Source organism: uncultured Tateyamaria sp., from assembly GCF_947503045.1.
Taxonomy (GTDB): Bacteria; Pseudomonadota; Alphaproteobacteria; order Rhodobacterales; family Rhodobacteraceae; genus Tateyamaria.
The window spans coordinates 1,032,592-1,088,926 of sequence record NZ_CANNCF010000002.1 but is presented as its reverse complement, the minus strand read 5'-3'; the positions used below and the strand labels follow the sequence as shown (position 1 = coordinate 1,088,926).

Below are 56,335 nucleotides of genomic sequence, written 5' to 3'. Positions count from 1 at the left end.
CCATGCGACGCGATTGGCCTCAGTTCCAGCCTACGCTCGGTCTTGGACCTGCTTCAGTAGTGTGGTTCGGTAACCTAACTGGCCTGGATCGCCCCTTTCATGTCAGCGTTGAATACGGTTTGCCCCTTCGCGGACGGCGAGACCTATGCAGATTAATGCCGGTTGTTCGCGTGCTGCGGCCTTCGTTGGTGCCAAATTTTGAGGCTCCTGATGAAGCACCTCTACCTCATATGTATTTTGAAGGCCCAGACATTCGGTTGTCGCCACTTTGCCTGTTCGACCCAAAGGCCAAACAATGGTCTGGATCAATGTTGATCAGCAGAACGACCATCGGCTGGGCCGCTCGTTGGTTGGCGTCATATGAGTATTGGGAGGCAACCGGTAGGTGGGTTGGTGGCGGGCGTCATGATGGCCCAGATGAAACAAAGGAGGCAGAGTATGCCGCGTGATGAAATGTATGACCACACGGTTCCACGCCGTTCAGATGGAACACGACAAACCTTAAGGCCGGTTCAACCATGGCCCGAAGGCAAACCATTTCGGCTGCTCAGCATTGATGGTGGAGGGATACTGGGACTGTTGCCTTGCTTGGTGCTGGCCGAGCTTGAAAGTCGGTTTTTGGATGGCGAAGCAATCGGAAATCACTTTGATATGATAACAGGTACAAGCACCGGTGGAATTATCGCCATGGGTCTTGCACAAGGAAAATCTGCTCGTGAAGTTTCTAAGATTTATTTGGAGCGAGGAGAGCTCATCTTTCCTGGCAACCGGCTTCAGAAATGGATCAAGAAGCACCTTCAATATCTGATGCATACCTACAATCGGGACAATCTGGAAAATGAACTTCGTCGTGAGTTTGGAGATGCGTTGTTCGGCTCAAGCCAGACCCCGCTGTGCATACCATCATTTGAGGGTCGTTACGGTGAGCCATATGTTTTCAAAACTCCACATCACCCCGATTATCAAAAGGACCAGCACAAGCCGCTGGTTACGGTCGGTCTGGCTACCGCAGCAGCGCCTAGCAATTTCGCTTCTCTAAAAGAGGGAGGATATACCTTTGTGGATGGTGGCATCTGGGCGAATAATCCGACGATGGTCGGGTTGGTGGACGCATTGACCTGTTTCGATATTGATCGGCGACAAGTTCGTATCCTGAGTCTTGGTTGTGGCCAAGATATGCACAAGATGACTTGGTGGCAGCGGGTTGGCGGGCTTTGGCATTGGCGTAGCCATTTCGCATCTTCCGTGATGCGCGCCCAGTCCCATAATGCGATTGGCCAAGCTGGATTGATGGTTGGTCGTGATAACATGGTTAGGCTGGATGCTCCCGAAGTAGGGCAACGCATCGCGATGGATGATGTTGGTCGAGCAGTAGTTGAAATGCCACCGATTGCCAGATCATTGGCTGAAGCAAGCGGACATCGAATAGCCGAGTTGTTTCTGAGGCCAAGTCATGCTGAGCTACAGAATTGATCAAGAGATTTCATGTCATCGTTTGTTTCCAGCGACCCCTGCTGTTCTGCATACATCAACCGTAAAAAGTATCATGTCTTGACACATGTATCAAATATTGATACATATCAAATATGATCCAAAGCACCAAGGGCAAACTCGCCAGCAATGCCGTTAAAGGCAAGTACGGCAAAGGCTTCCCCGGTGACTTGGTGAGGCGCACGCGGGCGATGCTCACGGCGCTGAATGCTGCGGTTGTTGTGGAAGATTTACGGTTTCCGCCCGGCAACCACTTGGAAGAACTGAAAGGTGATCGGGCTGGACAACACTCCGTGCGGATCAATGGGCAATGGCGCATCTGCTTTGTCTGGACGCCAAACGGCCCTGCCGATGTCGAGATTGTCGATTACCATTGAGAGGATATGCTGATGAGCCTGCTTGAAGAACCAATGCACCCTGGTGAAGTCCTGAAAGAGCTTTACCTCGATCCGCTCGACATGGGGGCCATCGCGTTTGCGCGGCGTCTGGGTGTGCCTCGGACGCGGATCGAGCGGTTGATCAAGGGCACAACTGGGATCACTCCTGACACGGCTCTGCGCCTCGCCCGCGTGTTCAATACGACCCCGGCCTACTGGGTGAACCTGCAGACGAATTACGACATGGCGCTGGCCACGAAGGAAATTGATGTGTCCGACATTGAACCACTCATTGCCGCATAGCCAAAGACATTGCTGCAAGAGTGGCCAGTCTGGAAAATGGTTCAAGCCCCGCAGACGGATATTGCCAAGCCTCCGAAGCTGCTGGCCACTGTCTTGGGAAATGCATCTCTAGCTCTGAGATTCCCGCTTTGAGTGCCGCACTGGTGGCACCGTCAAAGGATCGCTCATCCCAGACTCCGTGGTATGTTGCCTATCAAACCACTGCATGCACTGCCAAATATTGGCAGTTCCCAAATCGACGTGCTCATCCTGATGACGATGACGGATGCCACCTTCAATAAAGACAATGTTAGCAAATTCTGGCGTCACCCGAACTATTTGATGTAACCATCCCATGAAGTCCTGAAGGTGTGCCCATTCTTCTAATTCGGGCATGTCACACAAGGCTTTCTCAACCGAATTGGTCGCAAGCGTCGCCCATGACAACATTCCCGGCACTCCCATTTTCACTGGCCCTGAAATCACTCTATTCCCAATGAAAACCAAACTTGGACGGTCAACCAGAGTAGCATATCTTTCGACATGATCTGCGCCAACCCAAGCATTGTAAGAGCTGTTACCTGAAAGTTCTAAGCCATACTGGCAGCCGCTGGCGATCTGTTCAGGAAGAAAACCCCTAAACAATCTAAGGCTGTCAATTCGTTGTTGGCCAGAGGCCGCATTGCAAACCACATCCAACGGCAAGCAAAGAGATCGATTCCGTGAATTGAGAGGTTTAGTCCACCAATGAGGTTCCGCAGACGCCAAGCTTTCTCCACCGTAGAACCGCACCAATCGCTTGTTTTCCGTCTGACGTGCCGCATCAACAACATCCTGCGCCATCTCACGCGCCGATGTCTCAATACTCGTCATCCTAGCTCTTCTCAGAGAATTCCATTCACCACGATCGATAGCTGTTGGTTCAGTCGTCCCACGCATAATCGCACCCGAAAGAACTCTTTCACCGAGCGTATCACCATCACGGCCACTAAAAACATTGTGCGCCAGTTTTCGACGCTGCTTAAGGATGTGTTTGAGTTTAGTCATCACTGACCTCATCCTCGCCGATCTGCTTATCGTAGAGGTCCGCAACAGCGTTCAACGAAGTTCGTATGACATGGTCTAGGTTTTCTTTCACCACGATTTTGCACAGATTTGCTCTGACGGTTGTCACTTCAACCAAGTCAAAGACCTCCATCGCAGACAAATAGCGCGTCAGCTGTGTGGCGACGCGCTTTACCTCTGAGGCCGATGTCATACCAAGGTCATCGCAGATACGATTGCAAAGAGAATTCTTGTTCATGCTCATGCACTGTTCTTCAAAACCGCGTCCATGGCCCGCAAGTTCTAAGCCTTCGTCCGACAAGAATGACGACTCCTTCAAAAGGATCATCATGGTGTCTTGCGCCAATGGCTGGGCTAGCTTTTCCTGTGCCGCTCCTCGGCTGCTAAAGTGACCCCTATTGATACCCGCGTCGAGCGCAATAAGCCCGCGCTCCGTCAGCTCAAATCTCGACAACGCATCATCAAAGGTAGTTCTGTAAATGCGCTGGGAACTATGGAAAAGATCGTGGGTTCCAACGAGGGAAGCATCTTCCACAGCTTTTGGAGAAGCCACCCAATCACTGGGCTCCAACTCCGACACTACGAATTGTCCTTCTGGAATCTTTGTCTCGCGCACTCTGTTCCCCAGATAATACAACATCAATTTGCGCATAAACGCAGCCCCGTCCACCCCACAATCTGTGGGATCACACTGTCGTATCAGTTGGTCGCTACCGCTGCTTCAGACGATTTATTGTCTCAAATTTTGGTCGTAGAGAGCAGTCGGCTGCATCCCTAAATCCTTAGCAACAGAAGGAGATATGACATGGAATGGATGCAACTGATCCCTGAAATTGCAAATTCGGCGGCTGCCATAGGTAGCTTTGTTCTCGGCCTGATCATTTACTTGCAGGGCAAAAACAAAGATCGTGCCGACCAGCCAGATGACTGCACGACAAAGTTCGACAAAGAAGAGGCTGATGGAGCGGACAAGAGCAAGGGGTGAAATCTTGCGTCTATGCGCCAGGTGAAATGCCCCCTAGTGCGTCAGCCCCCGATCCATCTTGACCTCACGCTCCTCTAGCTCTGTCTCAACCTCTCTTCGGCGGCCTTCACTAATTTCAAGCTGGTCTCGAGTTGCGTGCGCAGCCTCGCGTAGTTCGAGCCCTCGCTCAACAAGCCGTGCAACGCAGCCACGGACGCCGTTTGCGATTGAATGAGCACTGACACGCAGGCGGCCAATCCATCCATCTGGTTCTGCATCCTGGTCGTCGAGCGTGCCTCTAACCCGCTCAATTCCTTTGCTGAGACCTCGCAGGCCGTTACCAACCGCTCGACGCAGGCGAGCAAGTCGCGTTCCAAGGCTGTCAGGGGTGTCGTCATCTAATCCTCCTCGATCTTGATGCAGGTCACTGATCTGCCGCCCAGTGTGCAGGTCCTCAGCCGCGTCTTGGTCGGATCCAGCACCAGCCAGGTCCCATCCTCCCTGTCGATCCGCGTCAAGCCCAAGTCCGTCATCTCTGAGCTGGCCAGCATCAGCGTCCAAAGCAAGCTCGCGGCCATCATCGAGGCGATCCCCGCCAAGAACATCCCCGTGATCAGCCAGGGCGAGATGGTCAGCCAGCTCTTGTTCTGTCGCAGAAAGGTGCGGGTATCGATCTCGATTGTACGCTGCGCGTTGATCGCAATGCTGTTCAAATCGGTCCTGAAGTTCTCCAGCTGGGATGCCATCGAGGCGGCGTAGTCCTGGCGTATCGTGTCCAGCTCCGCGTTCAACTTCTCGCTCAGCCGTGTCGGCTTGCCAGTTTTCATGGAAAATCTCTCCTTTTAGACGCCAGCGTTCGTCCGTGTCCGGATCGCGGGCGGTTAGGTATGCTTTGCCGACGCGCGGTAGGTCGTAGCCCGCGTCTGTGAGAGCATCGATCATCGTGGCGCGGTCGGTGATGAGGCCGACGCTGATCTGGTCTTGCAGCCACGCGTGCAGCTCGTCGCGCCCGTGCGCTCGGGTTGGGGTCTCGATGGCGTCACGGACTGCTTGGGTGCGCTCCAACTCCATCGGATCGGCCCAGCCGTGGCGCTGGTTCATCACATCGCGCAAACTGTCGAAGGCTTTCTCATAGCCCGGCGGCGCGATGTTCAGGCTCCGGCCAGAGGTCAGCTCCAAGCGCGGCGTGCAGAAGTGAAGCTCGACACGGTCTTCGTGGGTATGTCGGACCCAGAGGACCTCATATTGCGTCGGGTCCAGCCCCGCGAAGGCCAGACGCTCGAACTGATCCATGACCTCGGCCTGCTGTTCCTCGGTCGGGGCGTCGGTGGCGGCAAAGCTGATCACCCCCGCTCGGTAGGTCCATTGGTGGCGACTGGCGTCGATCAGCGCTTCGGTGCGCTCGGGGTTGCCGCGCAGGACCTCGGGCAAAGGCTCGCGGGTGACCGTGATCGGCTGGCCGTCTGCATCGCGGATCAGGTCACGGTTGCCGTCGTAAGCCAGCACCTTGTCCGCGACGAGGTAGCCAACCGGACCAGCGCCCGCGCCTTTGCCGTTGCGGAAGAACTTGATCAGCATCGGCGCGCAGCCTCGACGATCTGGGCCAGCTGACGCTCGATGGTCAGCAGGCGGCGAGCAACGGTCAGCGCGTCGAGGTCAACGCGACCCGCCAGCATCGCGCGGTTCAGCCAGCGGGCGATCTGGTTGAGGTTCCCGCCGATACGCCCGACGGCCAGCACCAGCGCCGGATCAACGCGGGGGATCGGCTTGCGACGGCGAGCCTCGGTCAGGCCAAGCGCCTCGCGCAGCAGGGTCGCAGCGGGCAGTCCAGCAGCCTCGGCCTTGGCGCGCAACTGGGCCTTCTCTGCGGCGGTGCACCGGAAGACGAATGTCTCGGTCAGCGGCTCTTTGGAGCGGGCTTTGCCTGCGCCGGTGGGGTTCGAAGGGGAGGCTTGCCGCCCCTCGCAAGGTCCCGTGTCAGCAGCGCCAGCGTATGACATGGGTCGCCTTGCTGTTTGCTCTTCGGTCGGATCGGAAGCGGTCATGATCTGAGGCCAGCGGCTTGGATTTGGGCCAGCGTAACAAGCTTCGACGCCTGCAATCCGTCGATCTGCTTTGCCGTGATGTGCTTGCACATCGGGCTGCGGTCCCTGATCCAGCAAGCCAACCGCGCATGGTGATCGGCTTGTATCACCTTCGCCTTCTCTCGGTCTTTCGCTTGCCTCTCGACATAGGCCTGCCAGCGCCGCGACTGAAACCAGTTGTCGGAAAAGCAGACCTTGGATCGGGTGAACCCTGCACTGTCGGTGGCGTAGGCTTGGACCGCTTGCAGCAAGTCTTCCCGTGCAATCCCTTCCTTGATGGCCTCTTCGATCTGGGCAAGACAGGCCGCTTTGCCGCGTAATCGGTCGGGTGGATAAGGCGCCAGAATCTTCTCGGCCTCTTCATCCCTCACCGTCTCGCGCTTGCGCGTAGGTGGTTTATGGATGGTTTCAGGATGGTTTGGGGGCCGTGGTGGCCCCGGTACCCCGGCCACAGTGGCCCCCGTACCGGGGCCAGACTGGACGGGGGCCACTGTGGACCCCGTCTGAATCTCTGGCTCCAACGTAGGTTCCAGCGCCTCGACCTTGGCCAGGTCGATCCGGTAAACGACGGTAAAACCGTTTTTGCAGGTGCGTGCGCCGGTCTCGACCAGAATGCCTTCTTTGAGGAATTCGCGCACGGTTCGTTTGACGGTGGTCTCTCCAAGCTCGGTGTGCCGCTGGATCGTTCCCTTCGAACACCAGATGCCTGAGCCATCGTCGCTCGCCTTATCTGCCAGAAACATGATGATCTGCTTGCGTGTTGCGCTGCCGAACTTCCGTTCCGCGCATGTGTTCGCAACCCGCCAGCTCATTGGATCGCCCCAAAGTGCGCAAAGACGTGCGAATTTTGTACAGGTTTTGTACGAGATTTCCGCCGTTTCAGCAGAATTCGGCCCGAAAGCTCGCGGGACTTTCTGCACGCTTCTGCACAAAGCCCTGTAAATAAGCCATATTTTTCAGGTGTTTTTGGTGACCCCGGCAGGATTCGAACCTGCAACCTGCCCCTTAGGAGGGGGCTGCTCTATCCAGTTGAGCCACGGGGCCGCGCGCCATTCCATTACTGCGTCTCAGACCGCTTGTCACCCGTGACCAGCGGCCAATACGCGTTGAGACTCTTGAAATCCCTTGGCATTTGGCGATAACTCAAAGGGTCACAAATTCGAAGGATTGACGTTGACCGATCGCGCCCCACGCCCGCTGACCCTGCGCGATGTTTCTGCTGCATCCGGTGTGTCCGAAATGACCGTCAGCCGGGTGCTGCGCAACCGGGGCGATGTCAGCGAGGCGACACGTGCCAAGGTGCTGGCTGCCGCCAAATCGCTGGGCTACGTGCCCAACCAGATCGCGGGTTCGCTGGCCTCTCAGCAGGTGAATCTCGTGGCCGTCATCATCCCCTCGCTTGGCAACATGGTCTTTCCCGAAGTGCTGACGGGCATCAATCAGGTGCTGGAAGACACGCCGCTGCAACCTGTGTTCGGCGTGACTGACTACATGCGCGACAAGGAGGAGCGGGTGCTTTACGAGATGCTGTCATGGCGTCCTTCGGGCATCATCATTGCCGGGCTCGAGCATTCGGATGCCACCCGCGCGATGTTGCAAAACGCTGCCATTCCAGTGGTCGAGATCATGGATACAGACGGAAATCCTGTCGACAACATGGTCGGGATTTCGCACCGCGCCGCCGGGCAGGACATGGCCCGCGCGATCCTGAAACAAGGCTATTCGCGGATCGGGTTCATGGGCACGTCGATGCCGCGCGATCACCGTGCGCGCAAACGCTTTGAGGGGCTGACAGAGGTGCTGGCCAAGGCCGGGATCGAGATCGAGGCACGGGATTTCTATTCGGGCGGGTCGGCGCTGGCCAAGGGCCGCGAGATGACCAAGGCGATGCTGGACGAGAATCCGGACCTCGATTTTCTCTATTATTCCAATGACATGATCGGTGCGGGCGGATTGCTGTACCTGCTGGAGCAGGGTGTGGATGTGCCCGGGCAAATCGGGCTTGCCGGGTTCAACGGGGTCGAATTGCTGGACGGGCTGCCCCGTCGCCTTGCCACCATGGACGCCTGCCGCCTGGACATCGGGCGGGCAGCCGCCAACATCATTGTCGAGCGTCTGGCCGGATCAACCGAGCCGCAGCATATCACGCTAACGCCCAAGATTGCCTATGGTGACACCTTGCGTCGCCAACGGCGGACTTGACCCCGTTTACCCTAAGCAACAGCGCGGCGCGGCGCGTTTTTCTGGATCGCCATGCGTTGTCGGAAACGCCGGTAGGCGTGGCCAAGGGTGACGATCTGCTTGGCCTGATCGAGCGGCTTGGCTTTGTGCAGCTTGACAGCATCAACACCGTTGCACGCGCCCATGATCTGATCCTGTTTTCGCGCAGGCCACGGTATCGGCCAAAAGCGTTAAAGCTTTTATACGAGCGCGACCGGGCCCTGTTTGAACACTGGACCCATGACGCCGCCATCGTTCCGATTGCGTTTTACCCCTACTGGCACATGCGCCGCCAGCGCGACGCTGCCCTGCTGCGCAACCGCTGGAAGAACTGGCGGCGGGACGGGTTCGAGTCGCAGTTTCAAGCCGTCCTCGACATGATTGCCGAGCGTGGTCCGGTCTGTTCGGCGGATGTGGGTGAAGGGGAAAAGCGCGGGTCAGGCGGCTGGTGGGATTGGCACCCGTCCAAGACAGCTCTGGAATATCTGTGGCGCAGTGGCGCGTTGAGCGTGGTCAAGCGGCAGGGCTTTCAGAAATACTATGACCTGACCGAACGGGTGATCGACCAGACCACCGCCGGAAATGCCCCGGACGAGGCCGAAACCATCGATTGGTGCTGCCGCGAGGCGCTGAGCCGTCTGGGCTTTGCCACCCATGGGGAACTGGCCGCGTTCTGGGCTCATATCACGCCCGCAGAGGCAAAAGCGTGGTGCGCTGAAGCGCTGGCGGCGGGCCGCATCATTCAGGTCCTCGTCACTGGTGTGGATGGGTCCGAGCGCCCGGCCTATGCCTGGCCCGACCTGCCGGACTGCCCAACCCAAACCATTGATCCGACGTCGCGCCTGCGGGTTCTAAGCCCGTTTGATCCGGCCTTGCGCGATCGCAAACGTGCCGAGCGGCTGTTTGGTTTTGACTACCGGATCGAGATTTTCGTGCCCGAACCAAAGCGCAAATACGGCTATTACGTCTTTCCCCTTCTGGAAGGCGACCGGGTCGTCGGGCGCATTGATATGAAGGCGTTTCGGGCCGAAGACACGTTGCGGGTGCGCGCCGTGTGGCCCGAGAGGGGCGTGCGCTGGGGCAAGGGGCGTCAGCGCGCGCTGGAGGCAGAACTGGACCGCGTGCTGCGACTGGCTGGTGTCGAACAGCTGGTCTATGACGACAATTGGCTGCGCGACCCGCTTTAAGCAATTGCGCGTCGGGACAGAGACGTTACGTTCGCCTTATGCAAACCGCTCAGATCATTCCGACCATACGATCCGTTGGCCTGAACGGCCTGCTGGTCACGTTTGGCGACACGGCAACGGATGCGGCAAACCGGGCGGCCATTGCGTTTCGCAGTGCTGTGGATGCGCAGGCCTGGCCGGAAATCACCGAAAGCAGCAGCACGCTGGTGTCGGCCTTTTTCCGCGTGGACCTTTCAGAACACGGGTTTGACGGCTTGCGGGACCGGTTAAGTGGCATTTTGGACGGGCAAGACTGGACATCGGTGTCCCTGCCCGCCGGGCGCACTTTGTGGACCATTCCAGCCGTCTTTGGGGGCCCCCGCGCCCCGCAACTGGCCGAGGCGGCGGAGGCCGCAGGCCTGAGCGCAGCACAGGCCGAAGCGGACCTGACCTCGGCCCGGCTGCGCGTTCTGACGTTGGGATTTGCGCCCGGCCAACCCTATCTTGGCACGCTGGGCGAGGCGTGGAGCATTCCGCGTCAGGTCGGGCTGACCCCGAATGTTCCGGCGGGCGCTCTGGTGGCCGCGGTGCGGCAGGTCTGCCTGTTTACCAAGGACACGCCCACTGGCTGGCGCCATGTGGGGCAATCTGCCTTTGCCTGTTTTCGCCCCTTGAGCGACACGCCCTTTCCGCTCGCCCCCGGTGACGAGGTGCAGTTCACTGCCATCACGGCGCAGGAGCTTGCGCGCATTGAAGCCCACAACGCGGACGGCGGTGGTGGTGCGCTGAGTGAGGTGCTGGAATGAGGGGGCTGGTTGTTCAACAGGCCGGGCCCGCGATGGCGCTGCAAGACCTTGGCAGGCCTGGGTTTTTGGCCGTGGGACTGACCTGCGGTGGGGCTGCGGATGTGCGCGCGGTGCACGAAGGGGCGGCCCTGCTGCGGCAAAGCCCGACATTGGCCGTTGTCGAAATGGTGGGTACCGGCGGCACATTCGAGGCCACGCAAGACATGCGCATCGCCCTGACTGGGGCCGTCATGACGGCACAGATCGACGGCAGCGCGGTGGCGTGGAACGCCAGCCATGCCCTGCCCAAGGGCGCGAAGCTGACCATCGGCCCGACCCGGTCCGGCACCTATGGCTACCTGCATGTGGGCGGCGGATTTGCCGGTGAACCCGTGCTGGGATCCCGCGCCACGCATCTGTCCTGCGGCCTTGGCGTTCTGGTGATGCAGGGGGATGTACTGCCCGTCGGCCCTGACAAACCAGGCGACGTTGGCATGACCCTGACCCCCGAGGCGCGGCTGAGTGGCGGGACGGTGCGCGTAGTGCCCAGTGTCCAGACCGAGGATTTTGATGCCGCGATCCGCCAACGCTTTGAAAACACGGAATTTCGCCGCGACCCCCGCGCCAATCGGCAAGGCATCCGGATGGACAGCGACGGTGAGGGGTTTTCGAACCCCAAGGCGCTCAGCATCGTGAGCGAAGTCATTGTGCCCGGCGACATTCAGATCACCGGGGACGGCACGCCCTTTGTGTTGATGGCTGAATCCCAGACCACGGGCGGCTATCCCCGGATCGGCACCGTGTTGCCCTGCGATCTGCCGCGTGTGGCGCAGGCGCCTGCGGGGGCGGATGTGCGCTTTGCCTTTGTCACACTGGAGGATGGGGCCGCCATTCAGGCCCGCGCCAATGCGGAGCAGGCCAAGTTGCCCGGCACGGTGACCCCTTTGGTGCGCGATCCTGCCACGATGCAGGATCTGTTGAGTTATCAATTGGTTGGTGGTGTGGTCTCGGCCATGCACTCGGACCTCGACGAAGGAGAATAGCGACATGCAAGTCGATCTGAACGCGGATATGGGCGAAAGCTTTGGCCCCTGGACCATGGGCGATGATGCGGCCCTTTTGCACACGGTGACCTCGGCCAATATCGCCTGTGGCGCCCATGCGGGCGATCCGGATGTAATGGCGACCACCATGGGCATCGCACTGGAGCGCGGCGTCGGGATCGGGTCGCATCCGGGCTTTGCCGACATTCAGGGCTTTGGCCGTCGCCGCATTGATATGCCGCTGAAATCGCTGCAGAATTCGATCCGCTGTCAGGTGGGCGCAAGCCTTGGAATGGCCCGCAGCCTTGGGGCCGAGGTGCGCCATATCAAGCTGCATGGTGCGTTGGGGAACATGACCTCCGAGAACGAGGAGATGGCGCGGGGCTGTTACGAGGCCGCCCTGTCGGCCCATCCCGATGCCATTGTCATGGTGCTGGCCGCCACGGCGCAGGAACGCGCAGCGCGGTCGCTGGGGGCGCGATTTGCCTGCGAGATTTTCGCCGACCGGGCGTATAACGCCGATGCCACGCTCGTTGACCGACGCAAACCCGGTGCGATCATCCATGATGCTGATCTTGCAGGCAAACGCATGGTCGAGATGGTCAAGGCGCAGGCCATCATCACCGAGGACGGCACCCGGATCGAGACGCCCATCGACAGCATTTGCTGTCATGGCGACACGCCCGAGGCTGTGGAGATTGCGGCCAGTGTGCGGCGCATGCTTGAGGATGCGGGGATCGCGGTGAAGACGTTTGAGGGCCGCACGGGATAGCGCACGCGCAACAGGTTTCCGGTGCCGCAACAGGTACGACGCGAATCGAGGCGTTAACGCCATAAAAAACAGGCGAATCCGGCATGCACGGCGCGTGCACAGGGCGTACACACCCTGTGCACCGTAAATGCACGCCACGCGTGGTTAACGCAGCGCGCGCTGCCGTTTCTTAATCAAAGGTAAAAGGCGCAGGACACCTGCGCCTTACGTCCGTAAGGCGTACCTGTGGCGCGCCCGGGTCAGACCAGATCGGCGTCTGTCATGATCTCGACCAGCGCCGGGCCGTCCACATCCAGCGCCTTTTGCAAGGCCGCCTCAATGGCGTCCGAAGACACCACCTTTTCCCCATGCGCGCCGCAGATCTTGGCAAAGGCCGCAAAGGACGGGTTGTGCAGGTTGGTCTCCCAGACTGGCCATTCGCCTGAGCGCTGTTCCTTGGAAATCTTGCCAAGCTCGCCGTTGTGCAAAAGCACATGGGTGATGTCCATGCCGTATTTGACGGCCGTGGTCAGTTCCATCGGGTATTGGCCAAAGCCGCCGTCGCCGGAAATCGAGATCACCTTGCGCCCTTTGAGCCAGTCGAAATCCTGTGTCGCAGCCCAGGCCCCCATTGCGGCGGGAAAGCCAAAGCCGATGGAGCCGAGATAACCTGACATCAGCACGCGCTGGCCCTTGGTCTCAAAGTACCGCCCGAAGGAGTAGGTGTTGTTGCCCACGTCTACGGCAATGACGGCGTCCGCCGGTGCGATACGCGACAGGGCGGCAAAGATGGCGGCGGAGTGGATGCCCTTGGCGGTTTCCTCGCCCAGCCGGGTCTGTTTCTCGTCTCGCCAGATGGCCCAGCGTTCGGCCAGTTCGCTGATCTGGTCCGGGGCGCCCGCAGGCCGCTTAATGTTTGGCCCAACCGCTTCGCAAAAGGCGCCGATTTCGGCCCAGATGGGCAGGGTCACGGGGTGGAACTTGCCCAGTTGCATCCGCTCGAAATCGACCTGGATGATCGATTTGGATTTCTCGATCCCGGTGTGGTTGGAAAAGGAGGTGCCGAGGGTCAGGATCAGGTCAGCCTCGTTCATGAACCAGCTGGCGATGGGCGTGCCGGAGCGACCCAGCACACCCGCAGCGTTGGGGTGATCGTCCGCGATCAGGCCCTTGCCCTTGAACGTGGTGAGCACCGGCGCGCCGAGATCGCTCGCCAGTTTTGTGATCGCCTCCATATGATCCCAGGCGCCGTGACCGGCCACGAGGATCGGGCGCTTGGAGCTGTTGAGCAGGTCGAGCGCGTCCTTGACGTCTGTATCTGCCGGTTTGATCACGGCCCGCCCCATGCGCCCGTCGGGCGTGCTGGCGGGCTTGTCTGACGGGTTGGTCTGCATGTCGTCAGGAAAGATCAGGTGCGCGACGTCCTGTTCCACCAGCGCGTTTTTCATCGCAAGCGAGACCAGTTCGGAGTGGTTCGAGGTCGACAGAACCGTCTGGCTGAACCGGCTGACGGCGGCAAAGGCCGAGGCCAGATCGATGTCCTGAAACGCGCCGGGACCAAAGACCTGCGTTTGCACCTGCCCGGTGAGCGCCAGAACCGGCGCGCGGTCGACCTTGGCATCCCAAAGCCCGGTCAGCAGGTTCGTGGCGCCGGGTCCTGCGATGGTCAGGCAGGCCGCCGGATGGCCCGTCAGCTTGCCATAGGCCGATGCAGCAAAGGCCGCCGCCCCTTCGTGGCGGATACCGACGAATTTCATCTCGCCCGCCTCGACACGCATCCGTATGGCGTCAGCCAGACCGAGGTTCGAGTGCCCAACCATGCCGAACACATGTTTGACACCCCAGTTGACCATGCTTTCGGCCATCTGGTCGGACACGGTGCGCTGGTGCGGCGGCTCGGCCTCGAGCCCCACAAAAATCTCGTCATCTTCAATTTTGACCGGGTAGATCGTCTGGCCGGTGTCCTCGTGCCCGCCCGGCGGTTTGCCGGTCAGCGGGTCGAAATCCCAGCCGTGCCACGGGCAGCGGATCCAGCATTTGCCACCCTCGCCGCGCTCGATCGAACCCTCACCCAAGGGTCCGCGCTGGTGTGGGCAGTGGTTGTTCATCGCCGCCCATTGGCCGTCGAAATGCGAGAGGCAAATCGATGTGGTGCGGGCGGTGACGGTCTTGACCCGTCCTTCGGGCAGGTCGCCGGTGTGCCCGACGCTGATCCAGTCCAGAGTGTCGGTCATGTCAGTCCTCCGAATGGCACGCCCGAGATGTCGGACATGTCCTTTTTCCATGTGGTCAGGTCGCCTGCGTTGAACTTGTTCAGATGGTCGTGGCCGCAGGCGCGGGCCATGACCTGCATCAGCTCGGTACTGGCCTCGAAGAAGTTGGCCAGTTGCCGGGCGGATTTTTCGACGATCAGGCGGCTGACCAGATGCGGTTTTTGCGAGGCGATCCCGACGGGGCAGTTGTTGGTGTGACAGGCGCGCATGGCGATGCAGCCGATGGCCTGCATGGCCGAGTTCGACAGCGCGATGGCGTCGGCCCCGAGGGCGAGCGCCTTGACGAAATCGGCCGGTTTGCGCAGGCCGCCGGTGATGACCAGCGTGACGTCCCCCCGTTCGAGCCGGTCCAGATGCGCGCGGGCACGGGCCAGTGCAGGGATGGTCGGCACCGAGATATTGTCGCGGAAGATGATGGGGGCCGCCCCCGTTCCGCCACCGCGCCCGTCGAGGATGATATAGTCCACGCCGACCCTGAGGGCCGCGTCGATGTCCTTTTCGATGTGCTGGGCGCTGAGTTTGTAGCCGATGGGAATGCCGCCGGTGCGGTCGCGGACCTCGTCGGCGAAATCCTTGATCTGGGACGGGTCCGTCCAGTCAGGAAAGCGAGCGGGGGAGATCGCGTCCTGACCTTCGTCCAGCCCGCGCACTTCGGCGATCTTGCCGTGAACCTTGTTGCCGGGCAGGTGCCCGCCAGTACCGGTCTTGGCCCCTTGCCCGCCCTTGAAATGGAACGCCTGCACCTTGTCGAGCTTGTCCCAGGAAAAGCCGAAGCGCGCCGAGGCGAGTTCGTAGAAGTATTTGGAATTGGCCTCTTGTTCTTCGGGCAGCATGCCGCCCTCGCCCGAGCAGATGCCGGTGCCTGCGAGTTCCGCGCCGCGCGCCAGAGCGACCTTGGCCGGTTCGGACAGCGCGCCATAGGACATGTCAGAAACAAAGAGCGGGATGTCGAGGCGCAGGGGTTTTTGTGCGTTGGGGCCGATCACGACCTCTGTGCTGACCGCTTGATCGTCGAGCAACGGCGGTTTGTGAAGCTGCGCTGTGAGGATCTGGATGTCGTCCCAGTCCGGCAGAGTATGGCGCGGCACGCCCATGGCATCGACCTTGCCGTGGTGGCCGGTCTTGGACAGGCCGTCGCGCGCATATTGCTGGATCAGGCCGGTATGGGGTTCTTCCTCGGTTCCGTGGGACGTGTCGGCATAGAGGCCCAGATAAGAGTCGCGGTTGAAGGGTTGCGGGTTGTCGTGGGCCCAGGCCGTGATTTCATCCGCATCGACGCAGATGCTGTCCCCTTCGAGCCAGCTTTTGAACTTGGGCAGCGCCTCGTCATTGGCGTATTCGGATACGCCGCTGTCCAGCCGGTAGTCCCAGTCGTGCAATCCGCAGATCAGGTTATTGCCGCGCACGAAACCATCCGACATCAACGCGCCGCGATGCAGGCAGCGGCCATAAAACACCGAAATCTCATCATCAAAGCGCACCACAACCAGATCGACTTCACCCACGATGGCATAGGCCGGGCTGCGATCCTCGAGCGTGGACAGCTGCGCCACAATTTCTTTTTTCATTCTGTCGTCCCACATTTGGTCATTGGAACAAGGTTGCACAGGTCAGGGGGCAAAGCATATCACTTTTCTTAACCCTTCTATTCTGACAGACCGATCAGATGGCCCGCGCGCGCAACGTGTCTATGGCGGCCTCAAATCGGGTGGCATCCTCGGCGGCGCGCGCCATGATTTGCGCGCCCTCGACCGTGGCGAGGGCGGCATGCGCCTCGGCCCTTGGCGTGGTGACACCGCGCAGCGTGCCATCGTGCAGGGCCAGCCGAAACACGGTTTCGAGCCATTGCGCGACATCCGCGTGAAAGCCTTCGAGCTGGGCGGTGCTGTCCTTGGGCAAGGCGGTTTGCGTCACGCTGAACGCCACGCACAGGCATAAAGACCGCCCGCCGCGCATGGCGTCGCGGTAGAGGTCCAGAAAGCTAAGCAGGCGCCCAGAGGCGCGTGGTTCCTGCGCCGAAATCTCGGCCAGGCGCTCCATGAACACGCCGCGATAGCGGGTGATGAGGGCCAGCGACAGATCGGCCTTGGTCTTGTAGTGATGGTGGATGGAGGCCTTGCGGATACCGACCTGCGTGGCAAGATCGCTGTAGCTGAACCCGTCAAAACCACGGCTGCGCACGAGATCTTCGGCGCTGTTGAGCAAGGTTGTCTTGGTGTTCACGGTATTTGCCTACTACTTGGTATACTGAGTTGTTCTCATTTTTCTTGAGCGTTGAAAAAGAAATCTACCCTGTATCTTGCAAGATTTGTATATTCCTCTACCTTTTGGTAGGCAACCCCACCGGAGGCCCATGATGGAACTGAACGCCGATTTTACCAAAGATGTGCGCATCGCCTATGACGACAATCCGTGGCGGGCGTCGCCCGGTGCCGGAGTGGAACGCAAGATGCTGGATCGGATCGGCGACGAGGTGGCGCGTGCCACGACCATCGTGCGCTTTGCCCCCGGCAGCGCCTTTGCCCCGCACACCCATGACGGGGGCGAGGAATATATCGTGCTTGAGGGTGTGTTTCAGGACGAGGACGGCGATTTTCCGGTTGGCACCTATGTGCGCAACCCGCCAACCTCGCGCCACACACCCGGGTCAGAGCCGGGTGCCACGATTTTCGTCAAACTGTGGCAGTTCGATCCCGAGGACCGCACCCATGTGCGCATCGATACCAACGCCGTGGACACTTCGGCTGATGTGTCGCGCACCGGTGTTGAGACTGCGACCCTGTTCGAGGACGCGCGCGAGCATGTCCGCCTCGAAGTCTGGGCGGGTGGCACACAGCATGTGTTTGCCGCAGAGGACGGCGCGGAAATCCTGGTGCTGGAGGGCGCGTTGCGCAGCGGGGACGATCAGATGGGACCGCGCGATTGGCTGCGTCTAGCGCCCGGGTCACAATCGGACCTGACCGCGGGTGCCGAAGGGGCGCGCCTGTGGGTCAAGACGGGCCATTTGCGTCAGATTGCCGAGAAGTGAAACGGGCCCTTGTTCTGGGCGCCGGTCTCGCCGGGTTGACGGCCGCGCTGCGTCTGCATCAGGCGGGCCATGCGGTCACCGTGCTTGAGGCGCGGCACCGCGTGGGTGGCCGAGCGTTGAGTGTGCCTGTGGGCTCAGGCGGGATTGATCTGGGGCCCTCGTGGATCTGGCCGGATTATCAGCCGATGGTGGTGTCCCTGCTGGCCGAATTGGGGCTGCAAATGCTGCCTCAGTTCGAGGACGGTGATTTTCTCCATGAGCTGCATGGCCAGACCCGGCGGGGTGTGTTCGCGCACCGTTACAGTGACGCCGCCCGTGTGCGCGGCGGGGTTCAGGCGCTGGCGGACGCCTTGGCGGCTGCGCTGCCAGAGGGTGCGATCAAGCTGGGGCAGGTTGTGGAGGAGGTTGATCTGTCGGGCACGCCGCGGGTGACTGCGACAGGCGGCACCGTATGGGATGCGGATGTGGTGATTTGCGCGGTGCCCGGTCCGATTGCGGACACGTGGACGGTGACTCCGGTCTGGTCGCGCGATCTGCGTGCGGCCTTTCACCAGTGGCCCACGTGGATGGCCGCCCATGCCAAATTGGTAGCGATCTATGATCGCCCCTTTTGGCGCGAGGCCGGGTTGTCGGGTGGCGCGGTCAGCCAGCTTGGTCCGCTGGTCGAAATCGCGGATCAGAGCGATCCGGAGGCGGGTGCCTTTGGTCTGTTTGGTTTTGTCGGGGTGCCGTTTGAGCATCGCGCTGATGCGGGGGCGTTGAAGGCGGCGGCGCTGGAGCAATTGGTGCGTCTGTTTGGGACGCAGGCAGGTGCGCCTGCGGCGCTGCACCTGATGGATTGGGCGGATGAGCCGTTCACTGCGACTCCGGCGGATCGCGTGCCACCGCACGGGCATCCACCTTATGGCGTGCCCGCCTTGTCCCGCCCTGTTGAGGGGCGGTTGTTCTTTGCCGGGGCTGAAGTATCCGCGCGCAATGGCGGGTTGATCGAAGGCGCGGTCGAAACCGGAACGCGGGCAGCGCATGAGGCGGCTGCGGCCCTCGTGGCCTGAACGCTCAGGGGCCGAAGACCGCTTTGAATCTGTCGATCGAGGCTCGGAACCCGGCCTCGAATTCACCGTTACCGGGGTGATAGACGCTTTCGAAGGAAATGACGCCGTCATAGCCATCAGCCCGTAATGCGTCGGCCATGGGCTGGAACAGTGGGCCGAGTTGCCCTTGCCCGAATTCTCGCACTTCAAGCGTGGCGCGCGGGGTGTCGACCTGCACATCCTTGATGTGGATGTGGCCAAGATAGCCGTCCCTGACCTCTTTATACCCGTCCGGATAGGCAAGTTCGTGGCACCAGCAGTTGTTGGCCGGGTCCCATAGCACTTTGAGCGTGTCCTTGGCGTTCAGCTCGTCAATCAGGCGGCGGGCGGTGTAGTTGGAATTGACCATGGTCCCGTTGCCGGTTTCGATCACCAGCGTGAGACCCGCCGCGCGTGCGAGGTCAACGGCAGGGGCGATCAGCGGCGCGGTTGCGTCCCATGCGTCATGTGCCACGTTCCATTTCTCGGCCCCGCCCGAGCCCCAGAGGATCTGTTCCTTTTTCTGGGTCATGATCCGCACCAGCGGGCTGCCGACGATATGCGCCATGTCGATCACCCGTTTGAGGGCGTCCATGTGCTGTGTGTGCAGCGCATCCCCGGGGCGGTTTTGAGAGGTCATGCCCGCAAAGATGTGGCGGCTGAGGCAGCTGACCGGCTTGCCCCGGTCGCGCAGCAGGGTGTCGATGTCCTTGATCTGCTCTGGACTGTGGTCGCCCACCTCTGCGTCACCGACGAATTGCAGCTCTGCATAGGTGAGGTCAAATTCGTCCATCACATCAACGGCATGGGACAAATCTCGGCTGATCCCGTCAGTGATCACCCCCAGCTTCATCGTGTGACCTTGGCCGCGTCGCGATGCAATTCGGCGCCCACGATCTCTTCGATCACGCGGGTGGCGACCCAGTTGTCGCCGGTGGGGTGGCGCGTGCGCCCGGCGTGGAAAACCTGCATCGCGGCGGCGGCGGTGTGGAGGGGGACGCCCAGTTCCTCACCCAGCGCCATCGAGATCGTCAGGTCCTTGTGCATGGTGTTGATGTGGCTGCCTGTGCCGACAAACTGGCGGTCGATGATCTTTTCCAGCGCGTTGTTGGTGATGCCGGAGCCTGCCGATGAGGTCGAGAACACGTCGAGGATCACCTGGCCCGGCACGCCCGCCTTGGCAGCCAGTGCGGCGGCCTCGAAGGTTGCCGAAAAGATCGACCCGATCAGCGATTGCAGGCAGGCCTTGACCACCTGCCCTTCACCCGGCGCCGTGCCTACGTGGTGGATGGAGGCCGACACCGCCTCGAGCACCGGCCTTGCGTCGCCCAGCACATTGTCTGGTGCTGCCGCCATCAGGGTCAGCGTGCCGCCCTGTGCCCCCGGGTAACCACCCGACACGGGGCTGTCGATCAACATGAGCCCGGTGTCTTTCAAGCCCTCGCCAATGGCGCGCGCCTCGGCCGGTTTGATGGTCGAGGTCAGCAGGATTGTCCCGCCTGGCGCCATCGCACTGGCGAGCCCACCCTCGCCCAGGATTACCTCATGCGCTTCGGCCCCTTTCATCACCATGACGAATACATATTGCGCGTTTGCCCCCACCTCGGCGGTCGTGGCGGCCATTTGCCCGCCCATGTCGCCAAAGGCGCAGTGGCGGGCTTCGATCAGATCGCGCCCCCATGTTTCGAACCCGTTTGCGATCAGGTTTTTGGCCAGCCCGCTGCCCATGTCCCCCAATCCGATCACACCTACTGATGGCATCAGATGCCTCCCCTCTTGGTCACAATGTCAGGTGGGGTTTCACGTCAGGCGCGGACGCCGGGCAGGTCCAGAAGACACCCCCTGCCCTATCGCGGCGCGCAGATGCGCGCGAGGGAAAGAGTAGCACAGCTTGCGCCAAAAACAGCCGCGAATTTTCTAAGGGATATCGACCGCTGTGCCGGTTTGGGCGGCCTGCTTGATCGCCTCGATCACCTGCACGGCGCGCAACCCGTCCTCGGCACTGACCAGAGGTGCGGCGCGCCCTGCAATCACTTCGGCAAAGTGCAGCAGTTGCGCCGAAAGCGGGTCGCTTGTGGGCACTGGAATGCGGGTCTGGTCGATGGGCGCCCACCAGTCCGGGCCGTCCTTCTGGCTCCATACGGACAGGTTTGGCAGAGCGAGAGAACCGTGTGTCCCACCAATCAGATAGCTTGACTGATCGGTCTTGGGATAGGCCGGGTTTTCCCCGGCGGTCAGCTCCCAGCTCCACGGTCCAAGGGCGGTATCGGACAGGTTCAGCGTGCCCAGCGTGCCACTGGCAAAGCGCAGGATGGCGACGCTGACCTCTTCGGCGGCGGTGCCGCGGATGCGGTTGCTTTCCAGCGCCTGCACTTGCGCGATCGGTCCGCAGAGATACATCAGCACATCCACATCGTGGATCAGGTTGATGAAAAGCGGCCCGGCCCCTGCCCCCTGCCGCCAGTCGGCGTCGTAATAGTGATCCGGCTTGGGCAGCCAGCATTGGCCGTGGACCGTGGTGAGCGTGCCCAAAGTGCCTGCATCGATGATCTCTTTCGCCTTGGTGATCAGCGGGTTGTAGCGGCGGTGGTGACCGACGAGGATGGGAACACTTGCTGCGCTTGCCTTGGCCACCAGCGCCACGCCTTCGGCAGCGCTGCCGGTCAGGGGTTTTTCGATCAGGATCGGGCAGTTGGCACTGATCAACGCCTCGGCCATAGGGGCGTGCAGGGCGTTGGGCACGGCGAGGATGATGCCGTCGGACTGTGCGGCGAGGTCCGAAAGGTCGTGGGCGCGCGGCCAGTCCATTTCGGGGACTTCGGGGTCCAGAACCGCCGAGAGCGTTACCCCGGGCGTGCGCGTGATCGCGGCGATATGCTGGCGGCCGATCAGCCCGGCGCCTGCCACGCCGATCCGCGTCATGGTTGCCATCCGTGATAGAGCGGATGGTCAGGCGGCAGCGGCAGGGTGACGGGCGCGCCGTTGCGGTGCGATGCGTAAATCGCCGTGACCAGCGCGATGGAGGCGACACCATCCGCAAGCGTCACTGCCGCGTTTGGCTGGTCCTGCAGGGCCTTGGCGACTTCGGTCAGGAAACCTGCGAAACCCGATGCGCCGAGGGGCGTGTCCCGCACGACCTGATCCACTTGCCCCTGCTGGTCTGGGTCTCTTGCTGTAAAGGTCCACGCGCCCTCGCCCGGAGCGTACGGATTCGTATGTGACGTTGCGGTTAGGTGCTCGTAAACGAAGCGCAGGCGTGTTTCGTCACGCGCGTTGCCCAATGTGATTGAACTGGCGGCCAATGCGCCGCCTTCGAGATCGAACAGCAAGGCGGCGGTGTCTTCAGTCTCAATCGGGTTGACGAGGGTGGCGAGACGTGCGGTCACGCTGGTGATCGGTGCCATGAAATGGGACAGCAGATCGTGGGCGTGGATGGCGTGGCCGAGCACCGCGCCGCCCTGTTCCCCGGCCCATGTGCCACGCCACGGGATGGCGTAATAGTCCGCGCCCCGGTTCCAGTGCGTTTCCAGCGCGGCGGCGCGAGGCGCGCCTGTCAGACCGGCAGTGCGCAGGGCGGACAATTGGGCAAAGGCCGGGCCAAAGCGGTATTGAAACACGGGGAATACCTGTTTGCCTGCGGCCTGTGCCGCCGCTGCGATGGCATCGACCTGTGCAAGCGAGGTGGCCAGCGGCTTTTCACAGATCACGTGTTTGCCCGCTTCCAGCGCCTTGATCGCCACCGGGGCATGCAGGTGCGGCGGCAGGCAGATGTCGATCAGGTCGACGTCGGCCTCAAGTGCTGCGTCGATATCGGTGAGGCCGATGATGGTGTCCCCGCACAGGGTCGCGCGCCTGTCGTCATCCTGATCGGCGAGGTGGGTGACGGTGAATGCCTCGAGCGTCTGATAGGCGTACAGATGTTGCGCGCCGATACCACCCCCAAGGATCGCGACGCGGATCATGCGCTGCCCTCTTCGGCCATCTGTTGGGCCTGCAATGCGAGGTCCATCACAGTAAAGCAATGGGCCTGCGTCATCGCCGTTTCCGTGCGGTGGGCGATATCGTGGGCGAGGCGTTCGAAATAGGGCAACCCCGCCTCGCACGCGTCGATGGTTTCGCAACGGCTACCATTGGCGAGGATCAGGCTGTCCGTGCCAGCGCGTCCGCCGACATCGACGTATTTGCGCAGCTCGATATAGCCCTCGGTGCCCAGCAGGGTCAGCCGTCCGTCACCCCAATTGGGCAGGGCGTCGGGCGTGTACCAGTCCACGCGGATATAGCCCGAGGCGTGATCTGAGCGCAGCGACACCTCTCCGAAATCCTGCAGGCCGGGATCGTTTGGGTTGGCATGATTGGCGACATGGGCCATCGTGACAGTCGCGCTGTCCGAACCGGTGAAGTGCAGGAATTGGTCGATCTGGTGCGAGGCGATATCGCTCAATACGCCACCGTATCTTTCACGTTGAAAAAACCAGTCGGGCCGCGTGTCGCGGTTCAGGCGGTGCGGGCCGAGGCCGGTGGTGTGCACGACCCGCCCGATGGCCCCCTCTTGCACCAGTTGATCGGCGAGGGTGACGCAGGGCACCTCGAATCGTTCGGAAAAGTTGATCGACCAGATGCGCCCGGTTTCGGCGACGGCTGCCTTGATCTGAGCAAGTTGAGCAAGTGTGGTGCAGCCGGGTTTGTCCGTCATCACGTCGTGACCGGTCTGCATGGCGCGGATCGACAGGGCGGCGCGGTCGGCGGGAATGGCCGACACCAGCGCAAGATCGGCGCCCGCGCCAAGGGCCTCGTCCAGCGTGGCAAAGCGGTGCAGATCGGGAAAGCGTTTGACGTAACCCTCAAGCGGTTGCGGGGTGCCGTCGGTCCAGAAGCCGAGGCAGCGTGCGCCGATCCGCTGCATGTTTTCGGTCATGCCGTAGATGTGGCGGTGATCCAGGCCGAGGGCGACAAAGCTGAGTGTCATGTGGGGACATCCGTCAGGGTTTGGGTGCGCGCAGCCTGTTCCATAGCGTGGATGACCGCGTGGACATGCAGCGCCTCGTTCAGCGGGGCCAGCGGGGCGGAGCCGTCTTGGGCGCAGCGCGCGAAATCTTCGATCAAGGACTGGTGCCAGCCGTGGGAAAAGGCCATCGGGTCGGCGCCGCCACCAGTGCCCGTGTCCGCATCTGGTGTCATCACGTCAATGCGCCCGTCATGCCAGCCGATCTGCAGCATATCGCCTTGCAGCAGCACCTGCGCGCGGCTTGTGGTCAGCGCGATGCTTTCGGCACCACCGGGATAGGCGGCGGTGCTGGCGCTGAGGATGCCGCTGGCCCCGCTGCGAAAGGTGAGCAGGGCGGCGGCAATGTCTTCGGCCTCCATCCGGTGCAGCGGGCTGGTGCGCATCTGCGCCTGCACCTGCGCGATGGGGCCTGCGAGCCAAAGCGCGAGGTCGAGGGTGTGGATCGCCTGATTGATCATCACGCCGCCGCCGTCGCGGTCGTAGCTGCCCCGCCCTTCGGCATCGTAATAGGTCTGATCGCGCCACCACGGCACGCGGATCTCTGCGTGGATGACCTCGCCCAATGCACCTGCCTCAAGCTGTGCCTTGAGGGCGCGGGAGGCGGCGCGGGTGCGGTGTTGGAAGCAGACGGCGGCGGGGACCTTGGCGTCAGCATAGGTGCCCACGATATCCTTTGCCGCATGCAGCGTCCGTTCCAGTGGTTTTTCCATAAGCGTCGGGATGCCTGCCCCGGCCAGTGCCGTTGCGTAGTCTGCACGTGCATTGGGCGGGGTGATCAGGATCGCCATGTCCGGGCGTGCGGCCAGCGCGTGTTCGATGTCGGTAAAGGCAGTGACGTCGTGGCCAACCGTGGCGCTGGCTTGCGTGCAAAAGGCCTGCGTTCGCACCGCATCACGCCCCAGAACGCCTGCCAGCCGCAGCCCTGCGTCGTTGTCGCGCAATGCCAGCACGTGAGTCTGGGCCACCATGCCCGCACCGATCAAAACAACATCCATCCTGATCCCCTCGCCGCGCTGCCGTTATTTCGGCAGGATAGCCCCCTTGTGGCCCACAACCTGCATGGCAAGGTCATGGCCTGCGCGCAGGGCGTTGGCCTGCGAGGCCCCGAGCAACGACGCCGCAAGGTAGCCCCCGTTGAAACTGTCCCCCGCCGCGGTGGTATCGACCACCGTTTCGGCCGTTGGAAAGTCGTAGGTCGCCCCTGTTTTCAGGCATTGCGGGCCAAGCGCGCCGCGTTTCAGCGCACCTGTGCGTCCCATGTCGAGAAAGCGGCGGGCGATATCCTTGGGGCTTTCTCCGGTGATTTCACCTTCATCATCAATTGACGGCAAGGCGATATCCGTGAGCGCCCACATCGCGTCATTGGCCATCTGCGCCGTGTCGGGATCAAGCCACAGGCGGGGGCGATAGTTGCTGTCATAACAGACCCGCCCGCCTGATTTTCTGAAGGCCTGAAGGAAACGCATCAGCGCCGTGCGCGTCGACGGAGACAGGATCGCCATGGTGATGCCAGAGAGGTAAATCACGTCATATTGCGCCAGAGCGACGAAATCCGGCCCCTTGTCGGTCACAAAGGTCAGCCGCGCCGCAGCACTGTCGCGCCAATAGGTAAAGGACCGCTCGCCCGCGTCGTCGGTGGTGATCGCATAAAGCCCCGGTGTGCCGTGCGGGTCGCGGTGAATGTACTGGGTGCCGATCCCTTCGGACGCGATGAAATCGACGATGCGGTCGGAAAACGGATCGGTGCCGACCCGGGTGATATAGTCAACCTCGAAGGTCGGCGCACTGCGCTTGAGGTAGATCGCGGTGTTGAGCGTATCGCCCGCAACCCCAACCCCGGCGGTGTTCCCCGCCATCGACAGTTCAATCATCGCTTCGCCAATTGCTGCGATCTTCATGTGATTTCCTTTCGGCTCGTGCGCCACCACACGATAAATCCAGAACAGACGATGATTGTGGCCCCCAGAATGGTCCAGCCATCCGGAACTTCACTGAACACGACATAGCTGGCAATGGCCAGATACAGCAGGAAACTGTAGGTGTAGGGCATCAGCGTATTGGCCGGAGCATAGGAGTGCGCCCGCGAGAAAATCTCGTGACCCGCCCAGCCCCAGATGCCCAGCCCGATCATCACCGCCCATTGGAACGGGGTGTCCGGCATGACCCAGACGTTGAGGGCGAAGGGGGCGAGCAGGATCGCGCCGAACGCACCCATGTAGAACTGCATGGTTTCGGCCGCCACAACACCTGATATCTTGCGGGTGATGATGGAATAGAGTGCAAGCGAGATCGCATTGTAGACGTTGAGCAGTGCAATCCAGTGGAACGCCGCATCAAAGGGGCGGATCACCACCAGCACCCCGACAAAGCCTAGCATGATCGCGCCCCACCGCCACGGACCAACCCGTTCCCCCAGCAGCGGCCATGACAACGCGCAGACGATGATGGGGGCCGAAAACATGATCGACCCGGTGACTGTCAGCGACAGGTATTTCAGCGTGATGAAGTTGAAGAGCGTGGCCGAGGCCAGCAGAAACGCCCTGAGCATCACCAGTCCCAGATGGTCGGTCTGGAAATTCGACCAGCTTGCCCCCTGCCGCAGCACCAGCAGGGTCGAGATGATGAAATGCGGCAGGTAGCGCATGAACGCCAGTTGGAATGCCGGCAGCCCGGCCAGCACCAGCCATTTGACCGACGTGTCGATCAAGGCAAAGAACGCGTAGGCCCCCAGCGTCATTGCGATGCCAAGGGCCGCGCGGTCCTGCTGTGCGCGGGCTGTTATGGCCAAGGTGTTACCCCTTGAACCGGTCGGCGTAGAAGTCGACCATCTGGCTGACCATGTCTTCGCCCCGTCCGCTGTCGCGCGCGTCGCTCAGCGCGCTGAGCGCACATTTGGACATGATCGATTCCACCCCTGCATCCGACGCCATCTGCGCGTAATATCCGACATCCTTGGCCGCGTTCTTGATCGCGAAGGCGAGGTGATTGGGATCGCCATCAACTGCATAGCCTTTGACGAAATCCATCATGCCGGATTTGAGCGGCCCGGCCGAGACCACATCGTAGAGGTCCTGACGCGGCACACCTGCCTTGTCCGCCATGGCGAAGGCTTCGCACATCGCGTTGGCCACGGTCATCCCAAAAAAGTTGTTGATCAGCTTGATCGTATGCCCCGAGCCCAGCGCGCCGAGGTGAAAGACGTTTTCCCCAAGATCGTCGAGTACGGGTTTGACCTTGTCATAGGCGGCCTTGTCGCCCGCGCCCATGATGTTCAGCAGCCCGTCCTTGGCATGAGACGGCGTGCGACCCAGCGGGGCATCAAGGTATTGCCCGCCGGCGGTGGCGACCTCGGTCCCCAGCGCCTTTGTCGAAGCAGGCAGCGAGGTGCCAAAGTCGATCACCACGGCCCCCGGTTTCAGCCCCGCGATCACACCCTCGTCGCCGCGCATCCGGCCTTCGACATTGGCGGATGTGTCCATGCACAGCATGACGATGTCCGAGGCTTCGGCGAGGGCCTTGGCGGTTGTGACCTCGCTTGCGCCGCGTGCCACGGCCCGATCGACATAGGTCCGAGTGCGGTTGGCGAGCACCGTCAGCGCGTATCCCTGATCCTGCAACCGGCCCACCATGGCGCCACCCATCAGGCCCAGTCCGATAAATCCGATTGTTGGTTTGCTCATGTCTGTTTCTCCGGTTGAGGAATGGTGTCAAAGGCCCGTGTTTTCAGCCCCTTCTGGATTTCGTAGATCGAGATCGGCACATCGGGCTGCGGTTGCGGGATGCGGATCGGGATGTCCTTGAGGCGCGGTGTCAGCGTCGGCTCGCCACAGAGCATGCGGGTGTTGTAATCGGCGATCCCGTCCCACTTGGTCATGCTGCCCATGATCGGAAAAGCATCTGCCGCCATCATCTCGTAAAAAAGAATGCGCCGGGCACGGTCCGATGTGTTGAGCGCCGAGCCATGCACGATCCGCCCGTGATGGATGCTGATCGACCCTGCCGGGCCGGTCAATTGCACTGCATCGTCGGGGTTCAGCCCATTTTCCTGCGGCAGCATCGCCCCGGCAAAGACTCCGTCAACGTGATGATCATAGACCGGCCCCTTGTGCGAGCCGGGATAGACCATCAGCGGTCCGTTTTCCGCCGCCATGTCGTCGATGCAGATGCCAATCGCCAGAATGTCGTCATTGGTGTGGGGGTAAAACGCATAGTCCTGATGCCATTCCACCGCCGCGCCATAGCCTGCCGATTTCATGTTCAGTTTGGTGGTGTGCAGCCGCAGGTTCGGACCGATCAGGTCGCGTGCAGGGGCCAGCACATAATCGGAATACATCAGCTCGCGCATCACGTCGGATATCGTGTGCGGCAGCTTGATCCGGCGCAGCCGGGGATCCTCTGCCGTGTGGCTGTCTTCGAGGTCGAGCCGGTCGTTGCTGGCCGTCATCGTGGCCGCTTCGGCCTCGAACCGGGTGATCTCGTCCCGTATCTTTTGCAGCCAATCCGGCGGGATCTGGTTTTCGACCAGAAGATAGCCATGCGTTTCAAAGTGGGACTTTTGCTCAGGGGTCAGACATTCCATCACATCACCGCGCCAATCTGCCAGGGGACAAATTCATAATCTCCAAGACCCTGGGCCTCGGATTTGCTTTTCTCTCCGGACGCGATGCGCAGGAACAGCTCGTAGATCTCGCGCCCTTTTTGCTCGAGCGACACACCGTCGCTCAGCATTGCGCCTGCGTTCACATCCATGTCTTCGGTCATGCGATTGTACATGTCCGTGTTCGTCGCGACTTTGATCGTCGGGGCCGGTTTGGACCCAAAGGCAGAGCCGCGCCCGGTGGTAAAGCACACAAGGTTGCACCCCCCGGCGATCTGCCCGGTGACACTCGCCGGATCATAGCCGGGGCTGTCCATGAAGGTGAAGCCGGTTGCCTTTACGATCTCGGCGTATTTGTAGACGCCGGTCAGCGGGGTTGTTCCACCCTTGGCCGCAGCCCCGAGCGACTTTTCGAGGATCGTGGTCAGCCCGCCCGCCTTGTTGCCCGGCGAGGGGTTGTTGTCCATGTTGCCCTTGTTGCGCAGAGTATAGTCTTCCCACCACTTGATGAGGCCGAGCAGCCGTTCGCCCGTGGCCTGATCAGCAGCGCGCGCGGTCAGAAGGTGCTCGGCGCCGTAGATTTCGGGCGTTTCGGCCAGCACCCCGGTGCCGCCCTGGGCCACCAGCAAGTCGGTGGCATAGCCAAGGGCGGGGTTGGCCGTGATGCCGGACCACGCATCCGAGCCGCCGCATTGCAGCGCCACCTTGAGCGCCGAGGCCGGGCATTCCGTGCGCGTGGATTGATTGGCGATGGGCAGCATCGCGCTGACTTTTTCGATCCCCGTCTCGACCGTGCGCCGCAACCCGGCGACGGACTGGATGTTCATGGTCTTGAAGGTCGGCCCCTGTTTCAGCCCCCACGCCTCGAGCAGCCAGTCGATCTGATTGATCTCGCACCCCAGCCCTACCATCAGCACGGCGGCGTGGTTGGGGTGGCGGGCATAACCCCACATGACCCGTTGCAGCGCCTCGAACCCGTCCCCGGAATCGGCCATGCCGCAGCCGGTGCCGTGGACAAAGGCAACAACGCCATCGACGTTGGGATAGTCGGCAAGCACTTCGGGTGTGAAATGGGCAGCGATCATGCGCGCGGCTGTGGCCGAACAGTTCACCGACGTCACAATGGCGATGTAGTTGCGCGTGCCGACCTGCCCGTTCTCGCGCCGATAGCCCATAAATGTATCGCCCGTGGCCGGTGTGGCGGGGCGCAGGTTGGTGCCGAATTCGTATTCCACGTCCGTCGCGCGGAATTCGACATTATGGGTGTGCAAGTGATCCCCTGCGGCAATGTCCCCGGCCGCGTAGCCGATCACCTGCGCGTATTTGCGGATGGCGTCGCCCCGGGCCAGATCGCGGGTGGCGATCTTGTGCCCCGACGGGATCAGGGCACGGGTGGTTGCGTCCTCAATCGGCACGCCCACTTCGAGGGCGCGGGCGGCGGTGACCACGGTGTCTGCGGGGTCGAGGCGGATGAAGTCCATGGGGCCCTCTCAGGCGCAATAGGGCGCGTCAGAGGCCCAGCGGTGGATCGGGATATGAGGCGTCGTGGCAAGACGATCACGTGCATCAAACCACGCATCGCGCCAGACCGTCCAGTCCCGCAGTTCCTTGTCCGGCGCGGTTGCGCTGCGGGCGACAAAGCTGGGGAAGTGTTCGCGCCCCGTGTTCTGTCCGGTCTTGCTGAAGCGTAGATCGAAGGACCAGCGGAACTCGTCCGACAGGTTCGGCAACGAGGCGTGTGGTACAAGCGGGTGGAACAGCACCACGCCCCCGGCGCGCACGGGCAAAGGCACCGCGCGGTCGGTGTCGAGATATTTGGGCGCAATGGCCGTCTGCACCTGCGGGCAGTGCGGCAGCATGCCCGCCCCGATCCCGGGCACCACCTGCAGGCAGCCGTTTTCCTGCGTCGCATCCGTGATTGCGACCCAGACGGTGACCATGTCGGTCTGGTCTGCCTCTTCCAGCCCGACGGCGCGGTCCTGATGCCAGTCAGTTTTCGTGATATGTGCGCGGGTTTCATCCGCCGCCAGCTGGGGACTTGGCGGTTTGATCCGCACGTGCTGGATCGGGTTCAGCGTCAGTTCGGGGCCAATCAGCGCCTCGGCCAGATCGAGGATGCGTTCATGCATGACCAGATCAAAGATTGCCGAGCCAAAGTGCATCGGGCAATCCGGCGCGATGTCGTCGCCCGGCAGGCTGATGTCCATCGGCTGGAACCAGTCGCATCCCGAACCGTAGGCCGCACTCAACTTGCCCCAGAAATCGAGACCCGCGCCATCGGGCACGCGCCCCTCGGCCTGCCAACCGGCATAAAGCCCATCCAGAAGGTCGCTATACTCGGCCCGTACCGCTGCCAACACAGAGGCGGGCAGCACGTCTTCGATGACCAGATACCCGTCTGTGTTGAATTGCCTGACTTGGGCGTCGGTCAGCATCGCACCTCTCCTATAACAGGATGGATATGATGGGCGGATAGATCAGCAGCACGGACAGGGCGATCAGCTGGATTCCGATAAATGGCAGGAAGCCTTTGAAGATGTCAGTCAGCGTGATGTGCGGCGGGGCCACGGATTTGAGGTAGAAGGCCGCCGGGCCAAACGGGGGCGACAGGAACGACACCTGCATGTTCATACAGAACACCACCCCGAACCAGATCGCGACATGGCGGGGGTTAAGCTCGCCGAACAGGCCGATCTCGTCCAGCGGCAGGCGCAGTACGATGGGCAGGAACACCGGGATGATCAGCAGCACGATCCCGACCCAGTCCATGAACGCCCCCATGAACAGCAGGATCAGCATCATCAGCAGGATAACCAGCATTGTGGGCAGTTCCGAACCGACGATGAAGTCGGCCACATAGGTCGGCCCGCCAGCGATGGTATAGGCCCCCGCAAGCGTTGCCGCCCCGATCGTCACCCAGATGATGGTGCCCGTGGATTTGAGCGTGCGCATCAGCGCGTCCCAGACCAGTTCGGTCGACGCCTCGCCCCGCAACAGCGCGATGACAAAGACAGCCGCCGCGCCCATGCCAGCCGCCTCGGTAATCCCGGTGATGCCGCCATAGATCGACCCCATGACGACGCCGATCACGACGATGGGCGGCACAAGCCCCTTGCCCATGGACCAGCCTGTGGCAGTACGGTCCTTGCCAAAGACAAAGAAGGCCAGACCAAGGCTGACCGCGACCATTGCGCCGAAGATGTAGATGAATTCAGACGTGCCCCAGAATGCCGCATCGCCTGTATTGGCCGCGTTGGAGCCGGAAAACTCAAAGAAGCAGGCGCGCAGGAACAGGGCGGTGCCAAACCCCGCGACCAGCACATTGAGGAAGGCAAAGAACAGCCCGGCCTTTTCACTCCCCGCAGGGTCACCCTCAACCGGTTCGGGCAGCGGGGCGTCTTCGGGTTTCAGCTGGGTGCGGATGATGATGTAGATGATGATGAACGAGGCCAGCATGAAGCCCGGGATGAACGACGCGGTGAACAGCGCCTTGATCGAGGTTTCGGTGATCAGCCCGTAGATGATCAGCACGATGGAGGGCGGGATCATGGTCCCGAGGGAGCCAGAGGCACAAATCACACCGATGGCGAGGTTCTGATTGTAGCCCAGTCGCAGCATCTGCGGCAGCGCGATCAGACCCAGCAGAACGACCTCACCCCCGATGATGCCCGACATCGCGGCCATGATCACAGCCATGATTGAGGTCACGATGGCAATGCCGCCGCGGGTGCGGTTCAGCCAGACGTTCAGGGACGAATACATTTCCTTGGCGATGCCGGAGCGTTCCAGCAGAGCCGCCATAAAAATGAACAGCGGAATGGATATGAGGACATAGTCCGTTAAGAGCCCATATATCTTTTGCGCAAGGATATTGAGCGGCCCCGATCCGGGCCTGCCGGTCAGAATACCTTCGCCAAAGGTCCAGGGGGCCAGCAGCAGGTCGGGTTCGAATTTCATCACCAGCACGAGCACAGCCAGCACGGCGGACGCAAGGCCCAGCGGCATGCCGATGGCCAGCAGCAGGATCAGGCCCAGCATCAGGACCAGAGAGATTGTACCGATATCCATGGATCAGTCCCCTGCCACTTGGGCTTTGATGCGCGCGATCTCTTCTTCGTCAAGGTCCTCGCCACCGTAGTGGACCTCTTCCTTGTTCCAGTCAGAGATCAGGTTCACGACCGCCTGAATGGCGACCAACCCGACAATCAGCAGAACCATGGGTTTCAGCGTGGCAGGAATGGGTGGGTCAAAGGCAGTGCCGAAGGTCTCCCAACGGTAGAACTTGTCGAACGCCTCACCATAGCCGCCATAGATCAGGAAGAAGGCAAAGGTGACGATCAGGATGGTGGAAATGCTGTCAAAGACGCGTTGCAGCCAGCGTGGCACGGCATCGTAAAGCAGGACAATCCGGATATGGCTGCGCTGCTGCATGGCATAAAGCCCGGCGCACAGGAACACGAACCCGGCCAGCCACAGCGACAGCTCATTGGCCCAGAGCGTTGGCGCCTCGAACACATAGCGCAGCAGCACCTCATACAGCATCACCGAGGTGAGGCACACGATCAGCATCATGGTGACGCGACCGATGAAGACGGCCAAACGGTCTGCCGGCTTCCAGCTTTCGAATTCCATTCCGGCGCGGCGTACGGTGCGCACGCCGAAATAGATCAGGACGGGGATGCATAGCAGGGCCAGCCAGTCAAATATGTCCGCAGTGCCGCCAAACAGTCCGCCCGTATCGGGGGTTACATCGACGCGGCCAAACAAGGCAGACAGTTTGTCGAATTCGGAAGGATCAGTGGGTGGGTAAAAGTCGAGGGTGAAGGCGGGCATATGCCAGACCACCCAGCCAGTGACAAAAATGAACGCCATTGGCACAAGCCATTCAACCAGAGTGCCTGAGCGCACCTGCATCTCACTATCCCCCTGTTCAGAAAATCCCTGGCGCGTCTTGCCGTGCGCCTTTGGGTGGATGGGGTCCCGCCGTAGCGGAACCCCGGGTCAGCGTCATCGCTTACTTGGACACGAGGCCCAGCTGAGTCAGATAGCTCAGGTGCGCTTCAACCAGTGCCTTGGCTTCTGGTGTGTCGGCGAACTCGGGCCATGTGGCCTGTGCTGCGTCGCGGAACTTCTGCAGCTCTTCAGGTGCCCACTGGCTCAGTGTCACGCCTTGCGCACGCAGTTGAGCAGCCGCTTCGGCGTTCTTCTTCTCGAACGTCAGGGCGGTGCGCAGTGCCAGTGCTTCCATGGCGACCTTCATGATGGTCTGGTGCGCTTCGGGCATCGCGTCGAACACGGCCTTGTTGCACGCCAGGTGATCCGAAGGCATCGAGTGGAAGCCGGGGAAGTTGGCATATTTCACGATGTCATAGAGACCGAGGCCAACATTGTTGGCGAGGCCAGATGCGTCCGCACCGTCGATGATGCCTGTTTCCAGAGCGGTAAAAATCTCGGTGAAATCCATCACGATGGGCGAGGCGCCGAGTTTCTCAAAGATCTTGGTTTCCATGCCGGGGGGCGACCGGAATTTCCAGTCTTTGAAGTCGGCAACCTTTTCGATCGGCTTGGACGAGGCAAAGCTCTCCTGACCATAGACCCACCAGCCGATCAGCTCCATGCCGTACTTGTTGTACAGAGGCGCCGCCGCTTCGCGACCACCGCCGAAATAGAGCCAGCTGAGCTGTTGATAGGGCGTTTCATAGCCACCCATGATGTCGCCCACGAACTGGAACGCCGAGTTCTTGCCGGTCTGATAGCCGCCACCCGTCATGTCGCAGTCCAGAATGCCTGTGGCAGCCGCGTCAAATGTTTCGACCGATTTCACAACGGACGAGCTGTAAAACATTTCGACTTCGATGCCGCCGCCAGACATTGTCTGAATGTCGTCCATATATTGTGCGGCCAGTTTGCCCGACACGGTTTCAGGCGCATAGTGCGTCTGAATGCGAAGCTTGGTGACAGCGTGGCCGTCTGCCATCGCTCCTGTTGCTGCAAGCGTGGCAGCGACGGCGACAGATGCCGCCTTCTTCATGAATGTCATAATTTCCTCCCAGACAAATTTTCCATTGCGCACGGATGGGTCTTGAGCCCGTTTTTACGCTCTGTACGAAAGAGGCTAAGGGGAGATTTGGCACACGACAACAAAAAACGAAAAATATGGGATATTTTTGAGATTTTATTGGAATTTCGTGATTTTGTGATTTAGGAATACGTGCAGACGTCCACGACTTTGGTGCCGCTTGATCCACAACGCCGACATCTACCAAACCCTCATGCACCGGCTGATGATGAACGGGTTCCAGCACGGTCAAAAGGTGCGCGCCGAGCATTTGCGCCAGGAGTTCGGCTGTTCAGCCAGCACCATCCGCGAGGTCCTGTTTCGCCTCGCGACCGTGGGTCTGGTCGAATTTCGTGAGCAGCGCGGGTTTCGGGTGCCGGAAAAGTCGCCGCAGGTTCTGAACGAGCTGACCCATCTGCGTGTCCTGCTTGAGGCCGAGGGCACCGTCATGTCGATCCGTCTGGGTGGCGTTGCGTGGGAGGCTCGCCTGACGGCCGCCCATCACCAACTCAGCCATCTTGAGATGCGCCTGCAAACGGCGACCGATCGGGACCCCTTTGTTGATCTGTGGTTCGATGCCGAGCGGCAGTTTCACCAGACCCTGATTTCGGCCTGCGGATCGGAGTCCCTGCGCGACACGCACCATCAGGTTTATTGCCGGTTTCGCCAGCAATTGATGGTCGAGGACCGGGCCTTCGATTTCATCTCGGGCAATATCCAGCACCACCAGCAGATTCTGGATGCCGCCCTGTCCGGGGACGAGGCGCTGACCCGCCAGAAAATCCACGACCATCTGGCGCGGCATCTGACAGCCTAGAGCGTGTCCCACGCCGGGACAGCTTGACGCGCTAACAATTTCAATGGGTTACAGAGGTCGATTTACCAAGTGTTAACGTTTCTTGGTCGGTCAGTTCGTCGACACAGACCCACCAATTGCGAAAAACAGACCGCCACCCACGATAGCCCAAAGAAAGTGCGTTCCAAGCGCGTACATAGCGATGTCGGCGTTCAGAGTTAGGTTTGCCGCGAAACCGACGAGTGCTGGCAAAAACAAAAACCCGAAGCAGGAAAAACTTGCGGCCAGCCGCTTGGCAAATTTCGCTGGTTTTTTCAGGACCTGAGTGTTGAGTAGCCGCGCAAGCATACCGCCCATTACAATGCCTGCGCATGCGCTCCCGAACCACACCACGACAAGCACAAGAGCAGCAAGCGTATTGCCTAAGCTTCCTTTGAGAAGGACCATAACAATCAGCAGAACGAAGGCGACGAGAACTAGCACCCGCGTGTATTTTGAACTTTCAATTTTTTCGAGCCAGGCGATCAACATACTTTGCACGTATCAGATCGCGCCACCTGCTGTCATTTTACTTGGCTCACCGAGAGGGAAAAACGGGACGCGGAAGTTAAGACCTGCACTGCGAAGAGCGGTTTTGAGCCCAATCTGACAGTCCTCATCAAGTATGCCCCGCCGTCCAATGTGGCGGTCTGCCGCCTATACGCTGTTGGACTGTGATATGCTCGCCGTACGGATTTCCAACTGATGGATTGTTGCCATGTCTCGTTTCTTACTTGCTCTCTTGTTCTTGTCTGCTGCATGCACCCCCACCCCCGAACCGGTCAGCGGAACAACGCTGCCGATTTTCGGAGATGGATACCGTTTCAAGGGAGATATCTGCCGCCGTGTGGGCGAAGACGCCTTCACAAATCAGTTCCTGGACGACGCGGCCGATTTGGTTGCCTGCCCCGAAGATGCGGAGAATTTAGGTGTCTTTGAAATTGATACAGGCGCAGTCGAAGTCGGGCGCCGCGACGGGTATGTGTTGTATTCAGTGCCGGTGCGGTAGAACCCCTTGGAACCTGCGTTTCTGCGACGCTTTCTCGAGCGTCACAGAGCGTGCTTGTCCTGCTGTTGTGAATTCCCGCAAGCAGCTGTTCGCTGGGTCATTGTGAAGGTCCGCTTTGTCCCGCAACGCAGCCCTTAACCTGTGCCTTGGAACTGCGGCCACCCCGCCTAGACCCTCGCACCAACGCAAGCCGTGCCATCGGCAGCCCGTGGGAGGGCGATCCGACTGGGCCGCTGGTGCGCTTTATGGCTGCCAAGTACATCTTCCCGATCAGCTGTTCGCCAAGGGCGTCATATCGCCATCCCGCCGGACGGGCTGGCGATTGCCCGGCGCCTGCGGCTTGATTCCGGGCTGGGCGGTGTGTCGTTCGAACGGGTGCTTCGTCCCGCAAAACCATCATTCCCTCCCTCACCGCTCCGGCAAATCCTCGGCCACATAGACGTCGATTATCTCGCGGAAGGTGCTTTCGGCCACGAAGCCCAGCGCTTTGGCCCGGACGGGGGCGAAGTTGCGGGGCCAGCCGTCGACGATTTTGGCAATCGCCGCGTCTGGTTGGGGTTTGATCAGGGCCACCACGTTGTTGCCTGCCACGTCCCGCAGGGCCTCGATCTGTTCGGCGACCGTGCAGGACAGGCCCGGCAGGTTCAAGGCGCGGCGGTTTTCGAGGCGGGCAGTATCGAGCGTGCCGGCATGCGCCAGAAAGCCCGCCGCCGAGCGCGGCGAGGCGTGCCAGTGGCGCACGGTGTCGGGGACGGGCAGGATGGCCTCTTGCCCGTTCAGCGGTTCGCGGATGATGCCGGAAAAGAAGGAGGACGCGGCGAGGTTCGCCTTGCCCGGCCGCACGCAAATTGTGGGCAGGCGCAGGGACATGCCGTCGATGAATCCCTTGCGCGAGAAATCCTGCACCAGCAATTCGCACGCCGCCTTTTGCGCGCCATAGCTGGTTTGCGGCGAGGTCAGGAATTCGTCGCCGATCTTGTCCGGGTAAGGCCCGCCAAAGACGGCGATGGAAGAGGTAAAGACCACGCGGGGCACATAGGCGCCGACGGTGGCGCGGTGCTGGGCGCGCAGGGCCTCAAGGAAATGCCACATGGGCCAGAGGTTGACCTGCCAGCCGAGGTCGAAGTTGGTTTCAGCCTCGCCCGACACGATGGAGGCGAGGAAATAGATCACATCGAAGCGTTCAGCGGCCAGTGCGGCCCCTTCGGACGCGTTTGACAGGTTGCCGACGCGCCGGTCCGTTCCGGCCCCGCCTTCGGGAAAGGCCATGTCATGCAGGGTGAGTTGGACGGGGGTGCCATCGAGCCCTTCGGCCTCAAGCTTGTGTGCCAGTTTCTGGCCCACCATGCCGCCGCCGCCAAGGATCAGAACCCGCATCATGTGTCCATCCCGTTGCGCGCGCGCAGTTCGAGGTAGAGGCCGGAATGATCGCGGTCCGCCCCGTCCATGTTTTCAACGAAATGGGCAAAACGGTCGCGCACCCCTTGGGTCATCGGCAATTGCAGGTTCACTGATTCGGCCTCGACCAGCACATTGTCGAGATCCTTGAGCTGGAATTTCGAGAGTCCGCCAGGTTCGAAATTTCCGGTCGTCATGCGTTCGCCGTGTTGTTGCAGGATGGTGCTGTCGGCAAAGCCCCCCTTGAGGGCGGCGCGCAGGGCGGCGGGGTCGGCCCCCCCTTCCTGAGCGAGCAGCATCGCCTCGGCCACGGCGCCGATGGTGACGGCCACGATGGTCTGGTTGCACAGCTTAGAGAGCTGGCCGGTGCCGGAGGGACCCACATGCACAGGGCGGCCCATCGCCTTGAGCACGGGTTCTGCGCGGGCCACGTCATCCGCCGCTCCGCCCACCATAATGGCAAGGGCCGCAGCCTCGGCCCCTTTGGTTCCGCCCGATACAGGGGCGTCGATATGGGCCACGCCGAAGGATGCGAGGTCATCGCGTTGCGCCCGTGCCTCGCCCGGCTTGGCCGAGGACATGTCGATCCAGAGCGCGCCTTCGCTCAGCGCCGGTTTGACGTCGTCGATGACGGCCAGAACCGTTGGTCCGTCGCTCATCATCGTGATGATGACATCCGCCCCGGTGACCGCCTCGGTTGTTGTGTCGACCACCCGCGCGCCGTACGCGGCCAGCGGTTCGGCCTTGGCCCGTGTCCGGTTCCAGACCGTCACATCCATGCCCGCCTGTGCCAGATTTCGCGCCATCGGAAAGCCCATCAGCCCGGTGCCCAGCAGGGCCACCTTTTGCGTTGCCATCCCTCATACTCCCCATTTTGCCGTGACGTCTGGTCAACGCGAACGGCTTATCCTACGGTCCCACCAAAACGCAGCCTTTGGCGATGCGCAACACCTGATGAGAATGGGGGGAGACTATGGGCCGTTTGGACGGAAAGCGTGCACTTGTGACAGCAGCAGGCCAGGGCATTGGTCGCGCAAGCGCCCTTGCGATGGCCGCAGAGGGCGCGCAGGTCTTTGCCACGGACGTGAATGCAGACCTGTTGGCGGGCATGCCGGATGGTGTCGAAACCTTTGTGCTCAATGCACTGGATGACGCCAGTGTGGCCGAGGGCGTGGCCCGTGCGCAGCCCGATGTTTTGTTCAACTGCGCGGGCTTTGTCCATCACGGCACGGTGCTGGATGCGACGGATGCCGAATGGGACTTTGCCTTTGATCTCAATGTCCGCTCGATGCTGCGCACGATCCGGGCCGCCCTGCCGGGTATGGTCGAGCGCGGCAATGGGTCGATCATCAACATGTCATCGGCCTGTTCGTCCGTGATCGGCGCGCCCAACCGGTTCATCTATGGCACCACCAAGGCGGCGGTGATCGGCATGACCAAATCCGTCGCGCTCGATTTCATCAAGCAGGGCATCCGCTGCAATTGCATCTGCCCCGGCACGGTCGAAAGCCCCAGCTGGCATGATCGCGTCAAGGCCCTGGGTGAAGAGCTGGGCAGCTATGACGCGGCCCTCACCCAATTTGTATCCCGCCAGCCCATGGGCCGGGTCGCCACGGCAGAGGAGATCGCCGCGCTGGTGGTCTATCTTGCCAGCGACGACAGCGGGTTCACCACAGGACATCCCCATATCATCGACGGAGGCTGGTCAGGCCAATGACAAAGAAAATCGGTATCGAAGACTTACGGTCGCGCAAATGGTTCATGAACCCGGACAATCCGGAAATGACGGCCCTCTACCTTGAGCGGTATCTGAATTACGGGCTGACGCGGGCGGAATTGCAGTCGGGCAAGCCGATCATCGGGATTGCGCAGACGGGCAGCGACCTGTCGCCCTGCAACCGCCACCACCTTGAGCTGTCCAAGCGGGTGCGCGATGGGATCATCGCCGCTGGCGGGACGTGCATCGAAGTGCCGGTGCATCCGATTCAGGAGACGGGCAAGCGCCCGACCGCCATGCTGGACCGCAATCTGGCCTATCTGTCGCTGGTCGAGACGCTGTTTGGCTATCCGCTGGACGGCGTGGTGCTGAACATCGGCTGTGACAAGACCACGCCTGCCCTTTTGATGGCCGCCGCCACTGTGAACATCCCCGCTGTCGCCCTGTCGGTTGGTCCGATGCTGAACGGCTGGTTCCGCGGCGAGCGCACCGGGTCGGGCACCATCGTGTGGAAAGCGCGCGAGATGCTGGCCGCGGGCGAGATTGACGATGACGGGTTCATGGAGCTTGTCGCGTCCTCCGCCCCCTCCGTTGGGTATTGCAACACGATGGGCACGGCAACCACGATGAACTCGCTGGCCGAGGCCTTGGGCATGCAGATGCCGGGGGCCGCCGCGATCCCGGCGCCCTATCGCGAGCGGGGCCAGATGGCCTATGAAACCGGGCGCCGCATTGTCGATATGGTGTGGGAAGACCTGCGTCCATCCGACATCATGACCCGCGAAGCCTTTGAAAACACGATTGTCATCAACTCTGCCATTGGCGGGTCGACCAATGCGCCGATCCACCTGAATGGCGTGGCCAAGCACCTTGGCGTGCCGCTGAGCAATGATGACTGGCAACAGGTTGGCCACCATGTGCCGCTGCTGGTCAATCTGCAGCCCGCGGGCGAATATCTGGGCGAGGATTACCAGCATGCGGGCGGCGTGCCTGCCGTCATCGGCGAGCTGATCGCCGCTGACCTGCTGCCCCATCCGGACGCGATCACCGCCAATGGCAAGACGATGCGCGAGAACTGTGGTGATGTGCGCAGTGCGGACACCAAGGTCATCCGTCCCGTCTCGGAGCCGCTGAAAGAGCACGCGGGCTTTATCAACCTTACCGGCAACCTGTTTGACAGCGCGATCATGAAAACCTCGGTGATTTCCGACGCCTTCCGCGCGCGTTATCTGTCCAACCCGGATGACCCGGACGCCTTTGAAGGGCGCGCCGTGGTGTTTGACGGGCCCGAGGATTTCCACCATCGCATCGACGATCCGGCAGAAAATATCGACGACAGCTGCATCCTGTTCATGCGCGGTGCGGGGCCCAAGGGCTATCCCGGCGGCGCCGAAGTGGTGAACATGCGCCCGCCGTCTTACCTGCTGAAACAGGGGATCAACGCGCTGCCTTGCGTGGGTGACGGGCGGCAATCGGGCACCTCCGGCAGCCCGTCGATCCTGAACGCCTCGCCCGAGGCGGCAGATGGCGGGGGCCTCGCGCTGCTGGAAAACGGCGATATGGTGCGCATTGATCTGCGCAAATGCACGGCGGACATGCTGGTCGAGGACACGGTTCTCAAGGCCCGCGCCGAGGCGATCTTGGCCGCAGGCGGATATCCTGTGCCCGAGAACCAAAGCCCCTGGCAGGAGATTTTCCGCGACCGTGTCGGCCGCTTTGACGAGGGCATGACCCTGCGCGGGTCGACCGAATATCAGGACATTTCGCGGCGCCACATGCCGCGCGACAATCACTAGAAAGGCAAGAGACATGAAGCTCGTGAGATTTGGGGAGGCAGGCAGTGAACGGCCAGGCCTGATGGATGGTGAGACCCTGCGCGACCTGTCCGGCGTGATCGACGACGTGACCGGCGACACATTGGATGACGACATGCTGGACCGGCTGCGCAGCATTGATCCAACGACCCTTCCGGCGGTCGAGGGCAACCCGCGCCTTGGCCCTTGCGTCGGTCATTTCGGCAAATTTCTGTGCATTGGTCTGAACTATTCGGATCATGCTGCCGAAACCGGAGCGGCCATTCCCGAACACCCGATCCTGTTTTTCAAGGCCAATTCGGCGGTTGTCGGTGCGTTTGATGACGTCGTGATGCCGCGCGGATCGACCCACACCGATTGGGAGGTCGAGCTGGGCGTCGTTATCGGCAAAGCGGCCAAATACGTCCCCAAAGAAGACGCGCTGGATTATGTGGCGGGCTATTGCGTGGTCAATGACGTGTCCGAGCGGCATTTCCAGACCCAGCTGACGGGTCAGTGGACCAAGGGCAAATCCTGCGACACCTTTGGCCCTACGGGTCCGTATCTTGTGACCCGTGATGAGGTGCCTGACCCGCAAAACCTCGCCATGTCTCTGGACGTGAATGGCAATCGGATGCAGACGGGCACCACCGCGACCATGATCTTTACCGTCGCTGAAATCATCGAACATCTGAGCGGTCTGATGACCCTGCATCCCGGTGACGTCATCACCACCGGGACGCCTCCTGGCGTGGGTATGGGGATGAAGCCGCCGACTTATTTGTCTGTGGGCGATGTGATGGAGGTGGAAATCGAGGGGTTGGGCCGCCAGCGCCAGGAAGTGAAGATGGATGCCTGATCTTTTGCAAATCGGTCCTCTTAACGGGAACACCATGCGCGACCGTCTGGCCGAGCATTTCACAATCCACAAGCTGAGCGAAAGCGCTTACCCCGCCGAAGCGATCACCCATATCGCCACCAACGGCCATGATGGTGTGCCTGCTGATGTGATGGCCGCCTGTCCTAACCTGAAAATGGTCAGTTGCTATGGTGTCGGCTATGACGCCATCGACACCAAGGCGGCCGCCGAGCGCGGTATTCTGGTCACCCACACCCCCGATGTGCTGAACGCCGAGGTCGCCAGCACCACCATCCTGCTGATGCTCGCCAGCTTTCGCAATTTCCTCGCGGACGAGGCCCATGCCCGTTCGGGTCGCTGGGAACAGGGTGGGGCGCCGCTGTCGCGGAGTGCGGACAATCGCCGCGTCGGCATCCTTGGGCTGGGGCGGATCGGGCAGGCGATTGCCGACAAGCTGGAGGCGTTCAACGCCGACATCCACTACCACACCCGTACCAAGAAGGATGTGCCTTACACCTACCATGCCAGTCTGACCGAGATGGCATCGGCGGTGGAGGTGCTGATCTGCATCACGCCGGGTGGCCCGTCGACCCACCGGATCGTCAATGCAGAGGTGATGAATGCGCTGGGGCCTGAAGGCACGTTGATCAACGTCTCGCGCGGGTCTGTCGTGGATGAAGCGGCCATGGTGCAGGCCCTGCAGGATGGGCGGTTGGGTTATGCCGCGCTGGATGTGTTCGAGGCGGAGCCGAAGATACCGGAGGCCCTCAAATCCATGTCCAATGTCGTGCTGTTGCCCCATGTGGGCTCGGCCACCCATGAAACCCGTGCCGCCATGGGCGCGCTGGTGGTGGACAACCTGATTGCTCATTTGCAGACCGGCAAGGTGCATACGCCAGTCCCGGAAACGGCGCATCTGAATGGCTGACATCACGGCCGTCACGGCGCGCCTGTTCGAGGTGCCTCTGGATGAAGTGTTGGTGGACGCCAGGCATGGCGACCACTTTCACTTTCATCTGGTGACGGCGACTGTGACCCTGTTGGATGGGCGCACGGGCACCGGTTATACCTATAATGGTGGGCGCGGCGGGCATGCGACGGCGGCGATGATCACCCATGATCTGGCCCCGTTCCTGATCGGGCAGGATGCCGAGAACGTCGAAGCCCTGACCGAGGCGATGGACTGGCATATGCATTATGTGGGCCGGGGCGGCATCCTCAGCTTTGCCCTGTCGGCGGTCGATATCGCACTGTGGGATGCGCGGCTGAAAGGGGCTGGGCAGTCGCTGTTGCACGCTGCGGGCGCTGCATCAGACTGCTGTCGCGCCTATGCGGGCGGGATCGATCTGGGCTTTGATCTGCCCAAGCTGCTGGACAGCGTGCGGGGCTATCTGGAGCGCGGCCATAACGCGGTCAAGATCAAAATCGGGCAACCTACCCAAGCCGAGGATGTGGAGCGCATCGCGGCGGTGCGTGCGCTGATTGGCCCGGATGTGACGTTTATGGTGGATGCCAATTATTCCATGACGGTCGATCAGGCCATCGCCATGGCCCGCGCCTTCAAACCCTATGACATCACGTGGTTCGAGGAACCGATCCTGCCGGATGCGTTTGAGGACTATGCCAAGATCCGCGCGGCCACGGGTGTGCCCGTAAGCCAAGGCGAAAACCTGCACACGATGCACGAATTTGCTCGTGCGATGCCGCATGTGGATTTCATCCAGCCTGATGCCTCCAACTGCCTCGGGATTACGGGCTGGTTGCAGGTCGCCAAGATGGCCGCCGAGGCGGGCGTGCCGGTGTGCAGCCATGGGATGCAGGAGCTGCACGTGTCGCTGGTGTCTTCGCAACCCCACGGCGGATGGCTCGAAGTGCACAGCTTTCCCATTGATCGCTGTACCAAGCGACCGCTGGTCATCCGCGACCACATGGCGGTTGCGCCGGATGTGCCGGGGATCGGGGTGGAATTTGACTGGGGACAACTGACCCCGCACGAAGTCACGCTGTAAATCGGGCGCGTCCCGGCGACGGAACGCGCCCTGATATCTGTCTTAGTTTTCCGGACCGAGGGCGTTCAGCCCCTTGAGGATGTCGATGGCATAGGCCAGCTGATAGTCCTCTTCGCGCAGGGCGGCGGCGGCTTCGGCCTTGGCGCGGTCCTCTTCGATCTGGCGGATCTCGTCATCGCTGAGCGAGTCGTTGTTCAGGCTGCCGCGCAGGTCCGCTTCGGAGCGTTGGCCGACAGCACTTGCGGGCTCGTCCTCTTCGCCGGTGTTGGGCGTGCGGCGCGGCTGTTCCACCACGATGTTCGGGCTGACACCCAGCGACTGGATCGAGCGGCCCGAGGGCGTGTAATAGCGCGCTGTGGTCAGGCGCATCGCGCCTTCACCGCGCAGCGGCATGACGGTCTGCACGGACCCTTTGCCAAAACTTTTGGTGCCGACGACAATCGCGCGGCGATGATCCTGCAGGGCACCGGCGACGATTTCAGAAGCCGAGGCAGAGCCACCGTTGATCAGCACCACAATCGGTTTGCCCATCGCCAGATCACCCGGCGTGGCGTTGAAGCGGTCGCCATCTTCGGGCTTGCGGCCACGGGTGGATACGATTTCGCCCTTTTCGAGGAAGGCGTCGGAGACGCGGATGGCTTGTGTCAACAGACCGCCGGGGTTGTTGCGCAGATCGAGGACAAAGCCGTCGACATTGTCCATTCCGCCGAGGTTTTCGACCTCTTCTTCGAGTTTGGAGATCAGGTTTGGCGTCGTCTTGTCGTTGAAAGTCGTGATGCGCAGCACCACGGTCTCGCCCTGGGTGCGGGCACGCACTGCTTGAAGCTCGATGGTGTCGCGCACAATCGGCACGTCGAACGGTTCGACCTCGCCCTCGCGCACCACGGTGATGATGATTTCGGAACCCACCGGCCCGCGCATGCGGTCGACGGCCTCGTCGAGGGAAAAGCCAAGCATCGATTCACCATCCACATGGGTGATGAAGTCGCCCGCCTCGATCCCGGCCTCGGCCGCTGGCGTGCCGTCGATGGGGGACACAACCTTGATGAACCCTTCTTCCTGGGTCACTTCGATGCCAAGACCGCCGAATTCACCGCGCGTCTGGACCTGCATCGCTGCCGCATCGTCGGGGGACAGATAGCTGGAATGTGGATCGAGCGAGGTGAGCATGCCGTCAATGGCCGCCTCGATCAGTTCGCCGGGTTCGACGTCTTCGACATATTGGCTGCGAATGCGCTCAAAGATGTCACCGAACAGGTCAAGCTGTTCATAGACGCTTGCGTTGGACTTGCTTTCTTGCGCCAGCAAAGGGCCAGCGATCTGCGTCGTAGCGATAGCCCCCGCCAATGTACCGCCCAGCGCGGCCATAACGAATTTTTTCATTCCCGTTTACCCATCCTTGTCAATGCTGAACCATGTTTGCGGGTCCAAAGGCACGTCATCTTGTCTAACTTCTATATAGAGCGTTTCCGAGCGGTCAGCGCCACCCCCTTCACCACGAGTTGACAACGCATCTGCATCGTCTTGCTCAGGAAGGCCGCTCATCAGGCCCAAAGGGGTGCCTGCTGCGATGATTTGACCCGCCTCGCCGTAGCTGACGCCCATGCCCGCCAGCACAAGCAGCGTGCTGGGGCGCGGTTCGAGAATCGTCACCGATCCGAAATCAAGGAGTGGTCCCACATAGCGCAACGTGGCCGCTGTCGGTGCGGTGACCAAGGCGCCGGGCCGTGTGGCCAGCAGAATGCCCGGGCGCGTGACGCCCGCGGCATCCGGTTCACCCGCGCGGCGCAGGACAAGCCCGCGCACCGGCAGCGGCAGGGATCCGATCTGATCCTCGATATCCGGCGGAGACCAGCCCGCGTCATCCGCTGCAATCTCGGCAAGCCCGCTGGAAAACGCATCGAGCGTCTCGGACGAGTCGATCAGGATCGCGGTGCGCACCGGGTCCTGCGTAAAGCGCTGCGGCAGGTCGGTGCGGTTGGCCATCGCCTGATTGAGTTCCGCCCGGGCGGACTGCACTTCGCTGAGGCCCAATTGCAGTTGCTGCGCGGCCTGTTCCTGCAGCAGGCGCAAGCCTTCGACGTCACCGAGATCGCTGCGCAACCGTTCGGCCCGCTGGTTCAGCGCCGGGGTGAGTTCGGCCAGCAGCATCCCGGCCCGTGCAGTTCCGTTTGGCCCGTCCGGATGCAGGAAAGCGGTGGGCGCCTCTCCGGGGGTCAGGGTTTGCAGCACGGCCAGCAATTGCGCGATTTCGGCGTCGCGGGATTCGAGTTGGCCGCGCAGTTGTGCCTCGCGGATCGAGGCCCTGCGCAGGCCTGCGCGCATCGCCGACAACCCGGCCTCGTAGGCCTGAACGGTCTGGGTCAGGGCGCGCACCCGGTCGCGGGCGCTTTTGGCCTCGTCCAGTTGGATGGACGCGGTTTCCAGCAGTTGACCGGCAGCGCGTGCCAGATCGCCCGCATCGTCCTGGGCGGATGCGGGATGTGCCAGCAGGCAAAGGGCAAGAACAGCGAGGCGTCTCATGCAATCAGGCTTTGTCCTGTCATCTCTTCGGGTTGATCCAGCCCCATTAGCTGCAAGAGCGTTGGCGCCAGATCCGCCAGACGTCCGGCATTCAACTCACCCTCGGCCCCGATCAGTGCCACCGGGACAAGGTTGGTTGTGTGGGCCGTGTGCGGTGCACCGGTATCGGGGTCGATCATCACTTCGCAATTGCCGTGATCCGCTGTCAGGATCATCGCCCCGCCCGCCGCCTTGAGCACGGGCAGGACGCGGGCCAGCCCCTGATCCACCGCCTCGCAGGCGGCGATGGCTGCGTCCAGATCACCGGTATGCCCGACCATGTCGGGGTTGGCGTAGTTCACCACGATCAGATCATAACCCGCCTCGATGGCCTCGATGAACCGGTCGGTGACTTCGACTGAGGACATCTCGGGCTGCAGATCATAGGTCGCCACATTGGGGGATTTGGGCATGGCCCGCTCTTCGCCGGTTTCGGGTTTCTCTTCACCGCCGTTGAGGAAAAAGGTGACGTGCGGGTATTTTTCCGTTTCGGCCAGCCGGAACTGGCGCAGGCCGGCCTTGGCAACCCATGCGCCCAGCGTGTTCACGATCTCGGGCTTGGGATAGACGGTTGTCATGTAGACGCTGTGCGCTTCGGAATAATCGGCCATGCCCAGGAGGCCTGCCCAATCGGGGCGCCCCTCAGGGTCAAACGCGTCAAAGCCCGGATCGCCAAGGGCCGCCATGATCTCGCGGGCCCGGTCCGCGCGGAAGTTGAGGCAGAACAGGCCATCCCCGTCCTTGGCCCCCTTGTAGCCATCCATCACCGTGGCCGGGATGAATTCATCTGTTTTTTCATTGGCATAGGCTGCCTCGATCGCGACCTGTGCGCTTTCCCTGATGGTGCCGTCGGCGCGGGCCATGGCGGCAAAGGCGGTTTCGACCCGGTCCCAGCGGTTGTCCCGGTCCATCGCGAAATAGCGGCCCGTGACGGTGACGATACGCGCGCCCTTGGGCAGCGCGTCATTGAGGGTTGCGAGGTAGTCGAGCGCGGATTTCGGGGCCACGTCGCGCCCGTCGGTGATCGCGTGGATCAGCACGTTCAGACCCGCATCCGTGCAGGCCTTGGCCGCCGCGACCATGTGGGTGAGGTGCCCGTGCACCCCGCCGTCCGAGATCACGCCCATCAGATGCGCCCGCCCGCCTGCCGCCTTGATGGCAGCGATCCAGTCCGTCAGCCGTTCGTTGTGGAAAAAGCTGCCATCCTCGATCGCCAGATCAATCTGGCCGAGGTCCATCGCCACCACCCGGCCTGCGCCGATATTGGTGTGGCCGACTTCGGAATTGCCCATCTGGCCACGGGGCAGACCGACATCCGGGCCGTGGGTGATCAGGGTCGCGTTCGGGCAGGCCGCCATGATGTCATCATAGGTCGGCGTGTTGGCAAGCGCAGGCGCATTGCCGGTCGTCTCTTCTCGCAGGCCCCAGCCATCCAGAATGCACAGAACGACGGGTTTGGGGGGTGCCATATGCTCAACGACCTCTGATTGCTCTTTCGCCAGACTTCTAACCTGCGCAATCAGGCTTGGGAAGAACGCTTGCCCACATGAGGCAGGTGTTTACAGTTTGCCTGTATCAAGGAGGCCGAAGATGAGCGAACACATGCTGGTGCACCTGAACGTGGTGCGCCCGGTCGGCCCGTTTACCGCGGATCACCCGAATGCGCAGTATTTCTTTGGCCAGCTGCCAAAGGTGTTTGCGCAGGCCAAGCTGGATGGCGACATGTTCTGGCACAATCACGGTGCGCGCGGCGTGGACGGGCGGTATCTGGAGATGACGGATATCCTGGCGCAGCGGACGCAAGCGACCGAGGAGAACCTGCATATCATGACGATGGCCGGGTGGCGCGATCTGGCCGCGATGCAGCGTTTTGCCTATCGCGAGCCGCTGCATGCCGAGGGCATTCGCAAGCTCAAGGGCTGGGTGGATCGGTCAGAAGGACCGACGCTGGCGCTGTGGTGGGCGCCCCGGGGTGCGCGGGTGTCGCTGGAGGAAGCATGGGATCGACTCGCGCGATTGCGGCGTGACGGTCCGTCTGATGCGGTGTTTACGCCCCGTACGGCGGTTGGGGCGCCGGTGTAGGTGTGAAATCGGTACGTTTTTGGCCCGGCGAGTGGGTCGTCGGTTGAGTCGAGCAACGGTGTTGAGATCCATTTGCTGAGTGGTGATATAGCTAAAGTCAGCAAAGAGCCCGAAGTTACCGATGCTGCGTCGTGCACCAAAGACTGGGTACCACCCTGAAGGTGCCTTGCTTATCGAGCGTCCAAAGACGGGCCTACACCTTGGTGAATTCCATTCGGTAGACCACTTTCTCGCCTGTCACTGGGTCGATGCCTGGAGCGCCGCTAATCACAAGGCGATCCCCCCTTAACTTGAACGGACGTGATACATCGCCAGCCCATTTTGGGTTCCACGCACCGTCTACATGGTGAACCACACGATCCTCCTCGAGCGTGTAGGACGCGACGTAAGCGAGCATGTCATCGAACATCTGCGCCTTCTGTTCTTTAGACCAGTCTTCGTTGCCCGGAGCGGACCGATCTCGGCGAAAGACCGTTGCCATCATTCTCCCATCAGCATGATATGCAATGTAGCCGATTGGTGCTGGCCCCAAGGCGTCGGTAGTTTCTCCTGTCTCGACCGACGTGCGTGTCCAGGCGTCCATCTTCCATGAACCGATCAATGCACTTGCGTCTGCCATGGCACCTCCAGAGAGCGATTTTCCGCATCCATGGTACAATTCGCAAACACTTTGCGACAAGGGGCCCTGCAAACACCTGTCTGAAGCCAAGGCTGGCTTCTATTGCGGTCCGCATTCTTAACGCAATGGCGTGTTCCGAAATGGCAGCTTCGTCCCGCTCAGCCGACCTTTGTATGCATTTTGGGAACCCAAAACCGCCTTGACCCGCGCACCAACGTGAACCGGGCCAGCGGCAGCCCGTGGGATGGCGATCCGACTTGGCCGCTACTGCGCTTTATGGCTGCCAAGTTCATCTTCCTGATCAGCGTTGTGCGACGGGAACCATATCGCCATCCCGTCATGCCAAAGGCATGCCGACCTGTTATTGGCGCACCTGCAGTGCGACGGGACGGGCTGGTCCCTCCCGGCAGATTTGGCTAAAGCCAAACCGCCTGCCGGGCATTGGATCGCCCGGCGCCTTCGGCTTGAGTCCGGGCTGGGTGGTGTGGTGTTCTAACGGCTGCTTCATCCCGCGCCACCCGACACTCGCAAAACTCCCCCGTCCAGCGCGGCAATACCGGACGATAAACGGTTCCTGCGCCTCAATCCGGATTGCTGCGGGTAAAGCTGATCCGGGACAGGTCCGGTGCGCGGGCTTTGGTGGTCAGAACCTTCACCTCTGCGGACCCCGGTGTCAGGACATGGCGCAGCAGGGCCACGGGGTGCGCGCGTAAGGTCAGGCGGGTCGAGACATAGTCCTCCACCACCTCCTCGCCCAAAGTCATCTCGGGCAGCAGGGCCGTGGGTTCATCCACGACCTCACCATCAATGTCGCGTGCAAAGAGCGGCAGGGCAGGCCCCGGCGCCAGTGCCTTGGCCTCCCATAGGGCCTCGCGGCGGCTGATCCCCACGCTGCCAAAGGCATCAGCCTCGGCCAACCGCACCAGCACCTGCGGGCCAAGCCCGGCGCGCCGCCACACGTCGCGCACCGACTGGTAGCCGTTGCCGCGCGCGGCGGTGATCCATGTGGCGTCCTCTTCGCTCAGCCCCTTGATCTGGCGAAAGCCGAGACGCAGGGCCAGCCCGCCCTGCCCGTCCGGTTCCATCACATTGTCCCAGAAGCTGGCGTTGATGCAGATGGGCCGCACGGTGACCCCGTGTTCGCGCGCATCCCGCACGATCTGGGCCGGGGCATAGAACCCCATCGGCTGGGAGTTGAGCAGCGCGCAGGCAAAGATGCCCGGATGGTGGCATTTGATCCAGCTTGAGGCATAGACCAGCAAGGCAAAGCTGGCCGCGTGGCTTTCGGGAAAGCCGTAAGATCCAAACCCCTCGATCTGGGAAAAGCAGCGCATCGCGAAATCGTCCTCATAACCGTTTTGCCGCATGCCACGCAGGAACAGGGCGCGGAATTCGCTGACGCTGCCGTGTTTCTTGAAGGTTGCCAGTGAGCGGCGCAGCCGGTCCGCCTGATCGGGGGTAAAGTTCGCGCCCACGATGGCGATCTGCATCGCCTGTTCCTGAAACAGCGGCACACCCAGCGTCTTGCCCAGCACCGCGCCAAGTTCGTCTGAGGGAAAGGACACCTCCTCTTCTCCGTTGCGGCGGCGGATGTAGGGATGCACCATGTCGCCCTGAATGGGGCCGGGCCGGATGATCGCGACCTCGATCACCAGATCGTAGAAACAGCGCGGGCGCATGCGCGGCAGAAAGTTCATCTGTGCGCGTGATTCCACCTGAAACACGCCGATGCTGTCGGCTGCGCAGAGCATATCGTAAACGCGGGGGTCCTCGGGCGGCAGGGTGGCGAGGGTGTAGTCGCGCTGATGGTGCATTTTCAGCAAATCGAACGCCTTGCGGATGCAGGTCAGCATCCCCAGCGAAAGCACGTCGATCTTGAGGATGCCAAGGCTGTCGATATCGTCCTTGTCCCAGCAGATGACCGTGCGGTCCTCCATCGTGGCGTTTTCGATGGGGACAAGCTCGTCCAGCCGCCCTTCGGTGATGATAAAGCCGCCCACGTGTTGGGAGAGGTGCCGGGGAAAGCCGTTGATCTCGTAGACCAGTTCGATCGTCTGGCGCAGGCGCTTGTCGCGGAAATCGAGGCCGATTTCGGCCATGCGCGCCGCCTCCAGCCCCTTGGTCGAGAAGAATCCCCAAAGCTGCGAGGACAGGGCGGAAATCGTGTCTTCGGAGAGGCCCATGGCGCGGCCCACCTCGCGGATCGCGCGTTTGCCCCGGTAGTGGACGACCGTGGCGCACAGGCCCGCACGGTGGCGGCCATAGGTTTCATAGATGTGCTGGATCACTTCCTCGCGCCGCTCATGTTCGAAATCGACGTCGATATCTGGGGGTTCGTCGCGCGCCTCGCTGACGAAACGCTCAAACACCATCGTGCCCATTTCGGGAGAGACGGAGGTGACCCCGAGGCAGTAGCACACCACTGAATTGGCCGCCGATCCACGCCCCTGGCACAGGATGTTGCGCGACCGGGCGAAGTGGACGATGTCGCGCACGGTCAGGAAGTAGGGTTCGTAGTTCAGCTTGCCGATCAGGGTCAGTTCGTGGCGCAGCAGGGTTTGTGCCTTTTCCGGCGCCCCTGCGGGGTAGCGCCATTTCAGCCCCTCATAGGCCAGCCGTTCCAGCCGTTGGGATGGCGTTTCGTTTTCGCTGATTTCGGAGGGGTATTCGTAGCGCAATTGATCGAGCGAGAAATCGAGGCTTTGGGCAAGAGCGCCTGTGCGCTCCACCGCGCCCTCGTGCCCGGCAAAGAGGCGATACATGTCGCTTTCGCTGCGCAACCGCCCCTCGCCATGGGCCAGCGCGTTGCGCCCCAGCTGGTCGACGCGGGTTTTCAGGCGTACGGCGGTGACCACGTCGGCCAGCTTGCGCCGGGTGCCGTGATGCATCCGCGGTGCGGCCGAGGCCAGCGTGGGCAGGCCGAGGTCGCGCGCCTGATCCGCGATCTGATCAAAGCGGGCAGTGTCGCGTCCGTCATATTGCGGCACCATCAGCACATGGATGTTTCCGTCAAAGCGGCGCGTCAGCCGTTGCGCCGTTTGCACCCACGTGCCCGCGCCGCCCGTCACCGTTTGCGCCTGTGGCCAGAGCAGAAGGCACAGCCCGTCGGCAAAGGCCTCGAGATCGGCAAGCTGGATGTCGCATTGCCCTTTTTCCGCCCTGAGCCTGCCGCGCGAGATGATCCGGCAGAGCGAGCGCCAGCCTGCCCGATTGCGCGGCAGCACGGTGATGGGGGTGGCATCGCTGAACACCAGCCGCGCTGCTGGGATCAGGCGCGGCACCGTGGTGAGGGGGACGGAGGGCGGTGCGGGGATGTGATCGGGTCGCGGCGGGCCGATCAGGCCGGTGATCGCGTCGAACTCCTGTCGTTCGCGCACGCTGCGCGCAATTGCCTTGGCTTGGGTATGCGCCCGCACGATACCCGCCACCGAATTGTCATCGGCGATGGCCAACGCCTCCATCCCCAGGAGCGCCGCGCGACTCATGTATTCCTCGGGGTGGGACGCCCCGGTGAGGAAGGTGAAATTGGACGTGGCGGACAGTTCGATGAACATATGTGGCAGATTCGGCTGTGGCAGAGGGTCACTATATTCCCGTTTTGTTCTCATTTGAAGTGTCAGAGGGACTCTGCCCCGCGCGCGGTGCGCGCCCCCGGGATTTTTTGAAATCAGAGAAGGGGGAGGGTTGCGCAGGTTTCGGGTCGTCTGCGTGTGGTTGAAAGAGCTATTCCAAGAGCGAAAGAGGAGAGTTGTCATGCCCGTATTTTCTGCCCTGTCCACCGAGGTCGCCACCGCCTATCGCACTGGTGGCCTCGACGCTTTTGGCAACCCGCCCGAACGCAAGATCAGCGATGGTGGTGCAAACCCCTGCCGTCATTGCCTGCGCGACATTCCCGAAGGGGCCGAGATGCTGGTGCTGGCCCACAAGCCTTTTGCCGGCACACACCCTTATGCCGAGGTTGGGCCCATATTCCTATGTGCGGATGCGTGTTCGCGCGGAGGCGGTGACGTGTTGCCCGAGATTCTGACCACCTCGCCCGACTATCTGATCAAAGGCTATTCGTCGGAAGATCGCATCGTCTATGGCACCGGCGTCGTCAGCCCGACACCAGAGCTGGAAGACCGGCTGGATGCCATTTTCGCAAACCCGGACGTCGCCTATATCCATGTCCGGTCCGCGCGCAACAACTGCTATCAGGCGCGGGTGGATCGCAGCGCTTAGGGACTTGCCTGCCTGAGTGCCTTGGCCCATAACCAAGTGCGCAGACGCGCCACATCCAAGGACCGTGCCCATGACCATCGACGCCCCCGAGACCAAGACTGTCGACACGCACCGCATTGCCTGCGATGGCGGTGAAGGGGCGCTGGGGCACCCGCGCGTCTGGTTGCAGATTCCGGAAGACACCGGTTGGGTCGAGTGCCCCTATTGCGACTGCAAATACGTGCTGCGCGACGACGAAGGTGCCGCCTGATCCTTTGGATCAAACGCGGTGGTCTGGCTTTTGCCGGTCTTGTTGCCGCCTATCTCATCGCTGCCGTCCTGGGGGGTCTGATCGCCCGGACTGATCCGTTGACGGCATCCGGCGACACCCGCGATATCGTGTTGGTCAACGGACCGATCCACTATGACATTCTGATCCCCATCGATATTGCGCGCCGCGACATGGGATGGCTTGCCGCACATGGCGTCGCCCTTGACAACCCTGATGTGCACTGGCTGCTGGTCGGTTGGGGTGCGCGGGACTTTTATACGACCACCGGCACCTATGCGGACGTGTCTGCACGCGCGATCTGGCGCGGGCTGACCGGCGACAGCGCGGTGATGCGCATCAGTGTTGCCGGCGCGGTGGGCAGTGAGTGGCGGCATGTCGGCCTTGATCCGGCGCAGATGGCCCGCCTGACCGCCGCCATCTCGGGCAGCTTTGCACAAGGGGCCGCGACCCGGCCCCTTGATCACCCTGGTTTTTCCGAATTCGACCGCTTCTTTCCCGCGACGGGGCGGTTTCATCTGTTCAACACCTGCAACGTGTGGGTGGGGCAGATGATGCGGGATGCAGGCCTGCAGTTTGGTTTTTGGACGCCGACGCCTTATGCGGTCAGCCTGTCATACTGGCGGTTCCATGGTGGCTGACTGCTGAAACCTGCGCCAAATGAAAAATGGTGCGCGCCGCAAGGCGCTCAATCGGATCACGTCTGGCCCCCCGCACCGAGCCGTGGCAAAAGAGCCGGGCACAGAAAGTTCGGAGCGGCGCATATGGCACTTCAATTTGGCAAGGGATGTCACCTGCATCTGATCGACGGATCGGCATTCATCTTTCGCGCCTATCACGCATTGCCCCCGCTCACCCGCAAGTCCGACGGGCTGCCCATCGGGGCGGTCAGCGGGTTCTGCAACATGCTGTACAAATATGTCGAGGGAAACACCGGCCCCGATGCCCCCACCCATGTGGCCGTGATCTTTGATAAGGGCAGCCACACGTTTCGCAACGACATGTATGACCTGTACAAGGCCAACCGCGAGGCCATGCCCGAGGACCTGCGCCCGCAGATCCCACTGACCCGTCAGGCGACGGAGGCCTTCAACATCGCCTGCAAGGAAAAAGAGGGCTACGAGGCCGACGACATCATCGCCACCCTCGCCGTGCAGGCCCGTGCCGCCGGTGGGCGTTGCACCATCATCTCTTCGGACAAGGACCTGATGCAACTGGTCGGCGACGGGGTCGAGATGCTGGATGCGATGAAGAACAAGACCATCGACCGCGAGGGCGTGTTCGAAAAGTTCGGGGTCTACCCCGAACGTGTGGTCGACGTGCAGGCGCTGGCAGGTGACAGCGTGGACAACGTGCCCGGCGCGCCGGGGATCGGGGTCAAGACTGCGGCCCTTCTCATCAACGAATATGGCGATTTGGATGCGCTGCTGGAGCGTGCAGGCGAGATCAAGCAGCCCAAGCGCCGCGAGACCCTGATCGAGAATGCCGATCAGATCAGGCTGTCGCGCAGGCTGGTCTTGCTGGATGAGAACACGCCGCTCGACTTTACCATTGATGATCTTGAGGTGCGCGACCCGCATCCTGACCAGCTGATGCCGTTCCTTGCCGAGATGGAGTTCCGCACACTGACCAAGCGGATCGCCAACCAGCTTGGCGTGGAAGAGCCCGAGATCAAGGAACCCACCGCGCCGGAGGCCAGCGATGCGCCCGAAGCTCCTGGTTTTGACGATGCGACCTATGAACATGTGCAGGACGCCGCAGCGCTGCAAACATGGATCGACCTGATCTACGAGCGTGGCTATGTGGCCGTGGACACAGAAACCACGGGCCTGAATGAAATGACGGCCGATCTGGTCGGGATCTCGCTGGCCGTGAACGCTGGGCACGCTTGTTACATTCCGCTGATCCACAAGCAGGGTGGGGATGATCTGTTCGGCTCTGACGCGCTGTCCGAGGGGCAGATGCCGCTGGAACAGGCGCTTGAGATGCTCAAACCCGTGCTTGAGGACGACAGCATCCTCAAGATCGGGCAAAACATGAAATACGATGCCAAGATCTTTGCCCAGATCGGTATCAATGTGGCCCCGATCGATGACACCATGTTGATGAGCTATGCGATGCATGGCGGGCTGCACAATCACGGCATGGATACCCTGTCTGAACGTTATCTCGGCCACACACCGATCCCGATCAAGCCGCTGCTTGGGTCTGGCAAGTCGGCCAAGACCTTTGATCAGGTGCCTATCGAGGAAGCGGTGAAATACGCATCAGAAGATGCGGACATCACCCTGCGTCTCTGGCAGCAGTTCAAGCCGCAACTGCACCGCGCGCAGGTCACAAAGGTCTATGAAACCCTCGAACGGCCCATGGTGCCCGTGTTGGCCACGATGGAGCGGTCGGGCATCAAGGTCGACCGCGATACGCTGTCGCGCATGTCCAATGCCTTTGCGCAAAAGATGGCGGGGCTGGAGGATGAAATCTATGAGCTGGTGGGGCGCAAGTTCAACGTCGGCTCCCCCAAGCAGTTGGGCGAAATCCTGTTTGACGAGATGGGGATCGAAGGCGGCAAGAAGGGCAAGACCGGGGCCTATGCCACCGGTGCTGACGTACTCGAAGACCTCGCGACCGAGCACGAACTGCCTCGTCGCATCCTGGACTGGCGACAGCTCAGCAAGCTGAAATCGACCTATACGGACGCGCTGCA

The 56,335-nt window shown here is 61.6% G+C and carries 54 protein-coding genes and 1 tRNA gene (1 of these 55 cut by a window edge); 23 read left to right on the top strand and 32 right to left on the bottom strand.

Features of this window, described 5'->3' with window-relative positions:
• The first annotated feature begins 438 nt into the window (after positions 1-438).
• From Q1A89_RS13745 to Q1A89_RS13735, 3 genes are all read left to right on the top strand, one after another.
• Positions 439-1,473, top strand: a complete 1,035-nt coding sequence (locus Q1A89_RS13745) for a CBASS cGAMP-activated phospholipase (RefSeq protein ID WP_299729080.1) — start codon at positions 439-441, stop codon at positions 1,471-1,473.
• 113 nt (positions 1,474-1,586) lie between these two features.
• Positions 1,587-1,868 carry a type II toxin-antitoxin system RelE/ParE family toxin gene (locus Q1A89_RS13740; protein ID WP_299729077.1) on the top strand — a complete coding sequence of 94 codons (282 nt, stop codon included), beginning with the start codon at positions 1,587-1,589 and terminating at the stop codon, positions 1,866-1,868.
• Between the two features lie 12 nt (positions 1,869-1,880).
• Positions 1,881-2,171, top strand: a complete 291-nt coding sequence (locus tag Q1A89_RS13735) for a HigA family addiction module antitoxin (RefSeq protein WP_299729074.1) — start codon at positions 1,881-1,883, stop codon at positions 2,169-2,171.
• A gap of 108 nt (positions 2,172-2,279) precedes the next feature.
• Here the strand turns inward: Q1A89_RS13735 and Q1A89_RS13730 are convergent, their stop codons facing one another.
• Together Q1A89_RS13730 and Q1A89_RS13725 are read right to left on the bottom strand one after the other, a co-directional pair.
• On the bottom strand, positions 2,280-3,197 hold the full coding sequence (locus Q1A89_RS13730) for a hypothetical protein (RefSeq protein ID WP_299729071.1): 918 nt from the start codon (positions 3,195-3,197) through the stop codon (positions 2,280-2,282).
• Positions 3,190-3,867 carry a hypothetical protein gene (locus tag Q1A89_RS13725; RefSeq protein WP_299729068.1) on the bottom strand — a complete coding sequence of 226 codons (678 nt, stop codon included), beginning with the start codon at positions 3,865-3,867 and terminating at the stop codon, positions 3,190-3,192. The genes Q1A89_RS13730 and Q1A89_RS13725 overlap by 8 nt, the downstream gene beginning before the upstream one ends.
• Positions 3,868-4,020: 153 nt before the next feature.
• On the opposite strand from Q1A89_RS13725, the gene Q1A89_RS13720 reads away from it, so the two are divergent.
• Complete coding sequence (locus Q1A89_RS13720; RefSeq protein WP_299729066.1) at positions 4,021-4,200, top strand: hypothetical protein; 180 nt, start codon at positions 4,021-4,023, stop codon at positions 4,198-4,200.
• 33 nt (positions 4,201-4,233) lie between these two features.
• Here Q1A89_RS13720 and Q1A89_RS13715 read toward each other — a convergent pair whose 3' ends face one another.
• The 4 genes from Q1A89_RS13715 to Q1A89_RS13700 all read right to left on the bottom strand — a co-directional run bounded on the left by Q1A89_RS13715 (position 4,234) and on the right by Q1A89_RS13700 (position 7,307).
• On the bottom strand, positions 4,234-5,757 hold the full coding sequence (locus Q1A89_RS13715; RefSeq protein ID WP_299729063.1) for a relaxase/mobilization nuclease domain-containing protein: 1,524 nt from the start codon (positions 5,755-5,757) through the stop codon (positions 4,234-4,236).
• Positions 5,751-6,179 (bottom strand): plasmid mobilization relaxosome protein MobC, encoded by a 429-nt coding sequence (gene mobC, locus Q1A89_RS13710; RefSeq protein WP_299729061.1) that lies wholly within the window; start codon positions 6,177-6,179, stop codon positions 5,751-5,753. Before mobC ends, Q1A89_RS13715 begins: the two co-directional genes overlap by 7 nt.
• Before the next feature lie 41 nt (positions 6,180-6,220).
• A complete protein-coding gene (locus Q1A89_RS13705) occupies positions 6,221-7,006 on the bottom strand; it encodes a hypothetical protein (RefSeq protein WP_299729058.1) in 786 nt (261 codons plus the stop codon).
• A 224-nt stretch (positions 7,007-7,230) separates the two neighbouring features.
• Positions 7,231-7,307 (bottom strand) — tRNA-Arg (locus Q1A89_RS13700).
• A gap of 129 nt (positions 7,308-7,436) precedes the next feature.
• Between Q1A89_RS13700 and Q1A89_RS13695 the strand changes: the two genes are divergently transcribed.
• The 5 genes from Q1A89_RS13695 to Q1A89_RS13675 are packed head-to-tail and all read left to right on the top strand — an operon-like array spanning position 7,437 to position 12,249.
• On the top strand, positions 7,437-8,465 hold the full coding sequence (locus tag Q1A89_RS13695; RefSeq protein ID WP_299729055.1) for a LacI family DNA-binding transcriptional regulator: 1,029 nt from the start codon (positions 7,437-7,439) through the stop codon (positions 8,463-8,465).
• Positions 8,462-9,670, top strand: a complete 1,209-nt coding sequence (locus Q1A89_RS13690; RefSeq protein WP_299729052.1) for a crosslink repair DNA glycosylase YcaQ family protein — start codon at positions 8,462-8,464, stop codon at positions 9,668-9,670. The genes Q1A89_RS13695 and Q1A89_RS13690 overlap by 4 nt, the downstream gene beginning before the upstream one ends.
• A 38-nt stretch (positions 9,671-9,708) precedes the next feature.
• On the top strand, positions 9,709-10,455 hold the full coding sequence (locus tag Q1A89_RS13685; protein WP_299729049.1) for a carboxyltransferase domain-containing protein: 747 nt from the start codon (positions 9,709-9,711) through the stop codon (positions 10,453-10,455).
• Complete coding sequence (locus Q1A89_RS13680; RefSeq protein ID WP_299729046.1) at positions 10,452-11,477, top strand: biotin-dependent carboxyltransferase family protein; 1,026 nt, start codon at positions 10,452-10,454, stop codon at positions 11,475-11,477. Before Q1A89_RS13685 ends, Q1A89_RS13680 begins: the two co-directional genes overlap by 4 nt.
• Before the next feature lie 4 nt (positions 11,478-11,481).
• Positions 11,482-12,249: a 5-oxoprolinase subunit PxpA gene (locus Q1A89_RS13675; RefSeq protein ID WP_299729043.1), complete on the top strand. Its 768-nt coding sequence runs from the start codon at positions 11,482-11,484 to the stop codon at positions 12,247-12,249.
• 239 nt (positions 12,250-12,488) lie between these two features.
• Here Q1A89_RS13675 and Q1A89_RS13670 read toward each other — a convergent pair whose 3' ends face one another.
• The 3 genes from Q1A89_RS13670 to Q1A89_RS13660 all read right to left on the bottom strand — a co-directional run bounded on the left by Q1A89_RS13670 (position 12,489) and on the right by Q1A89_RS13660 (position 16,724).
• Positions 12,489-14,462, bottom strand: a complete 1,974-nt coding sequence (locus tag Q1A89_RS13670; RefSeq protein WP_299729040.1) for a thiamine pyrophosphate-binding protein — start codon at positions 14,460-14,462, stop codon at positions 12,489-12,491.
• Complete coding sequence (locus tag Q1A89_RS13665; RefSeq protein ID WP_299729037.1) at positions 14,459-16,069, bottom strand: glutamate synthase-related protein; 1,611 nt, start codon at positions 16,067-16,069, stop codon at positions 14,459-14,461. Before Q1A89_RS13665 ends, Q1A89_RS13670 begins: the two co-directional genes overlap by 4 nt.
• Before the next feature lie 94 nt (positions 16,070-16,163).
• Positions 16,164-16,724 carry a TetR/AcrR family transcriptional regulator gene (locus tag Q1A89_RS13660; RefSeq protein WP_299729035.1) on the bottom strand — a complete coding sequence of 187 codons (561 nt, stop codon included), beginning with the start codon at positions 16,722-16,724 and terminating at the stop codon, positions 16,164-16,166.
• A 133-nt stretch (positions 16,725-16,857) separates the two neighbouring features.
• Between Q1A89_RS13660 and Q1A89_RS13655 the strand changes: the two genes are divergently transcribed.
• Positions 16,858-17,529 (top strand): cupin domain-containing protein, encoded by a 672-nt coding sequence (locus tag Q1A89_RS13655; RefSeq protein WP_299729190.1) that lies wholly within the window; start codon positions 16,858-16,860, stop codon positions 17,527-17,529.
• Positions 17,526-18,581, top strand: a complete 1,056-nt coding sequence (locus Q1A89_RS13650; RefSeq protein ID WP_299729032.1) for an FAD-dependent oxidoreductase — start codon at positions 17,526-17,528, stop codon at positions 18,579-18,581. Before Q1A89_RS13655 ends, Q1A89_RS13650 begins: the two co-directional genes overlap by 4 nt.
• Positions 18,582-18,585: 4 nt before the next feature.
• Here Q1A89_RS13650 and Q1A89_RS13645 read toward each other — a convergent pair whose 3' ends face one another.
• The 15 genes from Q1A89_RS13645 to Q1A89_RS13575 all read right to left on the bottom strand — a co-directional run bounded on the left by Q1A89_RS13645 (position 18,586) and on the right by Q1A89_RS13575 (position 34,241).
• Positions 18,586-19,452, bottom strand: coding sequence for a sugar phosphate isomerase/epimerase family protein (locus tag Q1A89_RS13645; RefSeq protein WP_299729029.1), 867 nt, complete (start codon positions 19,450-19,452; stop codon positions 18,586-18,588).
• Positions 19,449-20,360, bottom strand: a complete 912-nt coding sequence (locus Q1A89_RS13640) for an NAD(P)-dependent oxidoreductase (RefSeq protein WP_299729026.1) — start codon at positions 20,358-20,360, stop codon at positions 19,449-19,451. Before Q1A89_RS13640 ends, Q1A89_RS13645 begins: the two co-directional genes overlap by 4 nt.
• Positions 20,361-20,516: 156 nt before the next feature.
• Positions 20,517-21,521, bottom strand: a complete 1,005-nt coding sequence (locus tag Q1A89_RS13635; RefSeq protein WP_299729023.1) for a Gfo/Idh/MocA family oxidoreductase — start codon at positions 21,519-21,521, stop codon at positions 20,517-20,519.
• Entirely contained in the window at positions 21,518-22,561 is a 1,044-nt protein-coding gene (locus tag Q1A89_RS13630) for a Gfo/Idh/MocA family oxidoreductase (protein ID WP_299729020.1), read from the bottom strand. The genes Q1A89_RS13635 and Q1A89_RS13630 overlap by 4 nt, the downstream gene beginning before the upstream one ends.
• Positions 22,558-23,565: a Gfo/Idh/MocA family oxidoreductase gene (locus Q1A89_RS13625; RefSeq protein WP_299729017.1), complete on the bottom strand. Its 1,008-nt coding sequence runs from the start codon at positions 23,563-23,565 to the stop codon at positions 22,558-22,560. The genes Q1A89_RS13630 and Q1A89_RS13625 overlap by 4 nt, the downstream gene beginning before the upstream one ends.
• Entirely contained in the window at positions 23,562-24,599 is a 1,038-nt protein-coding gene (locus Q1A89_RS13620) for a Gfo/Idh/MocA family oxidoreductase (protein ID WP_299729014.1), read from the bottom strand. Before Q1A89_RS13620 ends, Q1A89_RS13625 begins: the two co-directional genes overlap by 4 nt.
• A 24-nt stretch (positions 24,600-24,623) precedes the next feature.
• Entirely contained in the window at positions 24,624-25,502 is an 879-nt protein-coding gene (locus Q1A89_RS13615; RefSeq protein WP_299729011.1) for a sugar kinase, read from the bottom strand.
• Positions 25,499-26,392, bottom strand: coding sequence for a DMT family transporter (locus Q1A89_RS13610; protein ID WP_299729009.1), 894 nt, complete (start codon positions 26,390-26,392; stop codon positions 25,499-25,501). The genes Q1A89_RS13615 and Q1A89_RS13610 overlap by 4 nt, the downstream gene beginning before the upstream one ends.
• Positions 26,393-26,396: 4 nt before the next feature.
• On the bottom strand, positions 26,397-27,284 hold the full coding sequence (locus tag Q1A89_RS13605) for an NAD(P)-dependent oxidoreductase (protein WP_299729007.1): 888 nt from the start codon (positions 27,282-27,284) through the stop codon (positions 26,397-26,399).
• A complete protein-coding gene (locus tag Q1A89_RS13600) occupies positions 27,281-28,183 on the bottom strand; it encodes a phytanoyl-CoA dioxygenase family protein (RefSeq protein WP_299729005.1) in 903 nt (300 codons plus the stop codon). Before Q1A89_RS13600 ends, Q1A89_RS13605 begins: the two co-directional genes overlap by 4 nt.
• On the bottom strand, positions 28,183-29,682 hold the full coding sequence (locus Q1A89_RS13595; protein ID WP_299729002.1) for an altronate dehydratase family protein: 1,500 nt from the start codon (positions 29,680-29,682) through the stop codon (positions 28,183-28,185). Before Q1A89_RS13595 ends, Q1A89_RS13600 begins: the two co-directional genes overlap by 1 nt.
• A gap of 9 nt (positions 29,683-29,691) precedes the next feature.
• Positions 29,692-30,636 carry a phytanoyl-CoA dioxygenase family protein gene (locus Q1A89_RS13590; protein WP_299728999.1) on the bottom strand — a complete coding sequence of 315 codons (945 nt, stop codon included), beginning with the start codon at positions 30,634-30,636 and terminating at the stop codon, positions 29,692-29,694.
• 10 nt (positions 30,637-30,646) lie between these two features.
• Positions 30,647-32,269, bottom strand: coding sequence for a TRAP transporter large permease subunit (locus Q1A89_RS13585; RefSeq protein ID WP_299728997.1), 1,623 nt, complete (start codon positions 32,267-32,269; stop codon positions 30,647-30,649).
• Between the two features lie 3 nt (positions 32,270-32,272).
• A complete protein-coding gene (locus Q1A89_RS13580; RefSeq protein WP_299728995.1) occupies positions 32,273-33,115 on the bottom strand; it encodes a TRAP transporter small permease in 843 nt (280 codons plus the stop codon).
• A gap of 100 nt (positions 33,116-33,215) precedes the next feature.
• Positions 33,216-34,241, bottom strand: coding sequence for a TRAP transporter substrate-binding protein (locus Q1A89_RS13575; protein ID WP_299728993.1), 1,026 nt, complete (start codon positions 34,239-34,241; stop codon positions 33,216-33,218).
• Between the two features lie 199 nt (positions 34,242-34,440).
• Between Q1A89_RS13575 and Q1A89_RS13570 the strand changes: the two genes are divergently transcribed.
• Positions 34,441-35,076, top strand: a complete 636-nt coding sequence (locus Q1A89_RS13570) for a GntR family transcriptional regulator (protein ID WP_299728991.1) — start codon at positions 34,441-34,443, stop codon at positions 35,074-35,076.
• Positions 35,077-35,166: 90 nt separating this feature from the next.
• Here Q1A89_RS13570 and Q1A89_RS13565 read toward each other — a convergent pair whose 3' ends face one another.
• Complete coding sequence (locus Q1A89_RS13565; RefSeq protein WP_299728988.1) at positions 35,167-35,586, bottom strand: hypothetical protein; 420 nt, start codon at positions 35,584-35,586, stop codon at positions 35,167-35,169.
• Between the two features lie 256 nt (positions 35,587-35,842).
• Here Q1A89_RS13565 and Q1A89_RS13560 point away from each other — a divergent pair, with 256 nt between their 5' ends.
• Entirely contained in the window at positions 35,843-36,103 is a 261-nt protein-coding gene (locus Q1A89_RS13560) for a hypothetical protein (RefSeq protein WP_299728985.1), read from the top strand.
• A gap of 408 nt (positions 36,104-36,511) precedes the next feature.
• On the opposite strand, the gene denD is transcribed toward Q1A89_RS13560, so the two are convergent.
• Both denD and Q1A89_RS13550 read right to left on the bottom strand, forming a co-directional pair.
• Complete coding sequence (denD, locus tag Q1A89_RS13555) at positions 36,512-37,483, bottom strand: D-erythronate dehydrogenase (protein WP_299728982.1); 972 nt, start codon at positions 37,481-37,483, stop codon at positions 36,512-36,514.
• Positions 37,480-38,358: an NAD(P)-dependent oxidoreductase gene (locus Q1A89_RS13550; protein WP_299728979.1), complete on the bottom strand. Its 879-nt coding sequence runs from the start codon at positions 38,356-38,358 to the stop codon at positions 37,480-37,482. The genes denD and Q1A89_RS13550 overlap by 4 nt, the downstream gene beginning before the upstream one ends.
• A 116-nt stretch (positions 38,359-38,474) precedes the next feature.
• Here Q1A89_RS13550 and Q1A89_RS13545 point away from each other — a divergent pair, with 116 nt between their 5' ends.
• Genes Q1A89_RS13545 through Q1A89_RS13525 form a run of 5 tightly spaced genes read left to right on the top strand, consistent with a single transcriptional unit; the run spans position 38,475 to position 43,879 of the window.
• Complete coding sequence (locus tag Q1A89_RS13545; protein ID WP_299728976.1) at positions 38,475-39,218, top strand: SDR family oxidoreductase; 744 nt, start codon at positions 38,475-38,477, stop codon at positions 39,216-39,218.
• Positions 39,215-41,014, top strand: a complete 1,800-nt coding sequence (locus Q1A89_RS13540) for an IlvD/Edd family dehydratase (protein ID WP_299728973.1) — start codon at positions 39,215-39,217, stop codon at positions 41,012-41,014. Before Q1A89_RS13545 ends, Q1A89_RS13540 begins: the two co-directional genes overlap by 4 nt.
• Before the next feature lie 13 nt (positions 41,015-41,027).
• Positions 41,028-41,870, top strand: coding sequence for a fumarylacetoacetate hydrolase family protein (locus Q1A89_RS13535; RefSeq protein WP_299728970.1), 843 nt, complete (start codon positions 41,028-41,030; stop codon positions 41,868-41,870).
• A 34-nt stretch (positions 41,871-41,904) separates the two neighbouring features.
• Entirely contained in the window at positions 41,905-42,798 is an 894-nt protein-coding gene (locus Q1A89_RS13530) for a 2-hydroxyacid dehydrogenase (RefSeq protein ID WP_299728967.1), read from the top strand.
• On the top strand, positions 42,791-43,879 hold the full coding sequence (locus tag Q1A89_RS13525; protein WP_299728964.1) for a mandelate racemase/muconate lactonizing enzyme family protein: 1,089 nt from the start codon (positions 42,791-42,793) through the stop codon (positions 43,877-43,879). Before Q1A89_RS13530 ends, Q1A89_RS13525 begins: the two co-directional genes overlap by 8 nt.
• Positions 43,880-43,921: 42 nt before the next feature.
• On the opposite strand, the gene Q1A89_RS13520 is transcribed toward Q1A89_RS13525, so the two are convergent.
• Genes Q1A89_RS13520 through gpmI form a run of 3 tightly spaced genes read right to left on the bottom strand, consistent with a single transcriptional unit; the run spans position 43,922 to position 47,910 of the window.
• Positions 43,922-45,262 carry a S41 family peptidase gene (locus Q1A89_RS13520; protein WP_299728961.1) on the bottom strand — a complete coding sequence of 447 codons (1,341 nt, stop codon included), beginning with the start codon at positions 45,260-45,262 and terminating at the stop codon, positions 43,922-43,924.
• Positions 45,263-45,268: 6 nt separating this feature from the next.
• The gene (locus tag Q1A89_RS13515; RefSeq protein WP_299728959.1) at positions 45,269-46,402 is read right to left on the bottom strand and encodes a peptidase M23; all 1,134 of its coding nucleotides are present in this window, start codon (positions 46,400-46,402) and stop codon (positions 45,269-45,271) included.
• Positions 46,399-47,910, bottom strand: a complete 1,512-nt coding sequence (gene gpmI, locus Q1A89_RS13510; protein WP_299728957.1) for a 2,3-bisphosphoglycerate-independent phosphoglycerate mutase — start codon at positions 47,908-47,910, stop codon at positions 46,399-46,401. Before gpmI ends, Q1A89_RS13515 begins: the two co-directional genes overlap by 4 nt.
• 121 nt (positions 47,911-48,031) lie before the next feature.
• Between gpmI and Q1A89_RS13505 the strand changes: the two genes are divergently transcribed.
• Complete coding sequence (locus Q1A89_RS13505; protein ID WP_299728954.1) at positions 48,032-48,523, top strand: DUF3291 domain-containing protein; 492 nt, start codon at positions 48,032-48,034, stop codon at positions 48,521-48,523.
• A 193-nt stretch (positions 48,524-48,716) separates the two neighbouring features.
• On the opposite strand, the gene Q1A89_RS13500 is transcribed toward Q1A89_RS13505, so the two are convergent.
• Both Q1A89_RS13500 and Q1A89_RS13495 read right to left on the bottom strand, forming a co-directional pair.
• Positions 48,717-49,142, bottom strand: coding sequence for a lipocalin-like domain-containing protein (locus Q1A89_RS13500; RefSeq protein ID WP_299728951.1), 426 nt, complete (start codon positions 49,140-49,142; stop codon positions 48,717-48,719).
• 581 nt (positions 49,143-49,723) lie between these two features.
• Positions 49,724-52,696 carry an error-prone DNA polymerase gene (locus tag Q1A89_RS13495; RefSeq protein ID WP_299728948.1) on the bottom strand — a complete coding sequence of 991 codons (2,973 nt, stop codon included), beginning with the start codon at positions 52,694-52,696 and terminating at the stop codon, positions 49,724-49,726.
• A gap of 199 nt (positions 52,697-52,895) precedes the next feature.
• Between Q1A89_RS13495 and Q1A89_RS13490 the strand changes: the two genes are divergently transcribed.
• The 4 genes from Q1A89_RS13490 to polA form a co-directional block, all read left to right on the top strand.
• Positions 52,896-53,363 carry a DUF1203 domain-containing protein gene (locus Q1A89_RS13490; protein WP_299728945.1) on the top strand — a complete coding sequence of 156 codons (468 nt, stop codon included), beginning with the start codon at positions 52,896-52,898 and terminating at the stop codon, positions 53,361-53,363.
• 70 nt (positions 53,364-53,433) lie between these two features.
• Complete coding sequence (locus tag Q1A89_RS13485) at positions 53,434-53,613, top strand: zinc-finger domain-containing protein (protein WP_299728942.1); 180 nt, start codon at positions 53,434-53,436, stop codon at positions 53,611-53,613.
• A gap of 98 nt (positions 53,614-53,711) precedes the next feature.
• Positions 53,712-54,272 carry a DUF2459 domain-containing protein gene (locus Q1A89_RS13480; RefSeq protein ID WP_299728939.1) on the top strand — a complete coding sequence of 187 codons (561 nt, stop codon included), beginning with the start codon at positions 53,712-53,714 and terminating at the stop codon, positions 54,270-54,272.
• 123 nt (positions 54,273-54,395) lie between these two features.
• Positions 54,396-56,335: the 5' portion of a DNA polymerase I gene (gene polA, locus Q1A89_RS13475; RefSeq protein WP_299728936.1), read on the top strand. 856 nt of this gene lie beyond the right edge of the window; the window shows 1,940 of its 2,796 coding nt (coding positions 1-1,940); it begins with the start codon at positions 54,396-54,398; its stop codon lies off the right edge, out of view.

Bases quoted from the DNA above. Each gene is read 5' to 3' on its own strand.
- Q1A89_RS13565 (WP_299728988.1), bottom strand. From the start codon at position 35,586: ATGTTGATCGCCTGGCTCGAAAAAATTGAAAGTTCAAAATACACGCGG.
- Q1A89_RS13490 (WP_299728945.1), top strand. From the start codon at position 52,896: ATGCCCGTATTTTCTGCCCTGTCCACCGAGGTCGCCACCGCCTATCGC.
- Q1A89_RS13635 (WP_299729023.1), bottom strand. From the start codon at position 21,521: ATGACGCGGATCGGCGTGGCAGGCGCCGGGCTGATCGGCCGCCAGCAT.
- Q1A89_RS13530 (WP_299728967.1), top strand. From the start codon at position 41,905: ATGCGCGACCGTCTGGCCGAGCATTTCACAATCCACAAGCTGAGCGAA.
- Q1A89_RS13500 (WP_299728951.1), bottom strand. From the start codon at position 49,142: ATGGCAGACGCAAGTGCATTGATCGGTTCATGGAAGATGGACGCCTGG.
- denD (WP_299728982.1), bottom strand. From the start codon at position 37,483: ATGATGCGGGTTCTGATCCTTGGCGGCGGCGGCATGGTGGGCCAGAAA.
- Q1A89_RS13515 (WP_299728959.1), bottom strand. From the start codon at position 46,402: ATGAGACGCCTCGCTGTTCTTGCCCTTTGCCTGCTGGCACATCCCGCA.
- Q1A89_RS13670 (WP_299729040.1), bottom strand. From the start codon at position 14,462: ATGACCGACACTCTGGACTGGATCAGCGTCGGGCACACCGGCGACCTG.
- Q1A89_RS13540 (WP_299728973.1), top strand. From the start codon at position 39,215: ATGACAAAGAAAATCGGTATCGAAGACTTACGGTCGCGCAAATGGTTC.
- Q1A89_RS13655 (WP_299729190.1), top strand. From the start codon at position 16,858: ATGGAACTGAACGCCGATTTTACCAAAGATGTGCGCATCGCCTATGAC.
- Q1A89_RS13550 (WP_299728979.1), bottom strand. From the start codon at position 38,358: ATGGCAACGCAAAAGGTGGCCCTGCTGGGCACCGGGCTGATGGGCTTT.
- Q1A89_RS13665 (WP_299729037.1), bottom strand. From the start codon at position 16,069: ATGAAAAAAGAAATTGTGGCGCAGCTGTCCACGCTCGAGGATCGCAGC.
- Q1A89_RS13625 (WP_299729017.1), bottom strand. From the start codon at position 23,565: ATGACACTCAGCTTTGTCGCCCTCGGCCTGGATCACCGCCACATCTAC.
- Q1A89_RS13745 (WP_299729080.1), top strand. From the start codon at position 439: ATGCCGCGTGATGAAATGTATGACCACACGGTTCCACGCCGTTCAGAT.
- Q1A89_RS13525 (WP_299728964.1), top strand. From the start codon at position 42,791: ATGGCTGACATCACGGCCGTCACGGCGCGCCTGTTCGAGGTGCCTCTG.
- Q1A89_RS13485 (WP_299728942.1), top strand. From the start codon at position 53,434: ATGACCATCGACGCCCCCGAGACCAAGACTGTCGACACGCACCGCATT.
- Q1A89_RS13620 (WP_299729014.1), bottom strand. From the start codon at position 24,599: ATGGATGTTGTTTTGATCGGTGCGGGCATGGTGGCCCAGACTCACGTG.
- mobC (WP_299729061.1), bottom strand. From the start codon at position 6,179: ATGTCATACGCTGGCGCTGCTGACACGGGACCTTGCGAGGGGCGGCAA.
- Q1A89_RS13740 (WP_299729077.1), top strand. From the start codon at position 1,587: ATGATCCAAAGCACCAAGGGCAAACTCGCCAGCAATGCCGTTAAAGGC.
- Q1A89_RS13535 (WP_299728970.1), top strand. From the start codon at position 41,028: ATGAAGCTCGTGAGATTTGGGGAGGCAGGCAGTGAACGGCCAGGCCTG.
- gpmI (WP_299728957.1), bottom strand. From the start codon at position 47,910: ATGGCACCCCCCAAACCCGTCGTTCTGTGCATTCTGGATGGCTGGGGC.
- Q1A89_RS13580 (WP_299728995.1), bottom strand. From the start codon at position 33,115: ATGCAGGTGCGCTCAGGCACTCTGGTTGAATGGCTTGTGCCAATGGCG.
- Q1A89_RS13675 (WP_299729043.1), top strand. From the start codon at position 11,482: ATGCAAGTCGATCTGAACGCGGATATGGGCGAAAGCTTTGGCCCCTGG.
- Q1A89_RS13705 (WP_299729058.1), bottom strand. From the start codon at position 7,006: ATGTTTCTGGCAGATAAGGCGAGCGACGATGGCTCAGGCATCTGGTGT.
- Q1A89_RS13545 (WP_299728976.1), top strand. From the start codon at position 38,475: ATGGGCCGTTTGGACGGAAAGCGTGCACTTGTGACAGCAGCAGGCCAG.
- Q1A89_RS13720 (WP_299729066.1), top strand. From the start codon at position 4,021: ATGGAATGGATGCAACTGATCCCTGAAATTGCAAATTCGGCGGCTGCC.
- Q1A89_RS13505 (WP_299728954.1), top strand. From the start codon at position 48,032: ATGAGCGAACACATGCTGGTGCACCTGAACGTGGTGCGCCCGGTCGGC.
- Q1A89_RS13680 (WP_299729046.1), top strand. From the start codon at position 10,452: ATGAGGGGGCTGGTTGTTCAACAGGCCGGGCCCGCGATGGCGCTGCAA.
- Q1A89_RS13575 (WP_299728993.1), bottom strand. From the start codon at position 34,241: ATGACATTCATGAAGAAGGCGGCATCTGTCGCCGTCGCTGCCACGCTT.
- Q1A89_RS13645 (WP_299729029.1), bottom strand. From the start codon at position 19,452: ATGAAGCTGGGGGTGATCACTGACGGGATCAGCCGAGATTTGTCCCAT.
- Q1A89_RS13585 (WP_299728997.1), bottom strand. From the start codon at position 32,269: ATGGATATCGGTACAATCTCTCTGGTCCTGATGCTGGGCCTGATCCTG.
- Q1A89_RS13715 (WP_299729063.1), bottom strand. From the start codon at position 5,757: ATGCTGATCAAGTTCTTCCGCAACGGCAAAGGCGCGGGCGCTGGTCCG.
- Q1A89_RS13730 (WP_299729071.1), bottom strand. From the start codon at position 3,197: ATGACTAAACTCAAACACATCCTTAAGCAGCGTCGAAAACTGGCGCAC.
- Q1A89_RS13615 (WP_299729011.1), bottom strand. From the start codon at position 25,502: ATGAAGATCGCAGCAATTGGCGAAGCGATGATTGAACTGTCGATGGCG.
- Q1A89_RS13735 (WP_299729074.1), top strand. From the start codon at position 1,881: ATGAGCCTGCTTGAAGAACCAATGCACCCTGGTGAAGTCCTGAAAGAG.
- Q1A89_RS13595 (WP_299729002.1), bottom strand. From the start codon at position 29,682: ATGGACTTCATCCGCCTCGACCCCGCAGACACCGTGGTCACCGCCGCC.
- Q1A89_RS13630 (WP_299729020.1), bottom strand. From the start codon at position 22,561: ATGATCCGCGTCGCGATCCTTGGGGGTGGTATCGGCGCGCAACATCTG.
- Q1A89_RS13640 (WP_299729026.1), bottom strand. From the start codon at position 20,360: ATGCCATCAGTAGGTGTGATCGGATTGGGGGACATGGGCAGCGGGCTG.
- Q1A89_RS13520 (WP_299728961.1), bottom strand. From the start codon at position 45,262: ATGAAAAAATTCGTTATGGCCGCGCTGGGCGGTACATTGGCGGGGGCT.
- Q1A89_RS13685 (WP_299729049.1), top strand. From the start codon at position 9,709: ATGCAAACCGCTCAGATCATTCCGACCATACGATCCGTTGGCCTGAAC.
- Q1A89_RS13495 (WP_299728948.1), bottom strand. From the start codon at position 52,696: ATGTTCATCGAACTGTCCGCCACGTCCAATTTCACCTTCCTCACCGGG.
- Q1A89_RS13725 (WP_299729068.1), bottom strand. From the start codon at position 3,867: ATGCGCAAATTGATGTTGTATTATCTGGGGAACAGAGTGCGCGAGACA.
- Q1A89_RS13605 (WP_299729007.1), bottom strand. From the start codon at position 27,284: ATGAGCAAACCAACAATCGGATTTATCGGACTGGGCCTGATGGGTGGC.
- Q1A89_RS13600 (WP_299729005.1), bottom strand. From the start codon at position 28,183: ATGGAATGTCTGACCCCTGAGCAAAAGTCCCACTTTGAAACGCATGGC.
- Q1A89_RS13590 (WP_299728999.1), bottom strand. From the start codon at position 30,636: ATGCTGACCGACGCCCAAGTCAGGCAATTCAACACAGACGGGTATCTG.